Genomic DNA, 56237 nt, shown 5'->3' on the forward strand with positions numbered 1-56237 from the left:
CGGACGCGAGCGTGTCGCCGCCGACACCCAGCGCCGACAGGACGAGCCCGCACTCGGCCGCGGTCGGCTCACGCAACTCGACGGGACCGGGCTCGAAGGCGGCACGGACCCGCGCCCCCTCCCGTACGGCCCACCCGGCGAAGGAACGCCCCGCCGCACGCAGAGTGCCCCGGTACTCCGTACCTCCGGCACGCTCCGCGAGGAAGGCCAGGGCGGCGACCGTACCGTGGCCGCACGCGGGCAGTTCGCCTTCGGCGGTGAAGAAGCGCAGGGACACGGCCGACCCGCGCGCCGCGACGAAGACGGCGTGCGACGTCCCGGCGAGAACCGGTATCCGGCACCGCTCCTCGTCGCTCAACGGCGCCTCGTCCAGCACCGCCGTCGGACTTCCACCGGCGTCCGCCCGCAGACACGCGCGGACGATGCTGACGGACAGTCGGCTGATCACGGGAGAACCGTACTATGTTCTGTCGCAACATCAGACATTCGGAGCAAATATGCCAAAAACGGATGAGCTGCTTGATGTGACGGAGGCGGCGATCCCGGCCGCCACCCACCCACCCGAGCGCCGGCGCCGCGCCTTTCGCAGACCCCCGCCCGCGACTGCGGCCGTCATCGCGCTCGGCCTCGCGGTGGCCGCCCTCGTGCTGTCGGGCACGCCATGGCTGAACGACCCCGCCGTGGCGGCCTGGCGGACCGTCTGCCTGGCCATCACCGTGCAGGCGCTGCCCTTCCTCCTCCTGGGCACCGCCCTGTCCGGGGCCATCAACGCCTTTGTCCCGGCTGACCTGTTCACCAAGGTGCTGCCCAAGCGGGCCGCGCTCGCCGTGCCCGTCGCCGGCATCGCGGGCGTGGTCCTGCCGGGCTGCGAGTGCGCGTCCGTGCCGGTCGCCAACAGCCTGATCCGCCGGGGCGTCACCCCGGCCGCCGCGTTCGCGTTCCTGCTCTCGGCGCCCGCGATCAACCCGATCGTGCTGACCGCCACCGCCGTCGCCTTCCCGGGCAGCCCCGCCATGGTGCTGGCCCGGCTCCTCGCCTCGCTCGCCACGGCCGCCGTCATGGGCTGGCTGTGGCTCTGGCTGGGGCGCGAGGAGTGGCTGCGGCCCGTCGTGCGGCACACCGGACACCGGTCGGGGCACAGCCGCTTCACGGAGTTCCGGCTCGGCTTCCAGCACGACTTCCTGCACGCGGGCGGCTTCCTCGTGCTGGGCGCCATGGCCGCGGCCACCTTCAACGTGACCGTCCCGCGCTCGGTCCTCGACACCTTCTCGGGCTCGCCCTGGCTGTCCGTCCTGTTCCTGGCCGGGCTCGCCGTGGTCCTCGCGGTCTGCTCCGAGGCCGACGCGTTCGTCGCCGCCTCGCTCACCGGCTTCTCGCCCACCGCACGCCTGACCTTCATGGTTGTGGGTCCGATGGTCGACCTGAAGCTGATCGCCCTTCAGGCGGGCACCTTCGGCCGGGCGTTCGCGGTGCGTTTCTCCACCGCGACCACCGTCGTGGCCGTGGCCGCCAGCGTCCTGATCGGAGGCGCCCTGCTGTGAAGCGCACCGCCCAAGTACTGCTCCTGGTCCTGACCGGCCTCGGCCTCCTGCACACCGCCCTCTTCACCGACCTCTACCTGCGCTACGTCAAGGAGGGCCTCCACCCGCTCCTGATCATCTCCGGCGCCCTCCTGCTGCTCCTGGGCCTGGCGCACGCGGTGTTCGACCGCGGACCCGGCGACGCGGAGGCCCATGACGACGAGCACGACCACGGCCACGGCCACGACCACTCCACCGCCCCCCGCATCGCCTGGCTGCTCTTCCTCCCCGCGCTCAGCCTCCTCTTCTACGCCCCGCCCGCCCTCGGCGCCTACACCGCGTCCCACGCGGGCAGCGAGGCCGTCAAGAAGCAGAAGGGGTTCGCCGCACTGCCCGCGACCTCACCCCTGCCGATGACCCTCACGGACTTCACCACCCGGGTCCAGCAGGACAAGGAACTGGCCATCAAGGGACGCGGCGTCGAGATGACCGGCTTCGCGACGCCGGTCCGGGGCGGCGGCTGGGACCTGACCCGGATCATCTTCACCTGCTGCGCGGCGGACGCCCAGACCGTCAAGGTCCACATGTACGGCACCCCCGCCCCGCCCGCGAACACCTGGCTGGCCGTCACCGGAACCTGGCACACACAGGGCACGCTCGGCACCCGCACCGCGGCGGCTGCCCTCGACGTCCACGGCACCCGGAACATCGCCCAACCGGTCAACGCCTTCACGGACGACCTGCCCCTGACACCGTCGTCCTGAGATTGCCTGAGAACCTGAACTCCGCTCGGCAGCAGGGGTGTTGGGTGTCGCGAGTTCGTCGACCCGTTCGCGGACCTCCAGACGTACCGCGGACTCGCCACCGGTCCCGCCGCCTCGACTCTGGCTCTGGCGGCCGTCGTCGCCACCGCGACGGCCGCCACCGCAGCCCCCGCCGACGAGCCCCAGGTCCTCCCCGGCTGGACCCGGACCAGCGCGTCGAGCTACAACCTGTGGGCCGCGTCCCGCGCCGACCGAACCGCCTGGTCCGCCTACGGGTTCGACTGGTCCACGGTCGGTGCCCGGACTCGCCGCGCTCAGCGGTCTGTCCCGGGCGGCCTTCGCCCGCAACAACCGTGACGTCCTCGGTCGGACCCCGATGCGGTACGTGACCGACTGGCGGATGGCCCTGGCCCGAGACCATCTGCGCACCGATGACCTCGGCATGACAGGCATCGCCCGCAGCGTCGGCTACAACTCGCCCTACGCGTTCGCCGCCGCCTTCCGCCGCCATCACGGCGAGCCCCCCGGGACCTGGCAGCGGGAGGAACAACTCCGCACACAGACCCAGGCAGGGCGGAATCCAGGACACTGGCGGCCGGATCAACGGCGCATGATGCCGGATCGTCGCGGCAGGCGACTGGGCGCCGCCGAGCAGCCGCATCAGGCGAGCGGGACGACGCTCAGCGCGCCCCCCAGCGCACACTTCACGCCCGCCCGCGTCCGGCCCGGGATCCGGCATCTTCGACATGGGGTCCGCGACGACCGATGAGTGCGGACGGCGCGACAGGTCTACCTGACATGACTGACAAAGTGATCTCAGGAATGTCCATGTCCCTGGACGGCTTCATCACCGCCCCGGACGACACCCGCGCCCACCCTCTCGGCGTCGGCGGCGAACGCCTGCACCGATGGGTCCAGGAAATGGACGACGCCGACGCGCAGGTCCTGGCCGAGATGGCCGACGGCGTCGGCGCCGTCCTCATGGGCCGGCACTCCTACGACGTGTGCGAAGGCGAGGGCGGCTGGGGCGACGGAGGGCCGGTGGGGAAGGTTCCCTGTGTGGTGCTCACCCACCGGGCCCCCGACCCGGCGGCCGTCGTCGCCCCCGACGTGTTCACCTTCGTCACCGACGGCATCGAGTCCGCGGTGGCCCGCGCCAAGGAGATCGCCGGCGACGGGGACGTCGGCGTCCACGGTGCGACCGCTGCCCAACAGGCCCTGAACGCCGGTCTGTTGGACGAGGTGCACATCATGCTCGTCCCCGTGCTGCTGGGCGCGGGCAAGCGGCTCTTCGACCATCTCGGCGGCCCCGTCGAACTCCGCCGGCTCTGGACGCGAGAGTCGCCGGACATCACCCACCTGCGCTTCGAGGTCCTGACCAAGCACTGACCGGGTGTCCGGGGCGGCCCGGCGCGGCTCCGCCGTCACACGGCGACGACCGTGACCCCTACCTCCTCGAACCGCCGCACCGTGTCCGCCCCCACCCCCGCGTCCGTCACCAGCGTGTTCACCGCCTGGGCCGAGCAGATCCGGGCGAACGCCCGCTGCCCGAGCTTGCTGGAGTCGGCCGCGACGATCACGCGCTCGGCGCGCTCGCACAGCAGTCGGTTGATGGCGGCCTCCGCCTCGTCGTGGGCCGCCGCGCCGTGCGTCACGTCGAAGGCGACCACGCCGAGCACCGCCACATCGACGGTGATCTGCGAGAGCACCCCGTCCGCGAGCGGCCCGACGAGTTCGTACGACTGCGGTCGCGCGACCCCGCCGGTCAGCACGATCTTGAACTGGGGCCGTACGGCAAGCTCGTTGGCGATGTTGAGCGCGTTGGTCACGATGGTCAGCGCGGGCGTTCCGGCGGTGAGGTCGCCGCGGACGGCCAGGGCGCGGGCCACCTCCGTGGTCGTCGTGCCGCCGGTCAGGCCCACCGCCTCGCCGGGCGCGACGAGTTCGGCGACCGCCTTCGCGATGCGCTGCTTCTCGGAGGCGTGCCGGGCGGTCTTGTAGCGCAACGGCAGTTCGTACGACACCCCGTGCACGACGGCGCCACCCCGGGTCCGCACCAGCATCTGCTGCTCGGCGAGCTGGTCGAAGTCACGACGGATCGTGGCCGCCGACACCCCGAGATCGGCGGCGGCCTCCTCGACGTCCAGCCGGCCGCGCTCGACGAGCAGCTCCAGCAGCACCTTCCAGCGGGCGTCGCGCGACATCCGCACTCACTCTCCGTTCCTCGATTCTCCGCGACTCTAGCGCACGTCCCCTTGGTTCCTGTGCTTGATTCTGCTCGAAAACTCGCTATATCTTGCAGGAACAAGCATCAGCGGGGAGGGGTACGGCATGACCCACGTCGAGGACGAGCTGAACAGTCAGCCCGAGTGCTGGATACGCGCCGCGGCGGAGGCGCCCCGATACCGGGACGCGCTGCCCACGCCGGGGGAGCGGGTCGCGATCGTCGGCTGCGGCACCTCGTACTTCATGGCCCAGGCGATCGCCGCCCTGCGCGAGGGGGCGGGCCAGGGGGAGACCGACGCCTTCGCCGCCTCGGAGTTCCCGCACGGGCGGACGTACGACCGGGTCCTCGCCCTCACCCGCTCCGGCACCACCACCGAAGTGCTGGAACTCCTGCGGGAGTTGAGAGGGCGCACCCGCACCACCGCGATCACCGCCGACCCGCACACACCGGTCATGACGGCCGCCGACGAGCTGGTCGTGCTCGACTTCGCCGACGAACGGTCCGTCGTGCAGACCCGGTTCGCGACCACCGCCGTCACCCTGCTCCGCGCGCACCTCGGCCTGCACACCGACGCCGTGGTCGCCGACGCCCGCACCGCGCTCGCCACCGAACTGCCCCAACAGCTCGTCGCCTGCACCCAGTTCACCTTCCTCGGTCGCGGCTGGACCGTCGGGCTCGCCAACGAGGCCGGGCTGAAGATGCGCGAGGCCTCACTGTCCTGGACCGAGGCCTACCCGGCGATGGAGTACCGACACGGCCCGATCAGCATCACCACCCACGGCACCGCCACCTGGATGCTCGGCGAGGCGCCCGAGGGACTCGCCCAACAGGTGGGCGCCACCGGCGGGTTGTGGATCGAGGGCGGCCTCGACCCGCTCGCCGAACTCGTCCGCGCCCAGCGCCTCGCGGTCGCCGTCGCCGCGTACCGCGACCTGGACCCCGACCGCCCGCGCCACCTCACCCGCTCGGTGATCCTCGCCCCCTGAAGCCCCGGCAACCGGTACGTCAGGAAAGGACAGGCCGTGCCCCTCGTCACCACCGGTGAGCTCGTCACCCGCGCCGCCAAGGCCCGCTCCGCGGTCGCCGCCTTCAACATCATCACGCTGGAACACGTCGAGGCCGTCATCGCCGGCGCCGAGTCCACCGGCGCCCCCGTCGTCCTCCAAGTCAGCGAGAACGCCGTCAAGTTCCGCTACGGCCGCCTCCTCCCGCTCGCCCGCGCGGCCGTCGCCGCCGCCGAACGGGCCGCCGTACCCGTCGCGTTGCACCTCGACCACGTCCAGAGCGACGACCTGCTGCGACAGGCGCACAGCGCCGGCTTCAGCTCCGTCATGTACGACGCGGCCCGCCTGCCCTACGCCGAGAACCTCGCCGCGACCCGCGCCGCCGCCGACTGGGCACATGCCCAAGGGCTGTGGATCGAGGCCGAGTTGGGACAGGTAGGCGGCAAGAACGGCGAGTCGCCCCTCGACGCCCACGCACCCGGCGCCCGCACCGACCCCGCCCAGGCCCGCGCCTTCGTCGCCGACTCCGGCGTGGACGCGCTCGCCGTGGCCATCGGCAGCTCGCACGCGATGACCACCCGTACGGCCGCCCTCGACCACGATCTCCTCAAGCGGCTCGCCGCGACCCTGGACGTCCCCCTCGTCCTGCACGGCTCCTCGGGAGTCCCCGACGACGAACTGACCGCGGCCGTCGCCGGCGGCATCACCAAGGTCAACGTGGGCACGGCCCTCAACCAGGCGATGACCGGAGCGATCCGCGCGTTCCTCGCCGAACACCCCGAGGCGGTCGACTCCCGCAAGTACCTGAACGTGGGACGGGAGGCGATGGCGGGGGCGGTGGCCCGGATCGTCGGCGTGCTCGCGGGAGGCGGTGGGGTTACCGCTTGACGGCCTTCAGGACCACGAACTTGGCGTCGCTGGCGACCAGTTGGCTGTTGCCGAAGAGCCGCTTCAGCTTCACGTGGTAGGCGAGATGCCGGTTGCCGATCACCCACAGCTCGCCACCCGGCCGCAGGGCGCGCCGCGCCCCGGAGAACATCCGCCAGGCCGTCGCGTCGGTCGTCGCCTGGTGGGAGTGGAACGGCGGATTGTTGAGCACGAGGTCCACGCTGTCGGCCGGGACCCCGACCAGCCCGTCCCCGACCCTGAACTCGGCATGCCCGGGTGCGCCGTTGGCCTTGTACGTCGCCTCGGCCGAGGCGACGGCCTGGAACGACTCGTCCACGAAAAGGACTTCGGCCTCCGGATCGGCCAGCGACACCGCCGTACCGACGACACCGTTGCCGCACCCGAGGTCAACCACCTTGCCGAGCCCAGGACGTGAGGGCAGATGCTGGAGGAGGAAACGCGTACCGATGTCGAGGCGCTCGGCGCAGAACACGCCCGCGTGATTGACCACGGTCCGCCCCGAGACGACACCGATGTCGTCGGGCAGGGCGTAACTGTGCGGCCAGGGGTTGGTGCCACGTGCCGCCGACGACCGGGGCGTGCAGTGGATCAGCCGGGCCTTCTTCTCGGCCAGCGAGGTCCGGGTCGGGCCGAGGATCCGCTCGAACAGCTTCAGCGTCGAGGTGTGGATCTCCTTCACCATGCCCGTGCCCACGACGACCGTCTCGGCGTGCACCGCGGGCGCCAGCCGCAGCAACTGGTCCTCCAGCAGCGCCAGGCTCTTGGGCACCCGGACCAGCAGTACGTCGACGCGCTCGGGCGGCGGATCCTGGGTGGTGAGCAGTCGTACGGAATGCAGGTCGACCTCGTTGCGCGCGAGGTTCGCCTTGGTCGCCTCCTGGGTGAGGAACGAGTCCGTGATCTGCACCGGACCGTGCTCCGCGAGCGCCGTGGCGAGGGCGCCCCAGCGGTCGCCCACGATCACGACCGTGCCGGACAGCGGTGTGTCCTGTTCCGCGAGCTGTCGCAGAAGGTATTCGTCGGAGGCGTCCCAGGCGCGCAGCCGGTCGCGCGGGTCCTCGGGGAAGCGGGTCAGGGCGCGGTCGCCCCACGGAGTCGTCATTCGGTCGATATGGTCGTCCATCGTGCGCCAAGGCTAACCGAGTGCCGGCTCATGGCCGGTCGGGGCAGGATGGGGCCATGGACGCCGAGCTGTTTCCGAGAGTTCGTACGGAGATCGCGCCGGGCGCGGTGCACGTGCCCGACTGGCTCGCCCCGGACCGCCGGCGCGACCTCCTGACGGCCTGCCGCGAGTGGGCCCGCCCCCCGGCCGGCCTGCGCACGGTCCGCACCCCCGGCGGCGGCACGATGACCGCCCGGCAGGTGTGCCTCGGCTGGCACTGGTACCCGTACGCCTACTCCCGCATGACGACCGACGGCGACGGCACCCCGGTGAAACCCTTCCCGACCTGGCTCGACGACCTCGCGCAGCGGGCGGTCACCGACACACTGGGGGCGCCGACAGCGTCGTACGACATCGCCCTGATCAATTTCTACGACGGCGACGCGCGCATGGGCATGCACCGTGACGCCGACGAGCGTTCCGACGCCCCCGTGGTCTCCCTCAGCCTCGGCGACACCTGCGTCTTCCGCTTCGGCAACCCGGAGACCCGCACCAAGCCGTACACCGACGTCGAACTGAGAAGCGGCGACCTTTTCGTGTTCGGGGGGCCGTCGAGAAAGGCGTATCACGGGGTGCCGAGGGTCTACGAGGGCACGGCGCCAGGGGAGTTGGGACTGAAGGGCAGGTTGAATGTCACGCTCAGGGTGAGCGGGTTCTAGGGGCGCGGGGCTGTATCGATACGCGGCTCCGCCGGGTGGGCGCGACCGGCCCCCACCGGCCCGCACATTGATCACGACCCGCACACCTCGTCGCCACTCCTACGGATCATGGGAGACTCGCCCTCATGAGCGGCAAGGCGGACCCCCGGCCGGCGGGGGATGGGACCACCTCAAGAGCGCGACTGGACCGGGGCCGCGGAGCCCTCGGCCCCGCGCTGGAGCTCGTGCACACCGGCCGCGCCCCCACCCGCGCCGTCCTCACCGCCGAACTCGGCGTGACCAGGGCGACGGCAGGCGCGGTGGCCGCCGAACTGGAGGCGTTGGGCCTGATCAGGGTCGATGCCCGCCCCGGCGCCGCGGCCGGTTCGCAGGGCCGCCCCTCGCACCGCCTCGCGCTCGCGGAGGACGGCCCCGTCGTGCTCGCCGCCCAGGTGCACGCCGACGGCTTCCGCGCCGCGCTGGTAGGGCTCGGCGGCCAGATCGTCGCGACCGCGCCCGGCTGCGAGGCCGTGGACGCCGACCCCGCGAAGGTACTGGGGTCGGTCGTCGAGGCCGGTGCCGATCTGCTGCGCGAGACCGGCCGCCGCTGCGTGGGCGCCGGGCTCGCCGTACCGTCCGCCGTCGCCGAGCCCGAAGGACTGGCGCTCAACCCCCTCCACCTCGCCTGGCCCGCGGGCGCGCCCGTGCGGCGGATCTTCGCCGAGTGCGTGCGCGCGGCCGGCCTCACCGGACCCGCGTTCGCGGGCAACGACGTCAACCTCGCCGCGCTCGCCGAGCACCGGCACGGCGCGGGCCGCGGCGCCCGCGACCTGCTGTGCGTGGCGACCGGACACCGGGGTGTCGGCGGCGCGCTGGTGCTCGACGGGCGTCTGCACACCGGGAGTTCGGGCCTCGCGCTGGAGGTCGGGCACCTCACCGTGAACCCCGAGGGCCGCCCCTGCCACTGCGGCAGCCGCGGCTGCCTCGACGTCGAGGCCGACCCGCTCGCCTTCCTCACGGCCGCCGGCCGCGAACCCGGCCCCGAGGTGTCCCTGCTCCAGGAGTCCAACGAACTGATCCGTCGCCACTACGACGACCCATCCGTCCGGAAGGCCGCCGAGACCCTGATCGACCGGCTCGGACTGGGGCTCGCGGGCCTGGTGAACATCCTCAACCCCGACCGGATCATCCTCGGCGGACTGCACCGCACCCTCCTCGACGCCGACCCGGACCGGCTGCGCGCGGTCGTCGCCGACCGGAGCCTGTGGGGGCAGAGCGGGGGCGTGCCGATCCTCGCCTGCACCCTGGACCACAACAGCCTGGTCGGGGCGGCCGAGTTGGCGTGGCAGCCGGTCCTCGACGACCCGCTGGCCGCCCTGTCCTGACCGCGGCCGGTGCCGCCCGGCCGTCGCCCGGAAGACGTCGTGCAAAAGGTGTGTGGTGGGCCCGTTGGGTCCGTGACCCGAGTGGGTCTATCGTCGGAAACCTAAGGCCAGAGGATGGAGGCGGCCGGTGATGCCGCAGGACGAGCCCGTGATCGGATGCACGGGAGAGGTGATCATCGAGACCCGGGGAAGCGCGGGCCCCGGCGAGATCCTCGTGCGGGTCCGGGGCGGCTCCGAGACATTCCTGGCCTGGTCGGATGATCCCCTGCCCACGGGGGCCAGGGTGCTCGTGATCGAGTCCCGTGGACGACGTGCCGTGCACGTCATCGAGTGGGCGGATCCATTGGACGCGCTGGACGGCGAACCCGCCGGCGCAGAGTGAGGAGCAAGACATGTTCGGTTACCGCGTTCCCGCCCCCGATGAGGCGATGCTGATCTCGGGTGGCAGGCGGGGACTGGGGGGCGCGCCGTTCCGAGTGGTGACGGGGCACGGAAAGTTCGTGCTGCCGGTTTTCCGCAAGACCCGTTTTCTCACGCTGTCGATGTGCGAGGCCGAGGTCACCGAGACCTGTGTGACCCGCCAGGGCATCGCGCTGCACGTCCGCGCCGTGATCGCGTTCAAGGTCGGCAACGACACCGAGAGCATCATCAACGCGGGCCAGCGGTTCCTCTCCGACCAGGACCAGATGTCGGTGCTGACCGGCCGGATCTTCGCAGGTCACCTGCGGTCCATCATCGGCTCGATGACGGTCGAGGAGATCGTCACGGAGCGGCAGAAGCTCGCCGCCGAGGTACTGGACACGTCAAAGGTCGAGATGGCGAAGATCGGCCTGATCGTCGACTCGCTGCAGATCCAGTCGATCGACGACGGCGAGGTCGGCTACATCGAGGCCATGTCCGCACCGCACAAGGCGGCCATCCAGCGACAGGCCCAGATCGCCCAGGCCCAGGCCACCCAGGCCTCCGTCGAGGCGGAGCAGGTCGCGGCCCGCAACCAGGCGGAGTACGCCCGGCAGACCGCGGTCGTCAAGGCCGAGTACTCGGCCGAGGTCGACCGCGCCCAGGCGCAGGCCGCGCAGGCCGGACCGCTCGCGCAGGCGCACGCCCAGCAGGAGGTGCTCGCCGCGCAGACCGAACTGGCCCAGCGCCAGGCCGAGTTGCGGCAGCAGCAGCTGGTCGCCGAGATCGTCAAGCCGGCCGAGGCCGAGGCCCAGCGGATCAAGCTGCTCGCCATCGCCGAGGCGGAGCGGATGAAGATCCAGGCCGAGGCGGCGGCGTCGTACGACCGCGTCGCGCTCGACCGGATGCTGATCGACCAGCTTCCGCAGATCGTGAAGGAAGCGGCGGGGGGTCTTGCGGGGGCCAACGTCAACGTCCTCAACGGCGCGGACGGCCTCGGGGAGATCGCCGCGGGGCTGGTGTCGCAGGGGCTGACGATCCTGGACTCGGTCCGGGGGAACCTCAGCGGCGCGGACCCCGACGGGCGTCGTCCCGGCGACGAGGTCAAGAACCTGCTCCAGTTGCAGGCGAAGAAGGACGAGAAGAAGAACGACGGGCCGGTCGACCTGGACTAGGCACTCCGCTGGGAGTAGCGGCATGTGCGCCGCCGCTCTACTGCGGCGCCGTGAGGCTCCACAGGGCCGCCACCAGAGGGCGGCGCAGGTCCGCCCTTCGTACGCAGAGCCCGATCGGGAACGGTTCCGGTGGTGGGTCCGCTGGGATCACCGTCAGCCGTTCCCGTACGGCGCTGTTCTCCAGGACGAGGCGGGGCACCACGCCCGTTCCGCAGCCGAGGGCGACCAGAGTCAACAGGCCTTCGTGGCCGTCCGGTTCGCAGGCCACGTCGGGTGTCGTGCCCCGGGTGCGGAACCAGCGGTCGGCGGCCTCGCGGACCAGGCCCCGGTGCGGGAGGACGAACGGGCCGTCGAGATCCGGGTCGGGGCGGTCGAGCGCGGTGACCGGGACGAGTTCGGTCACCGCGACCGTGCGGCTCACCAGTGGCTCCGGCAGCCGCGCCGGGATGCCCGCTACCGCCACGTCGACCTCACCCTCGTCGAGACGGGCCAGCGCCGCCGCCGCGTCGCCGGTGCGCAGATCCAGCCGTACCTGGGGATGCGCGGCCCGGAAGGGTGCCAACAGGTCGGGCAGCAGGGCCTGGCAGGCGGTCACCGTGGCGAACAGGGCCAGTCTGCCGGTGAGTTCGGCCGGGTCGGGATGCTCCTCGCGGTAGGCACGCCACAACTCCAGTGACTGGACGGCGTATTCACGGAAGCGGTGTCCCTCCGCGGTGAGGGAGACCCCGCGCGCCCCGCGGTCGAAGAGCCGGTGTCCGAGGTCGGCCTCCAGCCGCTGCACGGTCCGGGTCAGCGTCGCCGGACTGACATGGCAGTCGAGACTCGTCCGCCCGAAGTTCAGGGTCTGCGCCAGATGCAGGAAAAGCCGTAGCTCCCGATGGTCGTCCCGCATACCGTGACCTGGTCCTTTCGCTTCGTGCAACAGCCCGCTGCGTAAGTTGCGCTTGCCGCAACGCCCGCCCGGAGCCTACAACTCCACCATGACCTCGACCACGTACACCTCCGCCGTCTTCGCCCTCGAAACGATGGACGTGCCCGGCGGCACGGAGACCATCCTGCGCGGTGGCCGGCACCTCTTCCCGCTGCTCCCGCAGGCCTTCGCCGGCGTCCGCCGCGTCGGCGTCATCGGCTGGGGCCCGCAGGGGCGCGCCCAGACCCGCAACCTGCGCGACTCCCTCGCCGGTACGGACATCCGGGTGAGCGTCGGCCTGCGCCCCGGCTCGGCCTCCGCGGCCGACGCGCGCTCCCACGGCTTCACCGAGGAGGACGGCACACTCGGCGACTGGCTCGCGGTCACCGCCGAGAGCGACCTGGTGATCCTGCTCATCGCGGACGCGGCCCTCGCCGCCCACCACGAGGAGATCTTCGCCGCCCTCAAACCCGGCGCCACCATCGGCCTCTCGCACGGCTTCCTGCTCGGTCATCTCCGGGCCACCGGTGGGGAGTTCCCGCCCGGACACGGAGTCGTCGCCGTCTGCCCCAAGGGCATGGGCGACTCCGTGCGCCGGCTCTACGAGCAGGGCGCCGAGATCAACGGCGCCGGGATCAACAGCAGTTACGCCGTCCATGCCGACCCCGACGGCAAGGCCACCGACCGCGCGCTCGGCTGGTCGGTCGCGCTCGGCTCGCCGTACACCTTCCGCACCACCCTGGAGAGCGAGTACCGCTCCGACATCGTCGGCGAACGCGCCATCCTCCTCGGCGCCGTTCACGGCATCGTCGAGAGCCTCTTCACGCGCTACCGCCTGACCGGCGACGACGCGGTGACCGCGTACGAGCGCTCCTGCGAGAACGTCACCGGCCCGATCGCCCGCACCATCTCCCAGGCCGGACTCCGCGCCGTCCGCGAGGAGTTGGACCCGGCCGGACGGGAGGTCTTCGACCGCGCGTACTCGGCGACCTACGGTCCCGCCCGTGAGATCGTCGCCGAGATCTACGACGAGGTCGCCGACGGTACGGAGCTGCGCAGCGTCGTCCTGGCCGAACGGCGGCTCGGGGCGCGGGAGATGAGCGGGATCGGCGGTTCCCCGATGTGGGCGGCGGGGGCGGAGGTGCGGGCGCGCCGGGCCGAACGCGCCCTGCCCGTCGAGCCGTTCACCGCCGGGGTGTTCGTGGCGACGATGACCGCCCAGGTCGACGAGTTCGCCGAGCGCGGCCACCCCTGGTCGGAGATCGTCAACGAGTCCGTCATCGAGGCGGTGGACTCCCTGCTGCCGTACATGCACGCACGGGACGTGGCCTACATGGTCGACAACTGCTCCCGCACGGCCCGCCTGGGCGCCCGGCGTTGGGGTCCGCGCTTCCAGGCGGCCTACGAACAGATCGCCTACCCGGCGTCAGAACTCCCGGCGGATGAGGCTCTGTTGGAGGCCTTCGACACCCACCCCTTGCACGAGGCCCTGGCCGCGGCGGCGAAACTGCGTCCCTCCGTGGACATCTCGGTCGCCTAGCTCAGCGGTCCGGCTCAGCGTGGGGACCCGAACGGCAGGGCGTCCTGGTAGGCGTTCACCGGCTTGGCGACCTTCTGGACGGTGACGCCGTCGAGCGCGGCCACGGCGGAACTCGTCCCCAGGGTTCCGCTCGCGTGCCAGGTCCCGGTGATCGTCACCCAGGTGTTGGCGGACAGGGCCGGGATGCCGTAGACCCGCACCTTGATGGACTGGGCGTCCGCCGCGCAGCACGAGATCATGATCCGGGTCAGGTCCCAGTAGGCGGACCCCTTGTCGGGCGTGACGAACCCGGTCATCTGGACGGTGCGGCCCTTGATGACCCGCTTGCGGTCCTGCTGCACGCGGGTCGTGAAGTCCGTGAGGGTCATCGGCAGCGGCGAGGTCACGGGCAGCGGATCGAAGGCGTCCTGCACCGGGACGGCCTTGGGGGCGGCGCGGGAGGCGGTGTAGGCGCCGAGGGCGGGTGGGGCGTAGAAGAGCAGGCTGAGGGCGGGGAGGAAGAGCAGCCAGGCGACGCGGGGGACCTTGGAGTGGTTGTGGCCCATGTGCTCTTCGGGGTGTTCGGTGTGGTTCTCGCCGATGTGGTGGTCGTCCACACTCGGGTTCTGCCGGGACCGTGACCAGGCCTCCGCGATGCTGAGCAGGATCAGCAGGAACCCGGACACGACGAGCATCGGGCGCATGCTCGGCTTGACGTAGCGCAGGCACAGGTCGGTGAAGAGCGAGGCGTGCAGCAGGCCCAGGCCGCTGAGGACGAGCAGGGTCACCTGGAGGGGGCGTCTCACAGCAGTACGGCTCCGATCAGGGCGCTGGACAGCACCGCGACGACCGTCGTGGCGGCGGAGAAGCGGACCGCGAAGGCCCGGCCGAACGTGCCCGCCTGGAGGGCGATCAGCTTCAGGTCGACCATGGGGCCTACGACCATGAACGCGAGCCGGGCTGTGGGGGAGAAGCCCGTGAGGGAGGACGCGACGAACGCGTCGGCCTCCGAGCAGACCGCGAGGATGATCGCGAGCGCGGCCAGGAACAGCACCGACAGCCAGGGTGATCCGGCGAAGGTGTCGAGCACGGAGCGCGGCACGGCCACGTTGAAGGTCGCCGCCGCCATCGCGCCGATGACCAGGAACCCACCCGCGTGCAGGAAGTCGTGCTGGAAGCCGGTGCGGAACTCGGTGAAGCGGCTGTGCCCCGGCCGGTGCCCGGTGTGCCGCGGGACCGGGCGCAGCCACTCCTCACGCCCCAGCCAGAGCCACAGCCAGCCCATCACCACGGCGGTCGCGAGCGAGGCGAGCAGCCGGGCCAGCACCATGACCGGGCTGGCGGGAAACGCGATCGCGGTGGCGGTCAGCACGACCGGGTTGATCGCGGGCGCCGAGAGCAGGAACGCGAACGCGGCGGCCGGGGTGACCCCGCGCCCGATCAGACTGTTCGCGACCGGCACCGACGCGCACTCGCAGCCCGGCAGCACGACCCCCGCCATCCCGGCCACCGGCACGGCGAACGCGGCCCGCTTGGGCAGGACCTTCGTGAACACTCGCGCCGGCACGAACGCGTTGATCGCCCCCGACAGAGCCGTACCGAGCAGCAGGAAGGGCAGCGCCTGTGTGGTGATGGCGAGACACACGGTCCGCCAGGCCTGCACGGCCGGCGCGTCCAGCCACCGTCCGACGACGAAGAGCAGCAGCCCCGGAACGACGGCCGCCCCGAGCAGCATGAGCGGCCAGGACCGGGGCCACCCGGCCGCCGTGACATCCGCTTCCGCCGCTTTCGGCGGCTCCACCGTCGTCGTCTGCACACGAGCTCCACATGTTCGATGTTCGCGTCGAACATAGCGGTCGCCCGTCAGCCCTCGGCGACCGGCTCCGGGGAGAGCGCGTACTGCGCGACACCGTCACCGGGCGACCGGTCGACCGACTCGTTCTCGGGCACCGTGACGAACACGTTCAGTGCGTCGACACGGACGAAGGGAAGGTCGGCTGTACTTCCCGTTCCCTCAGGGGCAGTCCATGGCAAACGCACGCGCGGGGTTCTCCCTGAAAACGCGCTCCACCAACTCCTCGCCCAGCTCCACCGCGAGCCGTGGCCCCACCCGTCGCAGCAGATACGGCATCCCCGGACCGCCGTCCACCGAGCGGGCCCCGGCGACCACCGTGTCGCCGCCGAGCAGCAGCCGGTCTCCGAAGCCGGCCTCGGCCAGCGCCCGGACCGCGTCCGGCATCCGCCAGTCCGTGGCGTGGTTGGCGCGGGACGGGCCGTCGAACGCCAGGTAGGCGCCCGCGTCGGCGGCCTGTCGCTGGACCACCGGGTCGGGGGAGCGGTTGAGGTGGCCGAGGATCACCCGGTGCGGTTCGACCCCCAACTCGCCGCACAGCAGGTCGAGTACGTCGAGGGCGCCCGTGCCCAGCTCCAGGTGGACGGCGATCGGCGCGCCGGTCGCGCGGTGGGCCTCGGCCGCGGCGGTCATCGTCCAGCGGGCGTGCGCGTCGAGGCCGTGAAAGCCGCCCGCGACCTTGATGAGCCCGGCGCGGACACCGGACGGACCGACGCCTTCCGTCAGCTCGGAGACGAAGACCTCGGCCAGCCCGCCGCGCAGGCTCTCCAACAACTCCGGGCTGTAGTGCGCCGCTTGGTGCAACCCGGTCGCGCAGACCACGTGCACCCCCGTCGACCGCGACAGCGGCGGCAGATCGGCGACCCGCCGCCCCATCCCGTACGGCGTCCACTGCACGACACTGCCCCCGCCGACGGAACGGAACGCGTTCAACTCGGCCCGCGCGGCCGAGGCGTCGCCCAGCTCCTGGCCGGGAAGTCGCGGGCTGCGGATGAAGAGATGGTCGTGCGCGTCGCACAGACCCAACAGCCGCGGGTCCACATCCCCAAGTACCGTACGGACGAGGGCACTTACCACTGTCGCCCCCGAGGCAACCCGTCCCGCCCCGGTGCCGAGAGGTGCAGCACCTGGAACACGTCCCCCTCCGCCTTCGGCGACTCGTGGTCCCAGAGCGAGAAGTGGACGAGCTCCCAGCTGTGCGGGTCGACGGCCGCCGCCGCGAGCACCGCGCCGTCCTCACCGGCCAGCCGCCGGGTCTCGCCCACCGCGTCCTCCATGACCGCGGCCAACTCCCCGCCCTCAGCTATCCGTTGGCGCCGCCGCACTGCGACGGCCACCGGTGAGCCCGCGGCGCCCCCCTCCTCGTGGGCGAGGCCGGTCCACTGAGACACCTCCGGTCGCCCGAAGTCGTTGACGAGCCCTTGGAAGGCGCCGCCCCAGAGGAAGCGGTTCATGCCCTCGACCGTGTTCCACAGATAGAACGGCGCGTACTGGTTGACCGGCGAACCGTGCACCCCGCGCTCACGGAGGAGATACGCCTTGAAACCGAGCCCGTCCCAGTCGTCGAGGAGATGCCCGACCCGGGCGACCCGGCTCCGGACGATGTCCATGTCGTAGTCGCCGGGAAGGGTGAGTCCGTACTGCATCGCGTGCATCAAGTGCCCCCTCAGGCCGGGTAGTCGGCCGCGTCGACGTGCTCGTACCAGCAGGCGGTGGTGCCGTCCTCCGCGGCCTCGACGACCGCGAGATGCGTCATGAACGTGCGCGGTGCGGCGCCGTGCCAGTGCCACTCGTCCGGTTCGATCCACACGGTGTCGCCCGCGCGGATCGGCTCGACGGCACCGCCCTTGCGCTGCACGAGACCCTCGCCTTCCGTCACGTGCAGCACCTGGCCGTGCGGGTGGGTGTGCCACGCCGTGTGCGCGCCCGGCGTGAAGTGCACGCTGAACATCCTTATCCGGGAAGGCGGTTGGGGTGCGGCGATCTCGTCGAGCCACACCGTGCCGGTGAAGTTCTCCGCCGGGCCCTGCCGTGTGTCGGGGTGCTTCCTGCTGATCCGCACGTACCTGGGCTCCTATCGGTAAGACACGGGTGAGAGAAGGGAGAGCAGCCCCCGGACACCGGCGTCGAAGGCGGCCGGCGACCCGGACGCGCGGGCGAGGACGTACCCGCCCTGCACGGTCGCGAGGATGGTGGCGGCGATCTCCTCGCCGTCCAGCTCCGGCCCGAACTGCCCCTGCTCCTTGCCCTCTTCGACGATCCCGGCGAGCCGCTCACGGATCGCGTCGAGCGTCGCGTCGACCGGCTCGCGCAGCTCGGCGCTGGCGATCACGTCCGGATCCATCGTCAGCCGCCCGACCGGACACCCACGCAACACATCGCGCTCGCGCCGCAGATACGCCTCGATCCGCTCGTACGGCGTGCCGGGCCCCTCCAGTACTCCCGCGGCGGTGGCCAGCAACTCCTCGGCCGTCCGCCGGATCGCGGCCAGCGCCAGCTCCGGCTTGCCCTTGAAGTGGTGGTACATGCTGCCCTGCCCAGCACTCGCGCGCTCCAGGATCGCCTTGGGGCTGGTGCCGACGTAGCCGCGCTCCCACAACAGCTCGCGGGTGGACTCGATCAGACGCTCCGGGGTGCTCATGGCAGGACTGTACATACTAGTAGGTACAGAAGTCGAGAGACTATCGACGGACGGCGGGAGCAGCCGGAACGACGCCGCGTACTCCCCGGGAGGTACGCACACTGCCGCTGGCCGTACGACGACCCGGACCCCTCCCAGGAGCGAGTCTCGGTACATCACCGGACTCACAGGAAGCCGCCTGAGCGGCTCCGGACCTCTTGGAGATGAATCGACATGCAGACTCTGGCGAACTGGCACGGCGGCGGGCCCGGCCCGTGGATCCTGTTCCTCCCGTTGATCTGGGCGGCCATGGTGGTCGGCGTGATGACCGTCCTGCGCCGCACCGTCTGGCGCGGTCGGGGGGTCGGGCGCGGCGGACCGTGGCGCGCGATGGCCGACACCCGCCCCACCGGCGACTCCCCGCTCGCCGTCCTCGGCCGTCGCTTCGCCTCCGGCGAGATCGAGGAGGACGAGTACTGGCGCCGGCTGTCCGTCCTGGACGAGCAGTTCGGCCGCACCGGAAAGGGAGGCGGCGCGGCATGAGCACCGCGACCACCACCCGCACGGCCGCGCGGGTCGTCGACGCCGTCAAGGTGTACGGCGTCGGCGACACCGCCGTACGCGCCCTGGACGGGGTGAGCGTCGACTTCCCGGCCGGCCGCTTCACCGCGATCATGGGCCCCTCGGGCTCCGGGAAATCCACCCTGATGCACTGCGCGGCCGGACTCGACACACTCAGTTCGGGCGCCGCGTACATCGGCGACACGGAACTCGGCCCGCTCGACGACCGACGCCTCACCCTGCTCCGCCGCGACCGCGTCGGCTTCGTCTTCCAGGCGTTCAACCTGGTGCCGACGCTGACCGTCGCGGAGAACATCACCCTGCCCCTGGACCTCTCCGGGGCCAGGGGTGACCAGGAGTGGATCGACGCGCTCGTCGATGTCGTCGGCCTGCGCGACCGGCTCCACCACCGCCCCTCGGAACTCTCCGGCGGCCAGCAGCAACGCGTCGCCGTGGCAAGGGCGTTCGCGGGCCGGCCGGAGGTCGTCTTCGCCGACGAGCCGACCGGCAACCTCGACTCCCGCTCCGGCGGCGAGGTCCTCGGACTGCTCCGCCGCGCGGTACGGCAGACGGACCGCACGGTCGTGATGGTGACCCACGACCCGGTCGCCGCCGCCCACGCCGACGAGGTCGTCTTCCTCGCGGACGGCCGCCTCGTGGACCGGATGCGGGACCCCACGGCGGAGAAGGTCCTGGACCGCCTGAAGGCCTTCGAGGACGTGAGGTCGTGAACGCGTCCGTACGCCTCAGCATGTCCTCCCTGCGGGCCCACAAAAGGCGCTTCGCCGGCACGTTCCTCGCCGTGTTCCTCGGAGTCGCCTTCCTCGCCGGGACCCTCGTCATGGGCGACACCCTGCGCGCCAACTTCGACACCATGTTCGGCGACGCGACCAGCGGCACGGACGCGGTGGTCCGCAGCGCCGACGCCATCACAACACCGGGCGAGAGCCAGGGCGTTCGGCAACCGGTGAGCACGGCCCTGGTGAAGGCCGTCGAGCAGGTCCCCGGCGTCGCGGCCGCCGCCCCCAGCATCCAGGGCGCGGGCCAACTCGTCGGCGCCAACGGCGAGGCCATCGGCGGCAAGGGCCCGCCCACCCTCGCCGGCAACTGGATCACCGATCCCGAACTCAACCCGTACCGCCTCGCGGAAGGCCGAACTCCGGCCAGGTCGGGCGAGGTTGTCGTCAACCGGGGTGCCGCCGACAAGGGCCACCTCAAGATCGGCGACACGACGACCCTGCGCACACCCGACCCCGTCAAGGTGACGATCGTAGGCCTCGCGACCTTCGGCGGCGAGGACGGCATGGCGCAGGTGACGTTCACCGGCATGACCCAGGCCGACGCCGAGAAGTACCTCACCGCGAAGCCGGGCGAGGCGGCGACCATCCAGGTACGGGCAGGCCCGGGTGTCAGCCAGCAGGCGCTGGTCGACCGCCTGACCTCCTTACTGCCCAAGGGGGTTGAGGCGATCACGGGTCAGAAGTCGGCGCAGGAGAACACGGACATGGTCTCGTCCCGGTTCCTCACCGTCTTCACCACGTTCCTCCTGGTGTTCTCCGGCATCGCCCTCCTGGTCGCGACCTTCTCCATCCACAACACCTTCGCGATCGTCATCGCGCAACGCACCCGCGAGAACGCCCTGTTGAGGGCACTCGGCGCCTCCCGCCGTCAGGTCACCGCGGCCACCGTCACCGAGGCGAGCGTCGTCGCGGTGACCGCGTCGGCCGCCGGACTCGCGGGCGGCATCGGCATCGCGGCCGGACTGAAGGCACTGTTCCCGGCCATCGGATTCCCGTTTCCCGAGGGCGACTTGGTGATCCGGATGCTCTCCATGGTGCTGCCACTCGCGGTCGGCATCATCGTCTGCCTAGGCTCGGCACTCATGCCGGCGGTACGAGCGGGCCGCACCGCACCCCTCGCGGCGCTGCGCGAGACGGCCGTGGACCAGTCGGGCGCGTCCCGCGTCCGGGCGGTGACCGGAATGGCCCTCGCCGCCTTCGCGACGGGAGCCACCCTTACCGGCGTACTGATCTCACCGTCCTTGCTGCTGGCGGGACTTGGGGCGGTACTCGCCCTGGTCGCCTTCGTGGTCCTCGGCCCGGTCGCCTCCTCCACGGCGGTGCGCGTGCTGGGCAGCCCCCTCGGCCGCCTGCGCGGTGTCACCGGCGGCCTGGCCCGGCGCAACGCCCTGCGCAGCCCCCGCCGTACGGCCGCGACCGCGAGCGCGCTGATGATCGGGGTGGCCGTGGTGTCCCTGTTCACCGTGTTCGGCGCCTCGTTGAAGGCGACGATGGACCAGACGGTGTCCCGGTCCTTCGCCGGTGACGTGGCCGTCAGTACCCCCTCCTTCGGCGCGGGCGGCAGCGGCCTGAGCCCCCGACTCGCCGGAGCCGTCGGCAGGCTGCCCGAGGTGGACACCGCAGTGGGACTGGGCCGAGGAGTGGCCGAAGTGGACGGCAAGGGAAGGGCGTTGACCGTCACGGACCCCATCGCCCTGGCCCGCACCTTCGACCTGGGCACGGTCCACGGCTCCCTGAACACCCTCGGCACCGATGGCATCGCCATCACCAAGGCAGAGGCCGACCGCCAACACCTCACCACCGGCAGCAAGGCCCAACTCGCCTTCACCGACGGCAAGAAGCAGACCTTCACCGTCCGCGCGGTCTACGGCGAGTCCGAACTCGCCGGCGACTACGTCATCACCCGCGCGGCCTGGGCCCCGCACCGCACCCAGGACGCCGACACGCTGGTCGCCGTCTCCTTCAAGAAGGGCGTGAGCACGGCCGAGGGCAAGGCGGCGGTCGAGCAGGTCGCGACCCACTACGGCAACCCACAGGTCCAGACCCGCCACGAATACGCGCAGTCCTCGGCCGGCGGCATCGACATGATGCTGACCCTCGTCTACGCGCTGCTCGCCCTGGCGGTCCTGATCGCGCTGCTGGGCATCGCCAACACCCTCACCCTGGCGATCCACGAACGCACCCGCGAACTGGGCCTGTTGAGGGCAGTCGGCCAGACCCGTTCCCAACTCCGGGCGATGGTCCGCTGGGAGTCGGTCCTGGTCGCCGCCTTCGGCACGCTCGGCGGCCTCGCCCTGGGCGCCTTCCTCGGCTGGGTCCTGGTCAAGGCCTCGGACGGCGCGAGCGACAGCGCGTTCGCCTTCGCGCTCCCACCGGTTCAGCTCGTGGTGGTGGCCCTGGTGGGGGTCGCCGCGGGTGCTCTCGCGGGCCTGCGCCCGGCACGCCGGGCAGCCCGGTTGGACGTACTGAGGGCGATCGCCACCGAGTGATCCGACATCGGTGGAGCAACTCACGGCGTCCACCCGCACAAACGGTGAGAGCCCCGGCGCGCGGAGGCACGAAGTGCCGAGCGCGGTGGGGCTCTCGACACGGGCTCCCGGCTACCGACAGCCGCCCCCCCCCGCAACCCGTAACGAATCACCGCCCGATCAGCCGGCAACGGCGGACCGGGCGGGAGCGTGTTGGGGCCGGTGGGCGTCGACCGGGAGCTCGACCTCGGTGACGAACCGGTGCGCGGGCTTCTCCGCGGTCGTACGGCGCGGCGGACGAGCCGGCGTGGCCGCGGCGGGTGAGGGTGCGGTCAGCGTGAACCACACGACCTTCCCGGACTCGCCGTCCGGGCGCACACCCCAGTTCTCGCTCACCGCGGCGACCATCGCGAGCCCACGCCCACAAGTGGCCGTAGGAGAGACCTCGTCGATGTTCCCGACCACCGGAAGCCGGGGATCGTGGTCGCGCACCGAGACCATGAGCTGGTCCAGCAGCAGCTCGATCTCGACGGTGCACGTCTTGTCGGGCTGGGCGTGCCGGTGGACGTTGGTGAGGAGCTCTGTGACACCGAGCGCGGCCCGGTCTATCAGAGGATCCAGATGCCAGTAGCGCAATTGCGCAGATACGATTCTGCGGACCTGGCCGATCCGCGACGGCAGGGCTTGGAGCTCCACCGCGCAGTGCCTGCTTGGGTGACGGATCACGGCTGCGACTCCCCGACTGAGGTCCGGAAGAACACGGAGTTCGGATCCAGCGAGGTGGTCGGAGAACGGCCGCCTGCTGTTGTGTCCGGCGGGCTGGTTCGCAGCGTTATCGCCGGTAAACCCAGAGTGACGTGAGACCAGAGTGACTCAGGGGCCGCGGTCCCGCAACTCGCGGCCGGCAACTGCCCTTCAATGGCGTGGAACAGCCGCTGCACGGCAATGGCGTGGAACAGTCGTCGCGCGGCATGGATGAACCACTCCACGGCACGGACCGGCCACTCCACCGCATGACGGCTCGACCGTACGGCCACTCCACCGCACGGAGAATCCGCCGTGCGGCTCAGCCGCCCCGCCCCGCCGCCCTGCGCACGGCCTCGATGAACCGGCGTGCGGCGGGAGGGCCCGGCTGTCCGGGCGCGGGGTCGTGTTCGCCGAGGGTCAACAGGTACCTCTTGCCGTTCAGGTCGGCCAGCGCCCGATCCTCGGGGGCGAACCAGGGTTTCGACGCACGCACCGCCTGTACCGGCGCGCTGTCGATCTCGCTGCCGTAACTGGTGAGCAACTCAAGCCTGCCGTCGTTGATCCGGACCTGTCCGGCCCGGGTCAGCGAACGCAGCCGCTTCCCGATCCGCACGCCCGTGGCCGTGAACTCCGGCTCCGCCATGCTTCCCCGCCCCCTTGGTCCAGGACATCTGGTGATCCAGTGTGCGCCCCCGTTCAGGACGTTCGTCCCGCTCCGGTGCAGTCTGCCCGCCTGGGCCGTCGAGCACCAGTGCGTACCGCCCGGTCACGGTAAGTATCCGGAGCACTCGCGTGAGTGCGCCCCCGAGCCCCGTCGCCGACGCATCGCAAAGCCGTAGCAAACCCGTCGCCGGCGCACAGCAAGTCCGCGCAAGCTCTGCCCCCAGGGCCGCCTTTGAGCCGCTCAAAGGCATGTTTATGCAGGTGAGAAGCGTGCGGAAGGTGCTTATGATCGAGGTGTCGGCCGCGCGATGCGCCGTCGGCGCAATGCGTAAGGAGCCCCGCCGTGAGCACCACCCCACAGGCCCTGACCGGTGCCACCCTCGACGTCGACCGCAGCGACGCCGCCTACCGGAGCTGGCTGAAAGAAGCCGTCCGCAAGGTCCAGGCCGACGCGAACCGCTCGGCGGACACCCACCTCCTCCGCTTCCCGCTCCCGGAGAGCTGGGGCATCGACCTGTACCTGAAGGACGAGTCGACCCACCCCACAGGCAGCCTCAAACACCGCCTCGCCCGCTCCCTCTTCCTCTACGGCCTCTGCAATGGCTGGATCCGGCCCGCCCGCCCGGTGATCGAGGCGTCCAGCGGTTCGACGGCGGTCTCCGAGGCGTACTTCGCCAAGCTGATCGGGGTGCCCTTCATCGCGGTCATGCCGCGCACGACCAGCGCGGAGAAGATCCGCCTGATCGAATTCCACGGCGGGCAGTGCCACTTCGTGGACGACCCGCGCAGGATGTACGAGGAGTCGGCCACCCTCGCGGTGGAGACCGGCGGCCACTACATGGACCAGTTCACCTACGCGGAGCGGGCCACGGACTGGCGCGGCAACAACAACATCGCCGAATCCATCTTCCGCCAGCTGGAGTTGGAGCGATTCCCGGAGCCCGCGTGGATCGTCGCGACGGCCGGGACCGGAGGCACCTCGGCGACCCTCGCGCGCTACGTCCACTACATGCAGCACGACACCCGTGTCTGTGTCGCCGACCCGGAGAACTCCTGTTTCTTCGAGGGCTGGACCACCGGCGATCCGGACGTCACCCGCGACTGCGGCTCCCGCATCGAGGGCATCGGCCGCCCCCGTATGGAACCGAGCTTCGTCCCCGGCGCCATCGACCGCATGATGAAGGTCCCCGACGCGGCCAGCGTCGCCGCCGTGAGAGCCCTGGAACAAGCCATCGGCCGCAAGGCGGGCGGCTCCACCGGCACCGGCCTCTGGAGCGCGCTCAAAATCATCGCCGAGATGGTCGCGACCGGCCAACAGGGCAGTGTGGTAACGCTGTTGTGCGACCCGGGCGACCGCTACCTGGACAAGTACTACTCGGACACCTGGCTGACGGAACAGGGCTTGGACATCACCCCGTACAGCCAGGCGATCACCTCGCTTCTGGCAACGGGAGTATGGCCAAGCTGAGTTGACGGGAGTACGGCCAACCTGCGCTGGATGAGCGCCGGTTGGTCAGCGCACTTTTCTAGGGGCGCGGGGAACTGCGCGACCAGCCCCCCACGCCGCCGCAGACGACATACTCCCGAGCAACCCCTAGCGGGCCAACCGCCGGTCCAACTCCGTCACCGCACCTCTGAACGCCCGCCCCAACCCAGGCTTGGCCACCCGCACGGCTCCCTTGAACACCGCCGTCCCGTCCACGGCGAACGTCCACTGCACCCGAGTCCCACTCCCCGCGGGACTCAGCCGCCACTCCTCGGCCATGGCGCGGGCACCCGGCGCGTTCGTGACGTCTACCCGATACGCGTACACCTCCGCGGCCTTCGCCGCGATCACCGTCTCGCGAAAGTACCCGCCACCCCTGAGCCGAACATCCCGTCCCGCACCGTCGTCGACGGACCGCGCACTCGTGACGGCCGAGAACCATTCCGCCCACCCCGGCACATCGTCGTTGAGGGCGTGAAAGACCGCTTCCGGGGCTGCCGCCATCTCCCGCGCGAAGACCAGGCGAACGGGAGCGGTGTCGATGAAGTCGAGCCCGACGGGCCGCAGTTGGTTGGCCATGGATGTGAACCCCCTTGACAGGTAAGGGAAGTTGACCGGAGTGGGGCGACGTCACGATAGCTGACACCCTGTCAGATGTCTGCCCCGTCAACGTCTTCGCCCGCGACCATGAGCCGCAGATGCTCAGAGATGTCGGCGCGCGCCTCGGCCGGCAACCCCGCGTCCGTCACCAACGTGTCGACCTGCTCCAGCGCGGCGAACGAACTCAGCCCCACCGTCCCCCACTTGGTGTGGTCGGCGACGACCACGACCCGCCGCGCGGACTGCACGAGCCGCCGGTTGGTCTCGGCCTCCGCGAGGTTCGGCGTCGACAGGCCGGCCTCTATCGATATGCCGTGCACACCGAGGAACAGCATGTCGAAGTGGAGCGCCGCGATCGCCTGGTCGGCCACCGGGCCCACCAACGAGTCGGAGGGGGTGCGCACTCCACCGGTCAGGACGACCGTCGCCGCGCCCTGCCGCTGCCCCGAGGTCCGCTGCGCCGCGTGGAAGACGTCAGCCACCCGTACCGAGTTGGTGACCACGGTGAGGTCGGGGACCTCAAGGAGGTGATGGGCGAGCGCGTACGTCGTCGTACCGCCCGAGAGCGCGATCGCCGTACCCGGCGCCACCAACTCCGCCGCCGCCCGCGCGATGTCCTCCTTGGCGGTCAGCTCCAGCCCCGACTTCGCCTCGAAGCCCGGCTCGTGCGTGCTCGCCTCGACGACCGGGACCGCTCCGCCGTGCACCTTCTCCAGGACGCCCTGACGGGCCAGCGCGTCGAGATCGCGGCGGACGGTCATGTCCGACACGCCGAGCTTGCGGGTCAGTTCGTTGACGCGGACGCCACCGCGGCGCCGGACCTCGTCGAGGATCAGGGCGCGCCGCTGCTCCGCGAGGAGGTTCTGATTCTCACTCACGTACGCCCCGGTCCTTTCGCCGCAACCCGTCAGACTGCCCGCGCGCCCGTCCCGACCAGGACATTCTTCCCGGCGGCGGTGCGCGGACGCCCCAATCCTCGCACGCCCCCGCAAGCACCGCGCCACCGCCTGTCCCGACGCGCACATGTCATTCGGTCATCCTCCGTCCCTCGCGTGTCACATCGATCGGGGGAGATTCGGTGACGGGGCGTGTGCGACGCGCCGGAAAGGACGATCCTGGAGTGCACACGGACACAGACGGACAGTGCGTCACGGGGGATGTGCGAACAGTGGAGCGTGTACAGGAACACGCCGTCACGAGCGAGCCGAAGAGCCTCGCCGGACGGTCCGATCAGACCGAGCCCGCCCTGGAACTCCTGGTCCACGGAGTCGGCGGCACCACACCGGAGGGGATGCTCGGCGATCCGCGCACGGTGCGGATCACCGGCGACGACACGGCGGCCGTCTTCCGGCGCGCCGCCGACGTGGACGCCGAGTCCCGGCCCGCCGACCAGCGCACCGGACCGATCCGCGAGGCCTACGTCTGGTGCAACCTCACCTCGGGCAACGGCACCCGCGCCCTGTGGCTGTTGCTACTGCCGTTCATGGTCGTCAACCTCGCGCACTGGATGCGCCCCACCGCCCGCGACCGGAAACGGACGGTCCGCTTCTACGGCCTCCTCGTGCGGCTCGCGGGACTGACCCTGACCGTGCTGCTCGTCGCCGCCGCCTGCGAGGTCGCCCTCGACCTCGCCGCCTGGCAGTGCGCCGGCACGCGCGCGTGCGCCGAACAACACACCTGGCTGGGCTTCCTGTCGCCCGCGATGTCCCACGACAGCTGGTGGAGCCGCCCCGGCCGCCGCCTCGCGCTCGCCGCCCTGGTGCCGACCGTGCTCACCGTCCTCCTCTGGTACCTCTCGCGCCGCACCTGGAGCGAGTACGAGTCCCAGCAGCCGATGAACCGCTGCCCCGAGCCGGACGACGAGACCGACCGCAGCTCCCTGAGCCGCCCCGGCTTCTGGTACGGCCGTCGCCTGGTCGCCCGACTGCGCGCCGCCCACACGGCGGCCGGCCTCCTCACGGTCGCCGCGGCCGTGACCGTCTCGGCAGCCCGCTTCGACCGGGGGCCCGACGGTTCCGACCCACTGGCCCGCCTCGGCGCACTCCTGGAGACCGCACTCGCCGGCCTCGCGTTCGTCGTGGTCTACGTAGTGTGCCGCCGGGGCCGCAGCGAGAACCGCCTCGACCAGGCCCTCGACCGCCGTCTCGTACGCCGCCTGCCCCTCGGCGCCCTCCTCCTGCTCGCACTCTGCCTCCTCTACGCCGGCTGGTCGCGCCCGGGGTGGCAGTCGTCCGGGAGGCTGCCCGGAGACACCGCCTTCGGCGGAATCGCCCTGGTCCAGGGGCTGTTGGTGATCGCCCTCGCCGGCGTCGCCCATCTCCTGCACCGCACCCACCCCGACCCGCGCTCCGCGATGCGGGGCCTGGGCGGACCGGCCGTCGCGATGCTGGCCTGCGCCCTGGGCGGCGTGATGTCCGGTGGGGTCTCCCAGCGGGTCTCCGACTGGCTGGACGGCACCGCGACGTCCATCGCGGGCCCGCCCGTCCTGCTCACCTGGCAGGCGTCCGTGATCCCGACGCTGCTCGTCGTCGTCCTCGTCCTCTGTGCCGGAATCGGCCACCGGACCTGGCGGCTGCGCCGTAGCGAACTGGCCGCGGTGGCGCTCGACTATCCGGACGTGCGGAAGGACCGGGCGCGCACCGCCCGGATCGCGAGCACGCGCGCGATGGCCGCGCTCACCGACCGCGGCCCGCTCCTTGTCGCCGTCATCTCCACCGCGACCCTGCTCCTGGGCGCCGGAGCGCTGGTGGGCGCCTTCACCACCGACAGGACACCGGTACGGGCCGGGGAGGAGGGCCACGCCTTCGTGCACGGTGCCGCCCAGACCTCGCAGGGCCTCGGCTCCTGGCTGATCGGGCTCGGCTTCATACTGTTCGTCACCTGGGGCAGGCGCGCCTACAAGGACGCCTCCGCGCGGCGCACGATCGGCATCCTGTGGGACGTCGGCACCTTCTGGCCGCGCGCCGCCCACCCCTTCGCCCCGCCCTGCTACGCCGAGCGCGCGGTCCCCGACCTGACCTGGCGGATGGCCACCTGGACCCGCGCCACCGGCGGCCGCCTCGTCATCTCCGGCCACTCCCAGGGCAGCGTCCTCGCCGCGGCGGCGGCCTGGCAACTCAAGCCCGCCCAACGCAAACGCGTAGCCCTGCTCACCTACGGCTCACCCCTGGAGCGCCTCTACGGCCGCTGGTTCCCGGCCCACTTCGGACCGGCCGCGCTGACCCGGCTGCACCGCGAGGTCGACTGCTGGCGCAATCTGTACCGGCTCACCGACCCCATCGGCGGCCCGGTGCGCGTGTCCGGTGACTGTGGCCCCGAGGTCGACCACGAACCACCCCTCAAGGACCCACTGGAGTACGGCCGCACGGCGCGGCATCCGCTGCCCGCGCCGATCCTCGGACACTCCGACTACCAGGCCGACCCGGCGTTCGCGGAGGAACGCGAGCGGCTGCTGGCCCGGCTGCGGCCCGAGGTGCCGCCTCAGGGCAGCTCGGGCAGGTCCTCCGCGTAGAGCAGGGTCAGGTCGTCCGTGCTCGGCTCCTCGAACTGGGCGACCCGGCTCGCGTGCCGCTCCACCATCGCCTCGAAGGTCTGGCGCGCGGTACGGCCGTTGCCGAACGCGGCGCCCTTCGGGATCGCCGTGAAGTACTTCGTCAGCCCCTCGGACGCGCCCTCCGCCAGCCGGTACTCGTGCTCCTCGGCCTGCTGCTCGACGATCCTGAGCAGTTCCTCGGCGTTGTAGTCGCTGAAGGTGATGGTCCGTGAGAAACGGGACGCCACACCGGGGTTGACGGACAGGAACCGCTCCATCTCCGCCGTGTAACCCGCGACGATCACCACGACCGCGTCCCGGTGGTCCTCCATCAGCTTCACGAGCGTGTCGATGGCTTCTTTACCGAAGTCGCGTCCCGAGTCCTCCGGAGAGAGGGCGTACGCCTCGTCGATGAACAGGACTCCGCCGCGCGCCTTGTCGAAGGCCTCCTGGGTGCGGATCGCGGTCGAGCCGATGTGCTCGCCGACCAGGTCGACGCGTGACACCTCGACGAGATGCCCCTTCTCCAGAACTCCGAGGGAGGCGAGGATCTCGCCGTAGAGCCGGGCGACCGTCGTCTTGCCGGTGCCGGGGGAGCCGGTGAAGACCAAGTGCCGTTTGACGGAGGCCGCCTTGAGGCCGGCCTGCTGGCGGCGGCGGCCCACCTCGATCATGTCGGTGAGGGCGCGCACCTCGCGCTTGACGCTGTCCAGGCCGACCAGCGCGTCGAGTTCGCCGAGGACGTCCTTGGAGGAGCGGGACTCCTTCTCCGGGTCCGTCGCGGTGATCACCGGGTCCTGCTCGGCCGCGCGCTGGGTGGGGATCGCGCCCAGCACGCTGGTCGACTGGCTCGCCGTCTCCACGGCCGTCTCGTGCGTGGTGGGCGGCTTGAGGCCGCTCTCGTCGCTGGTGCAGTCCTCGACGACGGGTCCCGTGCCCGGTCCCGCGTCCGGACCGGCGTCCGCGAACTCGTAACCACCGCGCGCGCACCGCTCCGTACGGCACTTCTTCAGCGTCGTACGACAACCGTCGATCACATGGAAGCCGTAGCCGCCGCTGCCCGTCACGCGGCAGCCCAGGAAGGTGCCCCGGCCGCCCGCCGAGACGTAGAAGCCCGCCTCGGCCGGGGAGTCGACCGTGCAGCGCTCGATGGTGGGGTCGGCGCCCTTGGTGACGATCACGCCGGTCTGGGTGGCGTCCACGGTGCAGTTGTTGAGGGTGCCACCGCTGCCGTGGTCGCGGAACCACGCGCCCGTGGCCGCGTCCCGGATCCGGCAGTCGTCGAGCTGCGCGGTGGCGCCGTCGCTCACCGACACGGCCGTGTTGCGCACTTGGGAGATGTCGCTGTCGACGACATCCGCGCGCGAGCCGCGGTCGAGCACGAACAGCGCGTCCGGTACGTCGTGCACGCGGCAGGAGTCGAGGACCGCGGTCGCGCCGTCGCTGACCCACACCGCCGGGTAGTCGCCGGTGCTGTCGAAGATCTCGCACTGGTTGGCGTCCACGCGCGTGCCCGGGTCCCACACCGACAGTCCGTTGCGCCCGAACTGACGCACCGTCGTCCGGGTCAGCGTGAGCACCGAACGGGAACGGAGGTCGACCGCGTTCTCCGGGATGTCGTGGATGCGGCAGTCGGCCAGCGTCAGCACCGCGTCGGTGTCGAGCGTGACGCCGTCCGCGGTCGTACGGTGCACATCGCAGTCGGTGAGGTGCGCGGTGGCGCGGCCGGTGATCTGGACGCCGCTGCCCCGCGTCTCGTAGACCTCACAACCCACCGCCTCCAGCGAGGAGTTCTCACCCGTCGCCGACAGACCCACCCCCGACGCGTGGTGGATACGGCAGCGCTCCAGACGCGGATGGCCGCCGCCGCGGACCGCGACGCCCGCCTGCCCGGCCGAGACGACCTCGCACTCCTCGAACACCCCGCCACCGCCGTCGAGTACGGCGATCCCGATGCCGGCGGGGTTGTCGACCGTGCAGCGCCGCACCGTGGGGCGGGCACCGCCGCGCACCTCGATGCCGGACGCGGAGCGGGTGACGATCCGAAGGTCCGTCAACTCCGGTGCGCCGTCCTCGACAAGGAGCGCGGGCGCGGCCGAGTCCTGGCCCTCGACATGCAGGTCCTGGACGATCGCCGAGGCACGGACCGTCAACGGCACACCGTCCAGAGGCGCGATGCGCACCGAGCCGGGCGAACCCTCGGGGCCGCGCAGGGTCACCGACCGCTGCACGACGAGGTTCTCCCGGTAGGTGCCGGGAGCGACGGTCAGTACGTCGCCCTCGGCCGCGGCCTCCAGGGCGGCGGCGAGCGACGCGTACTCACCTGTGCGGCGCCGCCACCGCGATGTACCGGTGTGCGTCACCTGGACCGTGCCCTGTGCCATGGCGCTGCTGTGCCCCCACCTCGTGGTACGCGGGTTGATGCCGAAGCCTTCGCCGGTCCACCGTAGCGTGCGGGCGGGCGGTGGGTTGACCAGAGCCGGAAGGCTGTCAGCTGCCGGTGCCGGTCCGGCCCCAGTCCGGGCCCGCCCGCTCCCACGCCCGGTCCCAACGGGCGTACCTGCGGCGGATCATGCGCCACAGCACGAACCGTCTGCCGCTGTCGACGAGCCCGGCCGTCAGCAGTGCCGCGCCGAGCCCGGCGAGCACGGCGTGCGTCGTCGCCGTGGCCGAGTCCAGCGGGCGGGCCACTATGTGTCCCTGCTGGTCCGTCCAGAGCCTGAAGTGGTCGCCCGCGTGCGGGGTGTTGAGGCTCGCCATGACCGCGCCGTGGTGGGTGGTGCCGTCCGGGGCGGTCCAGTCGGCGAGGACCTTGCTGCGGATGTCCCGCGCGGTGGACGAGTCGGGGTCGGGGTCGAGCTCGGCCCCCTTCAGCTTCTTGACCACCGTCGCCGTCACGACGTGCCGGCCCGCGCGCTGCTCCCGCACCGACCGCTGCAGGCTGTCCTGCGCGACCGCGCCGACGAGCGAACCGATCACGGGTGCGGCGACCAGCACCAGCAGCAGGACCACGAGGGCCAGCCAGGCCTCGACCAGATCGGTCGCGCGACGCAGGGGATTGTGGCGCCAACGCCACACGCCCTTGATTGCTCCCACCGTCCCGCACCCCCTTCCCGCTCCGTGATAACTCCAGGCGTGGCCGTTCACCCAAGAGCCCGGGCAAAGAGAGAGCGAAATCACCTCTCCGCGGGACTCTCATGAACTTCTCACGGGATCTCAACGACCGGGCCCACGGGGAGGGTTCCCGCCTCGCGCGCTCTTCGGCGGAACCTCGTGCGCTCCGGGCGGAACTCCGCCTACGTGAGAATCCGGACCGGATCGCCGACGCGGATCGTGCCGGTCGAGCGGGGCACCAGGTTCTGCCCGAAGACGAGCTTGCCGCCGATACGGCGGTGCCGGGCCAGGGTGCGCAGCGGCTCTTTGCCGCGCTCGGCGGTGCCCTGGTCGGTGGTGGTCACGACGCAGCGCCCGCACTTCTTCGCGACCCGGAAGGCGACCTCGCCGATCGTGACGCCCGACCAGTCGTCCTCGGCCCAGGCGGCGGTGCCCGCCACGACCACATTGGGCCGGAACCGGTTCATGGGCAGCGGCCCCTCGGCCGGGTGATCCCCTCGCGCGACAAGGGAGTTGAGGGCGTCCAGGGAGGACTCGGAGGTCAGCAGCAGCGGATAGCCGTCGGCGAAACCGACGGTCTCGCCGGGAAGGGCGTAGCCCGGGTCGACGGGTCTGCGCGTCGCGGGATCGTCCATGTGCACCAGACGTACGCGGAAGCCCAGGTAGTCGCCGCACCAGACGTGCGCGGCGTCCGGCCCCGGCACCGCGTCGACCTTGGTACCGAAGATCTCCATCGCCACGGTGGTGACCGGCTCCGGAACGGGCACGGTCAGCGGGTCACGGCCGGGCGCGGACAGACGAACACCGCCGCCGGGCAGAAGCTCGGCGGCGGCCAGTGCGAGACGCGGGTGCTCGCGTTGCGTGACGACCTTTCCCCCGTCGTCGATCAGCACCCAGCGTCGGTCCCCGGCCAGTCCCCAAGGCTCCACGAGAGCCTCCCGGGGCGAGAAGCCCCGGAGCGCCTTGACCGGATGAACGTGGATCGACCGCAGCTCCGCATTCCCCATCGCTCCATCGTGCCAGGTGGCACCGACAACGCAGGGTGCGGATCAGTAACCGCGGTACTGCTGCTGGTTGTTGTACGGGTCCTGCTGGTACGGAGCCGGGGCCGGGCGGGGAGCCGCCGGACGCATCGCCTCGTAGCCGGCCGGAGCCGCCATCGGGCGCGGCTGCTGTTGCTGCTGCCCGGGGTAACCGCGCGGCGGGGCCTGCTGCGGGATGTAGGCGGCGGGCGCCTGCTGCAGCGGGGCGGGCTGCTGAGCCTGCGGATAGCCGTAGTTCTGCGAGGGACCCGCCGGCAGCGCGGGCAGTGCAGACGGCAGCGCCGGCAGGTTGCTCCCCGGCATGTCGTAGGCGGCGGGGACCCGGATCGGGGCGATCTGCGGGGTACCACGCTCGGCCACGAGGGAGTCGTAGATCGGGGTGTCCGGGAAGGAGGCGGAGTAGTAGCCGCCGCCATAAGTGGAGCGGGGGGAGGTCATGGCACATAAGTTAAGCCCACGATGTGCTGGTTGGGGAGACCGATTAGAGGGTTGTTTTCCGTGTCGGGGGTGCCTCGGGATCCCCAATGCGAGCGAACTTGCCAAAAAAGGGCACCGACTCGTGTTCGGATCGGGTAAAAGCCTAGTTCCCGGCGGGTTACCAGCGGTTGGCCGACGATGTTGACGCGCCCCTCATGGGCGTTCGCCGCCCCGGGGAATAGGTTGTGCGGGTAGACACCCGATGGGCTGCCGGGGCGTGTCCTGGCACGGTGACACGTGATATGGGGGCAGACATGTCGATGCCGAAGGGATCGAATGTTTCGGTGCCGACGACGGCACTGCGCGTCGAATTGGGCTGGCGGTCCGGACCCGGCGTGCCGGACGCGGACGCCTCGGCGCTGCTGCTGGTCGACGGGAAGGTCCGTTCCGACGGCGACTTCGTGTTCTACAACCAGCCGGCGCACTCCTCCGGCGCGGTGCGCCACGAGGGCAAGGGCAACGCCGGCGGGAAGGTGACCGACAGCCTGCTCGTCGACCTCGCGCGCGTGGAGCCCGCCGTCGACCGCATCGTCCTCGCCGCCTCCACCGACGGCGGAACGTTCGGCCGGGTCCCCGACCTGTACATCGAGGTCCGGGACGCCGTACAGAACACCGCGGTCGCCCGCTTCGACAGCACGGGCGCGACGGTCGAGACCGCCTTCGTGCTCGGCGAGTTCTACCGCCGCCAGGGCGCCTGGAAGTTCCGGGCCGTGGGCCAGGGCTACGACAGCGGACTCGGAGGCCTGGCGACCGACTTCGGCATCACCGTGGACGAGCCGCAGCAGACGGCACCGGCCGCGACCATGCCGCCGCCGGCCGGGCCACCGGTGAACATGGCGCCGCCCTCCGGGCCGCCCGTGAATCTGCCGCCGCCGGTCCAGCCGCCCGTGACCATGCCTCCTCCGCCGGTCGCGCCTCCGGTGAGCCCTGCCCCTTCGGCGGCCCCGGTGCGGCTCACCAAGGTGACACTCACCAAATCGGCCCCCTCGGTCTCCCTGACCAAGCAGGGCGGCACCTCGGGCGCCATGCGCGTGAACCTCAACTGGGAGGTGCGCAAGCAGTTCTCGGGCTGGGGCAGCAAGCGCGGCCGGGCGGTCGCGATGCACGCGGACCTCGATCTCGACCTGTGCGCCCTGTACGAACTCGCCGACGGCCGCAAGGGCGTCGTCCAGGCCCTCGGCAACGCGTACGGCTCCCTGCAGCGGCCCCCGTACATCCACCTCGACGGCGACGACCGCACCGGCGCGTCGGCGAGCGGCGAGAACCTCACCGTGAACCTCGACCACATCAAGGACTTCCGGCGCATCCTGGTCTTCGTGACCATCTACGAAGGCGCCCGTTCCTTCGCCGACCTGCACGCCACGGTCACCCTGCAGCCGCAGCACGGCGCCGCGATCGACTTCTCGCTCGACGAGTGCACGGTGCCCTCCACGGTGTGCGCGCTCGCCCTGATCACCAACACCGGGGGCGATCTCGTCGTCCAGCGAGAGGTGCGCTACCTCGTCCCCGACCGCGGGGTGAGCCCGCAACGAACCGTGGACCGCGTCTATGGGTGGGGCATGAACTGGACCCCGGGTCGCAAGTGAGCCGTCAGCTCTCGTCGCCGACGACGGCGTCAGGACGCGCGTAGGTGCGGCCCTTCCAGGCCGCACCGCGTCCCCTGTAGTGCTGCACCGCGGAATCGACGGTCATCAGGAGGTACAGAAACGCGGTGAACGGCAACAGGGGGGCGAGCCACAGCGGCTGCCCGTAGTAGCGGAGCATCGGGACGTACGTCCCCGTCATCACCAGCCACGCGAGACCGCCGAGGACCGCGGTCGCCGTACTCCCGGCGGCCAGACCGGAGAACAGGGCCACCGGGGGCACGAGATACACCAGCGCCAGCCCGAGGACGGTCCCCAGGAGGAGCAGCGGGTTGTGTCGCAGTTGCGCGTACGCGCTGCGCGAGACCATCCGCCACAGGTCGTGCAGCCGCGGATACGGGCGCACGCTGTCCACCCGCTCGGCGAGCCCCAGCCAGATGTGGCCCCCGGCGCCCTTGACGGCCCGCGCGAGCGCCACGTCGTCGATCACCGCCTGCCGGATCGCGTCCGGGATCCGCGCCCGCTCGGCGGCGTCGGTGCGCAGCAGGACGCACCCCCCTGCGGCGGCCGACGTCCGCGCCGACCGCCTGCCGATCCGACGGAACGGATACAGCTGCGCGAAGAAGTAGACGAACGCCGGCACCACGAGCCGCTCCCACAGGCTCTCCACGCGCAGCCGGGCCATCAGCGACACGGCGTCGAAACCGCCGCTGCGGGCAGCCGCCACCAACTCCCGCAGACTGTCCGGGGCGTGCGCGATGTCCGCGTCCGTCAGCAGCAGGTACTCGGGGCCACGCGCGCGTGCCAGGCCGATGCCGTGCCGTACGGCCCACAGCTTGCCCGTCCAACCGGCCGGCGGTTCGCCGGGGGAGTCCACGGTCAGCGGCAGCCCGCCGTGCCGGGAGGACAGCTCGCGGGCCAGCTCCCCGGTGCCGTCCGAACTGCCGTCGTCGACAAGGAAGATCTCCGCCCGCCCGGGATAGTCCTGGGCGAGGAGCGACGGCAGGCTCTCGGGCAGTACGGCGGCCTCGTCGCGGGCCGGGACCACCACGCACACCGATGGCCAGTGGTCCGGGTCGGTGCGGGCCGGGAGTCTGATGTCGGTGCGCCAGAAGAAGCCCTGACAGAACAGCAGCCACAGCCAGGCGGCGAAGGATCCGGCGGCGATCCACACGATGGCGCTCACGGGCGCAGTCTGCCCCACGGCAGCGGATCCACAGAGGCCATCGTCTATCGTGGCCGGGTGAAGATCGCGCTGATGGACTCCGGAATCGGCCTTCTGGCGGCCACCGCGGCGGTACGCCGGGTGCGCCCCGACGCGGATCTCGTACTCTCCCTGGACCCCGAAGGCATGCCCTACGGGCCGCGGACACCGGAAGACGTCGCCCAGCGCGCACTGGCCGTCGCCGAGGCAGCCGCAGCGCACCGGCCCGACGCCCTGATCATCGGCTGCAACACCGCGACCGTGCACGCCCTGACGGTCCTGCGCGACCACCTGGAGCCCGGCATCCCGGTCATCGGCACCGTCCCGGCGATCAAGCCGGCCGCCGCCGGCGGCACGCCCTTCGCGATCTGGGCGACGCCCGCCACCACCGGCAGCCCCTACCAGCGTGGCCTCATCAAGGACTTCGCCGACGGCGTACCGGTGACCGAGATCCCGTGCTGGGGACTGGCCGAGGCCGTGGAGCACGGGGACGAGGCGGCCATCGACGCCGCCGTCACCGCGGCCGCCGAGCTGACCCCCGACGATGTAACGACCGTCGTCCTGGGCTGCACCCATTACGAGCTGGTCGCCGAACGCATCCGTGCCGCCGTGCAGCGCCCCGACCGCCCGCCGCTCGTCCTGCACGGTTCCGCCGACGCGGTGGCCGCCCAGGCACTGCGCCGGATCGGTGAAAAGCCCGCCCCCGAGGCGTTGCCCGACGGCACCGTGACGGTGCTCCTGAACGGCCGCGAGGGCGCGCTGCCCGCCGCCGCGTCGGTCTACGCCGAGGGTCGACTCCTGCGGGCCGTCACGCCCGCCCACTGAGCACCGGTGGGGGACCGGATCCTGTGCGTCCACCGTGTCGCCGCACAAAACGGTCACCCTCCGCAACGACGTACCCGCGCAGCGAAACCTGAGTAGTCTCGTAGGCATGAGGGACCACCCCCGCGACGAAACCTTCCCGCAGACCGAGATCTGGACCGGACGCGCGACGAACCGGTTCCAGTGGCTGCTGGCGCTCGCCGGTGCCGCCTGCATGGCGCTCGGTATAGAGCTGGCCGTGGACTCCACCTGGACGTCCGGCATCGCCCCGCTCGTCATGTCCGTCGTCGGGTGCATCGCGGCCGGACTGCTCATGCTGTTCGGCACGCTCGCCTTCGTGCACGTCGGCCTGAAGGTGGACACGGAGTCCCTCGAAGTGCGCTGCGGCCACATCGGTCTGCCGCGCCGCCGCATCCCCCTCGCGAGCGTCGCGGGCGCCGAGTTCGCCCCGCACGTCACCCCGCGCCAGTGGGGCGGCTGGGGCTACCGCTGGCGGCCCGAGAAGGGCACCGCCGTCGTCGTACGGCGTGGTGAGGGCATCGTCCTGCGACTGTGGGACGGGCACACGTTCACGATCACCGTGGACAACGCGGAGGCGGCCGTACGGATCATCACGGACCGGCTGGCACCGCCCAAGCCCGGCGCGGTGCTCTGACGCGTTCCTCGCCCGTCACGGGGCCAACTGGTCCCCACGCGCGTGTGCGTCCGGCGTGGTGCGTGAGGCGTCCTCGGCGATCGGGTGGGCCGTGGCCAGCCCGGCCAGGAAACCGGCGCCGACCGACACCGAGGTGAAGCTCAGCGCGTTGCCGACCGAGGCGACGATCGCGAGCCCCGTCAGCGCGGCACCCGCGGTGAGCGCGATCGGAGTGGAGCGCGTGGTGCGCCACAGCGCGTGCAGCACCCACCCGTAGGCCGCCGCCAGCAGGAGCACGCCGACGATTCCCTGCTCGGCCGCCAGCTGAAGCGGCGCGGAGTGCGGTTTGCCGTCCGGGAGCAGAGCCTCGGCCGCCGCGCTGCTCAGCTCTCCGAAGCGCCCTGGGCCCACCCCCAGGGCGGAATGCTGGTGCGCCATGTGCAGGGCGTCCTGCCACAGCTGGACCCGGTGCGGGGTCAACTGGCCCTCCAGGGACGCGGTCAGTCCGTCCGGGAGCACGTTTCCGGCGACGGCCCAGGTCGCGCCGGTCACCAGCGCCGTGGCCAGACCCAGACCCGCGATACCGAGACCGCGGTGCCGCATCCGGCCGGCGGCGAGCGAGCACAGCAGTACCGCCGTGCACAGGACGAATCCCGAGAGCGAGCCCAGGACGGCCGCGCTGACGGTGATCCCGGCCGCCAGGAGCCGCAGCGTGAGGCGCAGGGCCGGTGCCGAGGCGGCCCAGGCGGAGCAGCACGCGGAACCCACGGCCAAGGTCAGCAGGGTCGCGGTCGCACCGGCATGACCGAGCGGGACGGCGAACTGGGGGCCCGGGGCGAGATGCGGTTCGGCCAGCGCCATGCCGAGCCCGGCCAGCGCTCCCGCACAGGGCGCGGCGACCGGTACGAGTGCTCCGGAGATCCGCCCCGACGCGTAACCGGCGGCGACCGCCAGGACCGCGAGCAGCACGCCCTCCGGACGGCCGTCGTGCATGGCGGCGGTGATCAGCGACCACGCGGCACACGATCCGAGCACCGCGATGCCCGCCGCATCCGAAACGTTTCGTCTTTCACTGTCGGCGTCCGGACCGGTCGCCGACGCCGCCCCCGTGGAACCCACCCCGCGCCCCCTGAACCGGGCCGCCCCCGACCCGTGACCGGCCCCCGACGTCCTGGCCTGGACCGACCGCGCGACAGGGGCTCCGGCACACCGTAACGGCTGATGACCGATTTGTGGACGAGTTGCGCAGGAACGATGCTGCCGCGGCTCTGCTCAGTGCCCCGGGCTGCCATCCGGACCGTGCTGTGAACGCCGGGGCCGACCGCCGTACACTCCCGGAGTGACCGTCACCGCAACTTCCGTGGACGAGTCGGACCAGCTGAAGCCGCAGGCCGCGCCCGCATCGCGCCTCGTCCGTCTGGTTCCGGCCGCCGTAGCCGCGCTCTCCGGAGTGCTGCTCTACGTCAGTTTCCCGCCGCGCACCCTGTGGTGGCTGGCGCTGCCCGCGTTCGCCTGTTTCGGGTGGGTGCTGCGCGGCCGCGGCTGGAAGGCGGGCCTCGGACTGGGCTACCTCTTCGGCCTCGGATTCCTGCTGCCGCTGCTGGTGTGGACCGGCGTGGAAGTCGGCCCCGGGCCCTGGATCGCCCTGGTCGTGGTCGAGGCGATCTTCGTCGCGCTGGTCGGCGCGGCCATCACCGCGGTCTCGAAGCTGCCCGCCTGGCCGCTGTGGGCGGCGGCACTGTGGATCGCCGGTGAGGCGGTACGCGCGCGTGTCCCCTTCCACGGCTTCCCCTGGGGCAAGATCGCGTTCGGCCAGGCGGACGGCGTCTTCCTGCCGCTCGCCGCGGTGGGCGGCACACCGGTCCTCGGCTTCGCGGTCGCCCTGTGCGGCTTCGGCCTGTACGAGATCGTCCGCCTGGCCCTGGAGAGCCGGAACACCCGTGTCGTGCGGCGGTCCGCCGCGGCCGTGGCCCTGCTGAGCGTGGCCGTACCGGTGGTCGGCGCGGTGGCCGCGCGGTCACTGGTGAGCGACAAGGCCGAGGACGGCACCACGACGGTCGCGGTCATCCAGGGCAACGTCCCGCGCGCGGGGCTGGAGTTCAACGCCCAACGACGGGCCGTGCTCGACTACCACGTCAAGGAGACCCTGCGGCTGGCCGCGAAGGTCAAGGCGGGCAAGGTCGCCAAGCCCGATGTCGTCCTGTGGCCGGAGAACTCCTCCGACGTCGACCCCTTCGCCGACGCCCAGGCATACACCGACATCGACGCGGCGGCCAAGGCGATCGGCGCGCCCATCTCGGTCGGCGGTGTCGTCGAACGGGGTGGCAAGCTCTACAACGAGCAGATCCTCTGGGACCCCGTGAAGGGCCCGACCGACACCTACGACAAGCGGCAGATCCAGCCGTTCGGCGAGTACCTCCCGATGCGCTCGCTGCTCGGGGCGATCAACAAGAACTGGACCAGCATGGTCCGCCAGGACTTCAGCCGGGGCACCAAGCCGGGCGTCTTCACCATGAACGGCGCCAAGATCGGCCTCGTCACCTGCTACGAGGCCGCCTTCGACTGGGCCGTGCGCTCCGAGGTCACCGACGGCGCCCAGCTGATCTCCGTGCCCAGCAACAACGCGACCTTCGACCGCAGCGAGATGACCTACCAGCAGCTCGCCATGTCCCGGGTCCGCGCGGTCGAACACAGCCGGACCGTCACCGTCCCGGTGACCAGTGGCGTCAGCGCGATCATCATGCCGGACGGGAAGATCACCCAGAAGACCGGCATGTTCGTCGCCGACTCCCTGGTCCAGAAGGTGCCGTTGCGCTCCTCGGAGACCCCGGCCACGAAGCTCGGCATCCTGCCCGAGATGGCCTTGGTGCTCATTGCCGCGGCCGGCCTCGGCTGGGCGGTCGCCGCCGCTGTGCGCGGGCGGCGCGCGGGCGACGTGTAGCCGTACGCCTGCTGTACGCCCGTCGCGCGCACGGCAGTTCGTGGAGTGGCCATGGATCGTCCCGTTAGGGTCGGAGCATGGCCACTCCTGATTTCATCCGTACGATCCGTGCCTCCGCGGGGCATCAACTGCTGTGGCTTCCCGGGGTCAGCGCCGTTGTCTTCGACGACGCGGGTCGCATCCTGCTGGGCAAGCGGGCGGACAACCACGAGTGGGCGCTGCCCTCCGGTATTCCCGAGCCCGGTGAGCAGCCCGCGGTCTGCGCGGTACGCGAGGTGTTCGAGGAGACGGCCGTCGAGTGCGTCGCGGAACGGGTCGTCATGGTGAAGGCCGGGGGACCGATCAGCTATCCCAACGGTGACGCGTGTCAGTTCATGGACATCACGCTGCGGTGCCGGGCCGTCGGTGGTGAGGCGGCCGTGAACGACGACGAGTCGCTGGAGGTCGGCTGGTTCGAGCTGGACGCGCTGCCCGAGCTCAGCGATCACCAGCTGTTCCGGATCAAGCAGACCCTGGCCGACGCACCCACATGGTTTGACACTACGAATTCTGACTGAAGTATGTGCTCGGCCCATATGCAGTGGGGCGGGGACGCTGTCTAGGCTCCACACATGACCGTGCCCAGCACCCTCCCGGGGACCCACGCGACCCTCCTCGACCTCAGCGGCCGCACCGCCCTCGTCACCGGAGCGGCCGGCGGTATCGGCCGTGCCTGCACGCTGCGGCTGGCGGCCGCCGGGGCCAAGGTCAGAGCGGTCGACATGGACGCCCCGGGACTCGCGGAGCTCGCCGAGCAGGCGCAGGACCTCGCGGGCGCCGTCGAACCACATGTCCTCGACCTCACCGACCTGGACGCCGCCGAGCACGCCGCCGCCGGCACGGACGTCCTGGTGAACAACGCGGGGCTGCAACTGGTGCGCCCCATCGAGGAGTTCCCGCCCGACGTCTTCCACACGGTGCTCACCGTGATGCTGGAAGCACCCTTCCGGCTCATCCGCGGCGCCCTGCCCCACATGTACGGGCAGGGCTGGGGGCGGATCGTCAATATGTCCTCCGTCCATGGGCTGCGCGCCTCCGCCTTCAAGTCCGCGTATGTGGCCGCCAAGCACGGTCTGGAGGGACTCTCCAAGACCGCCGCGCTCGAAGGGGCACCCCATGGCGTCACCTCGAACTGTGTGAACCCCGCCTATGTGCGCACCCCTCTGGTCGAGCGCCAGCTCGCCGACCAGGCACAGGCGCACGGCATTCCGGAGGAGCGCGTGCTGACCGACGTGCTTCTGCGGGACAGCGCGGTGAAACGGCTCATCGAACCGGAGGAGGTCGCCGAGGCCGTTGCCTATCTGTGCGGCCCGCACGCGTCCTTCGTGACCGGAACCTCGCTGGTGCTGGACGGCGGGTGGACCGCGCACTGAAGCACCGGGTGCGCAGCCGATTCTCGAGTTATCCACAGGCCTGACCGGCCGGCCGGGCGATGGGGAATCCTGTGAGCATGTCCAGCGATCACGTGCAGTCCGCCGAGCGTTCCGCCACCGTCACCGGTGCCGCAGCGCGACCGAGCAGTGCCGAGACGCCGTTCCTGGAGCTGCTCGCCCGGGGCGCCTCCGCCGAGGCCTATGAGCGGCCCGTGCTGCTCGCCCGCGCCGAGGGAAGAGCGGCCGAGCTGATCGCCGGGCTCGAACACGCCAAGACCCTCGCGCTGCGCGTGCGTTCGGAGCTGGAGGGACGCCGACGGCGCGAGGCCGAGCTGTCCGCGCTCTTCGAGACGGCCCACGACCTCGCCGGACTGCGCGACCTGGACGCCGTACTGCAGGCGATCGTCCAACGGGCCCGGTCGCTGCTCGGCACCGACATCGCCTACCTCAGCCTCAACGACCCGGCCAGGGGCGACACTTACATGCGGGTGACCGAGGGATCGGTCGCGGCCCGCTTCCAGCAGCTGCGGCTGGGCATGGGGGAGGGACTCGGCGGACTCGTGGCCCAGACGGCACGGCCGTACGTCACCGACGACTACTTCAAGGACGACCGTTTCCAGCACACCCTCACCATCGACTCCGGGGTGCAGGACGAGGGGCTGGTGGCGATCCTCGGGGTGCCGCTGATGCTCGGGCACCGGGTCATCGGGGTGCTGTTCGCGGCGGACCGGCGGGCGCGGGTCTTCGAGCGGGAGCAGATCGCACTGCTCGGCTCCTTCGCCGCGCTCGCCGCCGCCGCCATCGACACCGCGAATCTGCTCACCGAGACCCGCTCGGCTCTCGCCGGTCTGGGGCGCGCCAACGAGATCATCCAGGACCGCAGCGGAGTCATCGAGCGCGCCTCGGACGTCCACGACCGCCTCGCCGAAGTCGTCCTGCGCGGCGGCGGGATCCACGACGTCGCCGCCGCGGTGTCCCAAGTCCTCGACGGAGTGGTCGAGTTCACCGAGACCGACACCGCGCCCACGAAGGCATTGGAAGCGTCCCGCGTCGAAGGCCACGCGGTACGGCACCGGGACGACTGGATCGCTGCCGTGGCCGCCGGCGGCGAACTGCTCGGCGCGCTCGTCCTGCGCGGCCACCCCGGCCTCGACCCCGTCGACCAGCGCACCCTGGAGCGCGCCGCCATGGTCACCTCCCTGCTCCTGCTCGCCCGACGGTCGGCCGCCGAAGCCGAACAGCGCGTGCGCGGCGAGCTGTTGGACGACCTGCTCGACGCCCGCGACCGCGACCCACGCCTGCTGCGGGAGCGCGCGTCCAGACTGGACGCCGACCTGGACACCACCCATGTCGTCCTCGCCGCCCGGCTCGACGGCACGGCCGCCGACGCCGACCACGAGGCCGCCGCCCGCAGACGCCTGTGGTCCGCCGCCTCGCACCTCGCCGGCACCCGGCACGGACTGGCAGCCGCCCGCGACGGCGGAACCGTCCTGCTGCTGCCCATCGATCCCGGCGACACCGCCACGGACCTGGCCCGGCGCACCGCCGCCCACCTGGGAGCGGCGGTCCACGAAGCGGTCACCGTCGGCGCCTCCGCCGCCGTCGAGAAACCCGGCGCCCGACCCGACGCCGTGGTCGCCGCCTACGAGGAAGGACGCCGCTGCCTCGACGCCCTGCGGCTGCTGGGCCGTACCGGAGACGGTGCAGCCGCCGAGGACTTCGGCTTCCTCGGGCTGCTCCTCGCCGGGGACCGGGACATCGGAGGCTTCGTCGAGCGGACCATCGGGCAGCTCGTGCGGTACGACGAGCGGCGCGGTACGGATCTGCTGCGCACCCTGGACGCCTACTTCGCCTGCGGGATGAGCCCGGCCCGGACGAAGGACGACCTGCACGTCCACGTCAACACCGTCGCCCAGCGGCTGGAACGGGTGGGCCGGCTCCTCGGCGAGGACTGGCAGGAACCGGGACGCGTCCTGGAGATCCAACTCGCGCTGAGACTAAGGAGGTTGGCGGTTCCGGTGCGCCGGTGACCTTCGTAGGCGCGAGGCGTACGAGGGCCGGTACCGCGCGTGGAGTTCAGGCGGTGCGGGCGTCCGCGGCGTCCGTCGCACGCGCCGTGTCCGTCGCGGTCGCGGTCGCGGGCCGGTCGTCCGTGGTGGTCTCGATCTCGGTCAGGTCGCGGTGCCGGGTCTCCTTGGCCAGGCCCACCGCGATCAGGGTCAGGACGACCGCCGCGATCACGTACAGGGCGATCGGGGTCGAGCTGTCGTAGTCGGCCAGCAGGGCGGTGGCGATCAGCCGGGCCGGGGCGCCCGCCGCGACCGAGGCGAACCGGGCGCCGATGGAAGCGCCGGAGTAGCGCATCCGGGTCGCGAACGTCTTGGAGAAGAGAGCGGCGGCTTGGGGTGCGTACATCGCGCCGTGCAGGATCAGACCGACCGAGCGGGCGGGCCGCGAAGCCCACGGCGTAGGTCAGGAAGGAGAGCGGGGTGCCGACGAACGGGTCGGAGTCGGGGAAGAGTCTGTTGAAGACGAGCGCCGCCGCGGAGCCGTAGAGGAAGAAGTCGTACCACTCGATGGTGGTGCCGATGAGGCTGGCGGCGGCGATGCGTCTGAGGTTGGCGGGGGGTGGGGGAGCGGGGGTTGCCGAGGCCATGTGCGCCACACGGTAGGAAGGGGCACGTCAGCGGTACATGTGGTGGGACACCATAGTTCTGGGGGACAAAGTGCGTGCGGCGACTATGAGTTGAGGGCGCTAGGGCAGGATCGAGTCGATGTATCCGCCGTCGACGCGCAGGGCTCCGCCCGTGGTGGCCGACGCCTGGTCGGAGCTGAGGTAGACCACCATGTGGGCGATCTCCTCGGGCTCGATCAGCCGTTGCAGGAGGGACTGCGGCCGGTGCTTCCGCATGAACTCCCGCTGGGCCTCCTCCCAGGGCAGGTCGCGGTCGACGAGTTCGTAGACGAAGTCCTCGACGCCGCCGGTGTGGGTGGGTCCGGCGATGACCGAGTTGACCGTCACGCCGGTGCCGGCCGCCTGCTTCGCGAAGCCGCGGCCGATGGCGAGGAGCGCGGTCTTGGACATGCCGTAGTGGATCATCTCGGCCGGGATGACGACCGCCGAGTCGCTGGAGATGTTCTGGATCCGGCCCCAGCCGCGTGCCGTCATGCCCGGCAGGTACATCCGGGTCAGCCGTACCGCGGCCAGCACGTTCACCTCGAAGTAGCGGCGCCATTCCTCGTCGCTGATCTCCAGTGGGTCGGCGGAGCCGAAGATGCCCAGGTTGTTGACGAGGATGTCCACCTCCGGCAGTGCCTCCAGGACACGCTGGGCGCCCTCCTCGTTCGCGACGTCGGCGGCCACGGGGACGAAGTCCGCACCGGGGACCTCCGCCGCGAGCCGCGCCACGCCCTCCGCGACCCGCTGCTCGTCCCGGCCGTTCACCCCGACCCGGGCGCCGGAGCGCGCGAGTCCGGCGGCGATCGCCGCGCCGATGCCCTGTGTCGAGCCCGTCACCAGGGCGGTGCGTCCGGTCAGATCGATCTGCATGTGGAACCAGTCCCCTTGTGTGTCTGCGTGTCCGCGTGTCCGTGCGGTCTTGTTCGTCCTGTGTGATGGCGCGTCTGCTGTCAGCCTGGCGGCAGGGTGATCGGGCCGCCACTTCGGCCGCTGGGGGCGGGCCCGGTGACGCTGGGGGTCGTGTGCCGCCCGCCCTTTGAAGTCCGGACCTGAATCCGACCCCTTCGGTGAACCTCCCCGTACCCCCGCGCGTAGCCAATGCGGCGCCCGCGGCGATCCCGTGGGCGCGTACCCATCGTCGACGGACAGGAACGGATGGACTCAATGATGAGATCCAGGACCGCGACGCGACTCCCGCTCGACCGCCCCGCCCGCTGGCTCACCAGCCGCGGGCGCGCTCGGCGTGGCGCCGGCACTCGGCGCGTTGCTGGCGTCGGGGGCGACAACGACCCTCGCCGCGCCGGCAGTTGCCGCGACGGGTGACGTCAAGTGCCCGTTCACGGACTGCGTACGGATCGCGCCGACGGCCGGTTCACCGGTCGCCCTCGCCTCCGACAACGCGGGCGCGCTGTACCTGGCGTACTCGGGAGGCGATCTGCTCAAGCTGGACCTGGCCAGCGGAGCGCTTGACACGGTCACCACCGGTCTGGGCAACCTCCGCGGAGTGGCCGTCGCCGACGGCAGCGCGTACATCACCACCTTCGACGGCACGCTCCAACAGGTCACCCTCGCCACGGGCGCTCGCCGCACCCTGGCCGCCGGCCTGCCCTCGCTCTGCGGTGTGGCCCGCTTCGGCACCACGACCTATGTCACCGACGGCAACGGAGAGATCGTCGCCGTCCCGGACGGGACATCGCGCGTGGTGGCCACGGGGCTCAGCTTCTCCTACGGCCTGGCGTTCGACGCGGAGACGCTGGGCATACCGCCGGGCACGGTCAAGTCCCGGCCGCACCTTGCCCTCAGGGCTCTCCGGGCCGCGTTGGCCGAGCGGGGGTACACCCCGTGAGCGGTCGGCGGCGCCGAAAGAGGGCGACGCCCGCCGGAACGCGGAGAGGGAGCGCCGACAGCCTCGGCACTCCCTTTCTCCTGCGGTGAACGACGTACGAGTACCCCTGGCTACTGAGCCACCCGATCCGCGGCGGTCTCGCGTCGAGTCGCCCGCCGGCGTGCCGCCTCCACCGCACTCCTCTCCTCCGGAGCAAGGCGATTCATGAGTCGTTCGTTGTTGACCCAGTCGTTCAGAAGGGCGTGAGAACCCCCAGGCTCAGGGAGTACGCCCACATACTTCGCCCTCGCCTGGTTCCGGTCCATTCATGTGCCCAGCTGAGCAGATGGCCTATTCTCTGCTCCTGCGTGAACCTCACCAATTGCATGCCCGTCACCTTTCGATGGTTACGAGAAGGCCTGTTCTCCCTCCGCCCTGCAAGCGGGGATCCGCTCTGTGAACGGGGCGGGGAAGAAGGAGGTTCACAGCGGACTCAGAATCCGGTGAGCGTCACCTTGCCGATGGCGCTGCCGGACTCCAGGATGCGATGCGCCTCGCGGAGGTTCGCGGCGTTGATCGTGCCGAGGTCCTGCGTGGCCGTGGTCTGCAGGGCGCCCTCGTCCACGAGTTGGGCGATCCGGTCGAGGATATGGTGCTGCGTCACCTGGTCCGGGGTCCTGAACAGGGAGCGCGTGAACATGAGTTCCCAGTGGAAGGAGATGCTCTTCGCCTTCAGCAGGCCGATCTCCACGGAACCGAAGTCGTCGATCGCCACCAGCCCGCCGAACGGCTTGAGCATGTCGGCGTACGCGGCGAGGTTCCGGTCCGTACCCGCGGTGCCGAAGATGTGGTCGACCCCGCCGGGCGCCACCTCGGCCACCTGCGCCGGCAGTGGACGATGGTGGTCGACCACATGTGTCACGCCCATACGACGCGCGAACTCGACGGTCTCCGGCCGGGAGGCGGTGCCGATCACGGTCAACCCGGTGAGGGCCCGGGCCAGTTGAGCGACCATGGCTCCCACACCGCCCGCCGCCGCGGTCACCAGCAGCGTGCCGATCTCCTCCGTGGCGCCCTCGCGCAGACCGAGGCGTTCGAACAACCCCTCCCAGGCGGTGAGGGAGGTCAGCGGCAGCGCCGCCGCCTCGGCGAAGGAGAGCGTGCCGGGCTTCCGGCCGACGATGCGCTCGTCGACCGTGTGGAAACGGGAGTTGGTGCCCGGTCGGTCGATCGCGCCGGCGTAGAAGACCTCGTCGCCGACCTCGAACAACTCCACCTGCTCGCCGACCGCGACGACCGTACCGGCGGCGTCCCAGCCGAGCACCTTGAGTTCTCCGCCCGGGTCGTTGCTCTGCCGGACCTTGTAGTCCACGGGGTTGACCGCGACGGCCTCCACCTGGACCAGCAGATCGTGCGGACCCGGCTCGGGCACGGGCAGTTCGACGTCCACCAGGCTCTCGGCGTCGTCGATCGGCAGGCTCTTGCGATACGCGACGGCGGGCATCGTCGCCGACTTCCGGGTCTCGCCCATCATGGATCTCCTCGACTCGTGCGGTGGGCCGACGAGGATCGGCGGCCACGACCCGCAAGGTACCTATCGGGAGGTAGTAACCATCAAGGGATCCTACTTCCCAAGAGAAACCATCCAGGTAGAGAGGCTGTGAGGAACTCCGCGTGTCGTCAGGGCAGGCCTCGTCAGGTCAGGCGGACTCCGGGAACCGGTCGATGTTCTGCTCCACCCAGCTGCGCAGATGGGAGAGCGGCGCGCAGGCGTCCCTGCCGAGCAGGGTCAGGCTGTACTCGACGCGGGGCGGGACCTCCGCGAAGATCGCGCGGTCGAGCAGGCCGTAGTCCTCCAGGCGGCGCAGCGTCTGGGTGAGGACCTTGGGGCTCACGCCCTGCAGCCGGGCGCGCAGTGCGCCGAAGCGCTGGGGCCCGTCCTCCAGGGCGCCCAGCGCGAGGGCGCTCCACTTGTTGGCGAGCAGGTCCAGCATGTCGCGGCAGGGGCAGGCCGCGGAGTAGACGCTCTTGGGGTCCTCGCAGAGGTCTGATGTCTGGTTCATACGCCAACAGTACCCAATGGGTACTAGTGTGCCTTGCGGGTAACCACCGACTGCCTCGTACGGTCAGGGCATGCCGGAATCCAGGGTGGGAATCCAGGTTTCGGGCCTCGGAACCGCCGATTGGGGCTGACATTTGAACGACGACGCCCTGCGCCTCCGACTGCTCGGCCGCGTGGAGTCGGCCGACGGGAACGGTGCCGTCACACTTCCGGGCGCCCTCTCCCGCGCGATCGTCGCCCGGCTGCCGCTCGCTGGGGAGCGTTCGTCCACCGCGACACCCTCATCGACGAACTGTGGGAGGACCACGAAGCGAAGGGCCCGGTCAACGCCCTCGTGACAGCCTCCGGCGACGACTTCGCCAGAGCGTGCACCCTCACGTGGGCGACTCCTACGCCTCCGGCCCCGGCATCCTGACCCAGGTCGACACCACGTGCGCCCGGTCCGACCAGAACCACCCGTCCTCCTCTCGGTAGCGAGGAACTGGCAGGGGACCGACGTCAGTTGCTTCAGCGCGACCACAACTGCCCTGTCCGGACCCCAGGGTTGGCGACCGCCACAACTGGACGCGCTCGGCGCGGACACGGACGTGGTCAGCGTGACCATCGGCGGCAACGCCCTCGGCTTCTCCAGCAACCTGGCCACCTGCGTCGGACTGGCCGTCAAGGACCCGACGGGCAACCCGTGCCAGACCTTCTTGACGAGCGACGGCACCGACCGGCTGGCGCAGCGCGTCGACGACATAGTTCCCACGATCGCCGACGCGCTGGACGCCCTACGGCAGCGGACTCCGTACGCCGAGGTCCTGGTGGCCGGCCGGCTATCCCGACCTGTTCCCGGACGACGGGGCCGGCTGCACCAGCTCCGCCGTACCGCTCGCCGCCGGTGACTTCGCCTACCTGCGGGACACCGAGAAGAAGCTCAACGCGATGATCGCGGACCAAGCGGCGGCGGACGGCGCGCGCTTCGTCGACACCTACACCCCGACGGTCGTACATGACATGTGCAAGCCGACCGGCGAGCGCTGGATCGAACCCCTCATCGCGCCGGCCCCGGCCGCGCCGGCCCACCCCAACGCCCAGGGCCAGCAGACCATGGCCGCCACGGTGGAGCATGCCGTCCGCTGCGCCGCGCACCGCCGATGACCTGAGCCGACGACCTGAGGGGAACGGGGGGCACCGGCTTGTTTTCCGACGCTTTCCCAATCATGGTGCCGCAGCGGGCTGAAAGGCCTTGTAGGGGGTACTCGGCTTTCTGCGGCACCCAGGGGTGCCGCTCTCCGAGAGAAAGAGAAAGCCGTGTACATAGGTATCGGTACCGTCGTCCTCATCATTGTCATCGTCGCTGTCGTCATGATGCTGCGCCGCGGCTGACCCGTGCCCCTCGTACGGCACGAGCAGCACGACCTGCCATAACCACAGCCCGCCCTGGATTCCCCTTTTCGGAACCCCCGGGCGGGCATGGTCACGATCGGCGCTGGTACGACTTCCGTCTTGTTCGGCCACTGGATCTCGGCAGCCCCTTGCAGCGCGCGGTACTGGTCCGGCTGCGGCTGCTGCTGCTGCTCGGCGAAGGACGCCGGTGCGGCCTCGACCACCTCGTCGACGCCCTGTGGGAAGAGCCACCGGGCAACGCCGTGCGCTCGGTGCAGACGTACGTCTACCGCATCCGCCTCCCGCTGGGCGAGGAACGTTCCCGACGGGAGACCACCCAGGGCGGATACCAACTCCGCATTCCGGAACGGGCCAGACCGCCTCCGCACTGCAGGCGTTCGACGCCGCGCTCGCCCTCTGGTCGGGGAGCCGCTGTCCGGCGTACCCGGCCCCTACGTCCGCCGACAGCGCGGAGGCTTCGTCGATCTACGACTCAACGCCCAGGCGGCGCAGCTGAGTTGCGCGGACGAACCGATCTCCCTGATCGCCGACCATCCGCTCCGCGAGGACCTGTACGCGCTACGCATGCGTGCGCTCTACCGCGCCGGGCGGACGACGGAGGCCCTGGCCGTCTACGCCTCGGCCCGCGAAACCCTGGTGGCGGAACTGGGCATGGATCGGGGGCCGGAACTGCGTGAGTTGTGGACCCGCATCCTCAGCGGCACCGAGCCCGAGGTCACTGAGCCGCGCCCCGAGGTACGACTCGCCTACGCCGCACCGTCGTTCGGTGTCCCTGCCCTGACCAGTCCTACGGCTCCTACGGCGTCGACCGATGCCATAGCCGCCGCCCCCGAAGCCGACCCGTCGGCGACCACACGGATCGAGGAGGCCCCGGCCCGCGTCCACCCACGGCAACTCCCCCCGGCACCCGGTGATTTCGTCGGTCGGGAGCGGTTGCTGGAGCGGCTCCGGCGTACGTTGCGGCCCAGCGGGGAAGCCCTGACGACGGCGGTGCTCAGCGGGATCGGCGGTGTGGGGAAGACCGCACTCGCGTTGCGCGTCGCCCACGGCATCCGCGGCGACTTTCCGGACGGGCAGCTCTCCATGGACCTGCGGGTCGACGGTGGCCAACCCGCCAACCCCGTAGACGTGTTGGTCGACTTCCTCCTCGCGCTCGGCAGGCCCGCCGCCGAGATCCCCGCGACGCCCACCGCCCAGGTGACCCCGCTGCTGACCGCGCACATGGACGAGGAGGAGAACACCATCCTCCCGTTGGCCGCCGAACATCTGAGCTTCGCGGGTGATCCCCCGCGGGGCGTGAGCCTACGGCGTGGCGGGGCTCGTGTTGCTGGGCGGATCCGTCGGTGATGTGTCCGCCGAGCTGTGGTCGGGGGAGAACCAGGCCAACCCGATCAGCAGCGCCCCGAGGAAGACCAGCACGGCGGCGACCGTGCCCACCGTCTTCGACCGGCGTACGGCGACACCACGACCGCCCGTGCGCTGCCGACGCCGGGTCCGGTGGGCCGGAGCGGTGCTGCCGCCGGCGCCGGTCGGGAAGGCGTACGTGGTCACGGAGCCAGGGCCGGAGCTGGAGGCAGGGCTGAGAGCCGCGTTCGGCCGGGGCTTCGCGGGTGCGTCCCAGGCGGTCACGTTCGGCTTCGGCTCGGGGCGCGGTGCGGCTGCCGGAAGAGGCTCGGGACGCCCCCTCCACGCGCCGGACGCGAACCACTCGGCCACCTGGCGCGCCGTAGGACGGTCCTCGGGGCGCTTGGCCAGGAGTCCGAGTAGATAGTTCTCGAAGGCGGGCGGGAGACCGACGCCGAGTTCCCGTGGAGGTACGGGCGGTGTGTCGAGGTGGTGGTGGAGGACGGCGATGGCGCTGCCGGCGCGGAACGGCGGTTGTCCGGTGAGGAGTTGGTAGAGCACGCAGCCGAGCGAGTAGACGTCGGACGGCGGCCCGGCAGACTGGCCCAGGGCGCGCTCGGGTGCGATGTAGAGGCTGGTCCCGACGATCTGGCCGGTCGCGGTGAGCGCGCCGCTCGGGTCGTTCATGAAGTGCGCGATGCCGAAGTCGGCGATCTTCACGGACCCGTCGGAGCCGAGGAGAAGGTTGCCGGGCTTGATGTCCCGGTGCACGATGCCCTGGTCGTGCGCCGCGCTGAGCCCCGCGGCCGACTGGGCGGCGATGTGCGCCACGTGCTCGGCCGGCAGGGAGCCCGCCTGGGCGAGCACGTGGGAGAGGCTGTCTCCCTCGACCAGCTCCATCACCAGGTACAGACGGCCCTCCTGCTCGCCGAAGTCCAGCACGCCGACCACATGGGGATGGCTGAGCAGGCCCGCGGTCTGGGCCTCCAGACGGAAGCGGGCGGTGGCGGTGGGCTCGGAGTTCTGGGAGTGCAGGAGCTTGACGGCCACCGGACGGCCGCCCATCTCGTCGTACGCCTGCCAGACCTCGCCCATCGCGCCGCGTCCGATGGTGGTGTTCAGCCGGTACCGGCCCGCTATCAGCACCTGTTGCTTCATCCTCACGCAGTGGAACGACTCGACTGCTGCAGGCCATGTCCCTTTGAGGGAAGGGGTGTTGGTGGGGTGGCGCAGCTGTCACAGCCTACTGGCGGAGAGACCGTCACCGACCGCGATCCCGCACATGCTCCGCTACGGCGGGCGGGCCGGAGGCGCGCTGGTAAAATGGGGGCACGCTTCGACGCCGCCGGGGCCCGTACCGAGGGGTACGGGCCCCGGCGCCGTTGCGGGCACTGGACTGAGGAAGGTTCCCCATGAACGCGAAGCCGCCGGTCGCCTCCTTCGGCGCGCTCGGACTGCCGCCCGAGCTGGTCGGGACGATGACCGGCCTCGGGGTGACGGAGCCGTTCCCGATCCAGACGGCGACGCTCCCCGACGCGCTGGCCGGGCGCGATGTGCTCGGCCGGGCACGGACCGGTTCCGGCAAGACGCTGGCCTTCGGGCTCGCGCTGCTCGTACGGCTCGCGGGCCGGCGAGCCGAGTCGAAGCGGCCGCTGGCCCTGGTCCTGGTGCCGACCCGGGAGCTCGCGCAGCAGGTCGGCGACGCGCTGGAGCCGTACGCGCGGACGATGGGCGTGCGGCTGGGGACAGTGGTCGGCGGCCTGTCGATCAACCGGCAGCAGGCAGTGCTGCGGACCGGCGTCGAGGTGCTCGTCGCGACGCCGGGGCGGCTGACCGACCTGGTGTCCCGCCGGGACTGCCTCCTGAACCACGTCCGGATCACCGTGCTGGACGAGGCGGACCAGATGTGCGACCTGGGGTTCCTGCCGCAGGTCTCGGAGCTCCTGGGGCAGATCCCTGCCGACGGCCAGCGGCTGCTGTTCTCGGCCACGCTCGACCGGGATGTCGACCAGCTGGTCAAGGACCACCTTCACGACCCGGTGCACGCGTCGGTCGACCGGGCGTCGGGCTCGGTCACGACGATGGAACACCATGTGCTGAACATCCACGCCGCCGACAAGTACGCGACGGCGACCGAGATCGCCGCGCGCGACGGCCGGGTGCTGATGTTCCTCGACACCAAGGCCGGCGTCGACCAGTTCACCCGCCACCTGCGGGCCAGCGGCGTCCGCGCGTCCGCCCTGCACAGCGGGAAGTCGCAGCCCCAACGCACGCACACGCTCGGCCAGTTCAAGGACGGCGAGATCACCGTGCTGGTCGCCACCAACGTCGCCGCGCGGGGCATCCACATCGAGGCCCTCGACCTCGTCGTCAACGTGGACCCGCCCGCCGACGCCAAGGACTACCTGCACCGCAGCGGGCGTACGGCGCGGGCAGGCGAGTCCGGGAGCGTGGTCACCCTCGTCACCCCCAACCAGCGGCGTGACGTGAACCGGATGATGTCCGACGCCGGTATCCGCCCGACCGTCACCCAGGTCCGCTCCGGCGAGGAGAAGCTGACGGCCATCACCGGCGCCAGACGCCCGCCGACCGAGACGAAGACCAGCACCGGCAACGCCCCCTTCCGTGGCATGGGCACCCGCCCGGGCCGGGCGGGCAAGGAGACCCGGAAGACCGCCGAGGCGCGCAAGGCGGCGGAGGCCCGCGCGGCGGCGAGGGTCCGCAAGAGCCGCTGATCTGCGGGGAGTTCGCCTCTACCGGCCTACGACTCCGGCGCGGAGGCGTCACGTGCGGCGGCATCGCCCTGTGTGGCCGTGTCGCCATCGGAAGTGGCACGGCCCCGGAGCGTGACCAGAGCCAGCAGCGCCGAGCACAGCGCGGCCGTACCGCAGACCACGAAGCCGATCGAGTAGCCGTGGCCGAGCGCGTCCAACGCGAGTGGATGCAGGTCGGCCAGCTTCGGCGAGGCCGCCGAGGCACCGTTCACCGCGAGCGGGCCGCCTTCTTCGAGTACGGCCGTGCCCGCGCCCTTCAGGGCCGGCGGCAGCGCGGAGCCGTGCAGGGAGTCGGAGAAACTGCTGGCCGCGCGGCTGAGGGCGACGGCGCCGATGACGGCCGGGCCGAGGGTGAAACCGAAGTCCCGGAGCAGGTTGGTGGTGGCGCTCGCCATGCCGGCCAGGTGGGTCGGCACGGTGTTGACGGCCGTCGCGGTGATCGAGGTGACGGTGACCGAGAAGCCCAGGCCGACCAGACCGAGCGGCACGATCAGCGAGGTGAAGGCGGTGTCGGTGATCGGCAGCGTGGCCGCCAGGTAGTCGCCCGCCGCGATCAACAGCAGCCCCGAGCCAAGGAGCAGACCCGGTGCGACCGTGCGCAGCAGTCGTTCCGTCAGGGGCAGCATCACCAGCGTGATGCCGTTGAGCAGGACGAACGCCAGGCCCGTCCGCATCGGGGCCTGGTCCTGCACCGGGCCGAGCCGGATGCTGACGGAGTAGGCGGTGCCCAGGAAGGCGAACATGCCCACCACGGCCACGATCGAGGCCACCGCGAAGGCACGGTTGCTGAACAGGTCGAGGCGCAGGAGTGGGGACTTGGCGCGCTTCTCGGCCAGGACGAAGGCGGCGAGGAACACGGCCGCGAGGACGAAGGCGATGACGATCGAGGGCGAGGCCCAGCCGTCCGTCGGGCCCTGGATAATGGCGTAGAGCAGAGCGAACAGGCCCAGACCGATGGTGACCTGTCCCGCTATGTCGAGTGAACGGCCCTCGGGCGCGCTGGAGTTGACGACGAACAGGGCACTGACGGCGGCGCTCGCCGCGGCGATGGCGGTGACCACGACGAACGACCAGCGCCAGGAGCCGTAGGTGGCGGTGACGCCGCCGAGCAGCGGGGCGAGGAATCCGCCGGTGGAGAGCAGGGCCGCCCACATCGCGATCACCCGGGCGCGCTGCGCGGGCGAGGTGGTGCCGGCGGCCAGGATGGCCAGCGAGGTGGGGAACAGGGCGGCGGCGCCGAGGCCCGCCAGGGCCTGCCCGGCCCAGAGTTGGTGGACACCGGAGGCGGTGGCACTGGTCAACTCGCCCACGGCCAGCAGCGCGGCGCCGCCGACCAGCAGCCGCTTACGGCCGAAGAGGTCGCCGAGCAGGCCGAAGGTCAGCTCCAGTACGGCGACCGGGAGCAGGAACGCGTCGGAGATCCAGGTGAGTTGGGAGCCGACCGGGTGCAGGTCGGACTGGAACAGCCCGTTGAGCGTGGCCGGTATGGCCAGGCCGATCTGGGCGAGGCAGACGGCGAGGAGACCGGCGACCAGGGTGCCGGTGGTCAGACCGGGGCCGGTGGCGGAGGTCCTGGTGGAGGGTTCGGTCGTCATTGACACGGAGGGCTCCTGGGGCGCGCGGGCTGGGGACGGGGAGAGGGCCGGGGAGGGTCGGGAAGAGCTGGGGTGAGAACGCCGCGGGATCAGCGGGTACCGGTCAGTCGGCTCGGCCGGTAGTCGGTGAAGGCGGCGCCGTCGAGCCCCAACTCGTCTGCACTGCGCTGGAGTTGGGCGGCCGTGGTGGCGTCGCCCCAGTGCCGGGTGTCCAGCCGGTGTTCCACGGCGTGCAGACCGGCGACCACTTCTGCGGTGGTGAAGTTGCAGTGGCTCTGGCGGGACACGTAGGCCTGGCGCAGGAGTTGGGAGTCGCCGGCCGCGCGCACCCGCCCGGCGAAGGCCGACTCCTGTTCCACGGGCACCAGTTGGTCGGCGGTGGTGTGGAGGTCCA

At 71.3% G+C, this 56237-nt stretch carries 54 protein-coding genes and 2 pseudogenes (2 of these 56 cut by a window edge); 29 read left to right on the top strand and 27 right to left on the bottom strand.

What is annotated here, in order from left to right; translation table 11 throughout:
- Positions 1–448 carry the 5' portion of a PhzF family phenazine biosynthesis protein gene (locus OG226_RS43350; RefSeq protein WP_329352145.1) on the bottom strand. The gene continues 395 nt to the left of window position 1, outside the view, so only the first 448 of its 843 coding nucleotides appear in the window; its start codon is at positions 446–448; its stop codon lies beyond the left edge, outside the window.
- Between the two features lie 76 nt (positions 449–524).
- On the opposite strand from OG226_RS43350, the gene OG226_RS43355 reads away from it, so the two are divergent.
- The 5 genes and pseudogenes from OG226_RS43355 to OG226_RS43370 all read left to right on the top strand — a co-directional run bounded on the left by OG226_RS43355 (position 525) and on the right by OG226_RS43370 (position 3673).
- Positions 525–1541, top strand: coding sequence for a permease (locus OG226_RS43355; protein ID WP_443067025.1), 1017 nt, complete (start codon positions 525–527; stop codon positions 1539–1541).
- The gene (locus tag OG226_RS43360; RefSeq protein ID WP_329352147.1) at positions 1538–2284 is read left to right on the top strand and encodes a TIGR03943 family putative permease subunit; all 747 of its coding nucleotides are present in this window, start codon (positions 1538–1540) and stop codon (positions 2282–2284) included. The genes OG226_RS43355 and OG226_RS43360 overlap by 4 nt, the downstream gene beginning before the upstream one ends.
- Positions 2285–2404: 120 nt before the next feature.
- Positions 2405–2575 (top strand): annotated as a pseudogene (locus OG226_RS51720) (phospholipase); the annotation flags it as partial.
- Positions 2576–2579: 4 nt separating this feature from the next.
- On the top strand, positions 2580–3053 hold the full coding sequence (locus tag OG226_RS43365) for a helix-turn-helix transcriptional regulator (RefSeq protein ID WP_329352148.1): 474 nt from the start codon (positions 2580–2582) through the stop codon (positions 3051–3053).
- 29 nt (positions 3054–3082) lie between these two features.
- Entirely contained in the window at positions 3083–3673 is a 591-nt protein-coding gene (locus OG226_RS43370; protein ID WP_328686602.1) for a dihydrofolate reductase family protein, read from the top strand.
- 35 nt (positions 3674–3708) lie between these two features.
- Here the strand turns inward: OG226_RS43370 and OG226_RS43375 are convergent, their stop codons facing one another.
- A complete protein-coding gene (locus OG226_RS43375; RefSeq protein ID WP_329352149.1) occupies positions 3709–4488 on the bottom strand; it encodes a DeoR/GlpR family DNA-binding transcription regulator in 780 nt (259 codons plus the stop codon).
- A 127-nt stretch (positions 4489–4615) separates the two neighbouring features.
- Here OG226_RS43375 and OG226_RS43380 point away from each other — a divergent pair, with 127 nt between their 5' ends.
- Complete coding sequence (locus tag OG226_RS43380; RefSeq protein ID WP_329352150.1) at positions 4616–5497, top strand: SIS domain-containing protein; 882 nt, start codon at positions 4616–4618, stop codon at positions 5495–5497.
- 36 nt (positions 5498–5533) lie between these two features.
- Entirely contained in the window at positions 5534–6403 is an 870-nt protein-coding gene (locus OG226_RS43385; RefSeq protein ID WP_329352151.1) for a class II fructose-bisphosphate aldolase, read from the top strand.
- Here OG226_RS43385 and OG226_RS43390 read toward each other — a convergent pair.
- On the bottom strand, positions 6393–7526 hold the full coding sequence (locus OG226_RS43390; protein WP_328686603.1) for a methyltransferase: 1134 nt from the start codon (positions 7524–7526) through the stop codon (positions 6393–6395). The two genes, OG226_RS43385 and OG226_RS43390, sit on opposite strands and share 11 nt — an antisense overlap.
- A gap of 77 nt (positions 7527–7603) precedes the next feature.
- On the opposite strand from OG226_RS43390, the gene OG226_RS43395 reads away from it, so the two are divergent.
- The 4 genes from OG226_RS43395 (at position 7604) to OG226_RS43410 (ending at position 11183) form a co-directional block, all read left to right on the top strand.
- The gene (locus OG226_RS43395; protein WP_329352152.1) at positions 7604–8245 is read left to right on the top strand and encodes an alpha-ketoglutarate-dependent dioxygenase AlkB family protein; all 642 of its coding nucleotides are present in this window, start codon (positions 7604–7606) and stop codon (positions 8243–8245) included.
- A gap of 125 nt (positions 8246–8370) precedes the next feature.
- Positions 8371–9609 carry an ROK family protein gene (locus OG226_RS43400; RefSeq protein ID WP_328685047.1) on the top strand — a complete coding sequence of 413 codons (1239 nt, stop codon included), beginning with the start codon at positions 8371–8373 and terminating at the stop codon, positions 9607–9609.
- Positions 9610–9739: 130 nt separating this feature from the next.
- The gene (locus tag OG226_RS43405) at positions 9740–9991 is read left to right on the top strand and encodes a hypothetical protein (protein ID WP_033278775.1); all 252 of its coding nucleotides are present in this window, start codon (positions 9740–9742) and stop codon (positions 9989–9991) included.
- Between the two features lie 10 nt (positions 9992–10001).
- Positions 10002–11183 carry an SPFH domain-containing protein gene (locus OG226_RS43410; protein WP_317774902.1) on the top strand — a complete coding sequence of 394 codons (1182 nt, stop codon included), beginning with the start codon at positions 10002–10004 and terminating at the stop codon, positions 11181–11183.
- A gap of 37 nt (positions 11184–11220) precedes the next feature.
- Here the strand turns inward: OG226_RS43410 and ilvY are convergent, their stop codons facing one another.
- Positions 11221–12075: an HTH-type transcriptional activator IlvY gene (ilvY, locus tag OG226_RS43415; protein ID WP_329352153.1), complete on the bottom strand. Its 855-nt coding sequence runs from the start codon at positions 12073–12075 to the stop codon at positions 11221–11223.
- A gap of 88 nt (positions 12076–12163) precedes the next feature.
- Here ilvY and OG226_RS43420 point away from each other — a divergent pair, with 88 nt between their 5' ends.
- Positions 12164–13633, top strand: coding sequence for a ketol-acid reductoisomerase (locus OG226_RS43420; RefSeq protein WP_329352154.1), 1470 nt, complete (start codon positions 12164–12166; stop codon positions 13631–13633).
- 14 nt (positions 13634–13647) lie between these two features.
- Here OG226_RS43420 and OG226_RS43425 read toward each other — a convergent pair whose 3' ends face one another.
- The 6 genes from OG226_RS43425 to OG226_RS43450 all read right to left on the bottom strand — a co-directional run bounded on the left by OG226_RS43425 (position 13648) and on the right by OG226_RS43450 (position 18105).
- Positions 13648–14418 carry a TIGR03943 family putative permease subunit gene (locus OG226_RS43425; RefSeq protein WP_329352155.1) on the bottom strand — a complete coding sequence of 257 codons (771 nt, stop codon included), beginning with the start codon at positions 14416–14418 and terminating at the stop codon, positions 13648–13650.
- Positions 14415–15428 carry a permease gene (locus OG226_RS43430; RefSeq protein WP_329352156.1) on the bottom strand — a complete coding sequence of 338 codons (1014 nt, stop codon included), beginning with the start codon at positions 15426–15428 and terminating at the stop codon, positions 14415–14417. The genes OG226_RS43425 and OG226_RS43430 overlap by 4 nt, the downstream gene beginning before the upstream one ends.
- 198 nt (positions 15429–15626) lie before the next feature.
- A complete protein-coding gene (locus OG226_RS43435; protein WP_329352157.1) occupies positions 15627–16541 on the bottom strand; it encodes a phosphotriesterase family protein in 915 nt (304 codons plus the stop codon).
- A complete protein-coding gene (locus OG226_RS43440; protein WP_329352158.1) occupies positions 16535–17119 on the bottom strand; it encodes a DUF4865 family protein in 585 nt (194 codons plus the stop codon). The genes OG226_RS43435 and OG226_RS43440 overlap by 7 nt, the downstream gene beginning before the upstream one ends.
- An 11-nt stretch (positions 17120–17130) precedes the next feature.
- Entirely contained in the window at positions 17131–17526 is a 396-nt protein-coding gene (locus OG226_RS43445; protein WP_328685054.1) for a (R)-mandelonitrile lyase, read from the bottom strand.
- A gap of 12 nt (positions 17527–17538) precedes the next feature.
- The gene (locus tag OG226_RS43450; protein WP_329352159.1) at positions 17539–18105 is read right to left on the bottom strand and encodes a TetR/AcrR family transcriptional regulator; all 567 of its coding nucleotides are present in this window, start codon (positions 18103–18105) and stop codon (positions 17539–17541) included.
- Positions 18106–18318: 213 nt separating this feature from the next.
- On the opposite strand from OG226_RS43450, the gene OG226_RS43455 reads away from it, so the two are divergent.
- From OG226_RS43455 to OG226_RS43465, 3 genes are read left to right on the top strand one after another with little or no spacing between them, the layout of a single operon-like run.
- The gene (locus OG226_RS43455) at positions 18319–18627 is read left to right on the top strand and encodes an SHOCT domain-containing protein (protein WP_329352160.1); all 309 of its coding nucleotides are present in this window, start codon (positions 18319–18321) and stop codon (positions 18625–18627) included.
- Entirely contained in the window at positions 18624–19376 is a 753-nt protein-coding gene (locus OG226_RS43460; protein ID WP_329352161.1) for an ABC transporter ATP-binding protein, read from the top strand. Before OG226_RS43455 ends, OG226_RS43460 begins: the two co-directional genes overlap by 4 nt.
- Positions 19373–21934: an ABC transporter permease gene (locus OG226_RS43465; RefSeq protein WP_329352162.1), complete on the top strand. Its 2562-nt coding sequence runs from the start codon at positions 19373–19375 to the stop codon at positions 21932–21934. Before OG226_RS43460 ends, OG226_RS43465 begins: the two co-directional genes overlap by 4 nt.
- A gap of 159 nt (positions 21935–22093) precedes the next feature.
- Here the strand turns inward: OG226_RS43465 and OG226_RS43470 are convergent, their stop codons facing one another.
- Together OG226_RS43470 and OG226_RS43475 are read right to left on the bottom strand one after the other, a co-directional pair.
- A complete protein-coding gene (locus OG226_RS43470; protein ID WP_329352163.1) occupies positions 22094–22639 on the bottom strand; it encodes an ATP-binding protein in 546 nt (181 codons plus the stop codon).
- 340 nt (positions 22640–22979) lie between these two features.
- Positions 22980–23303: a hypothetical protein gene (locus OG226_RS43475; protein WP_328685060.1), complete on the bottom strand. Its 324-nt coding sequence runs from the start codon at positions 23301–23303 to the stop codon at positions 22980–22982.
- A gap of 363 nt (positions 23304–23666) precedes the next feature.
- Between OG226_RS43475 and OG226_RS43480 the strand changes: the two genes are divergently transcribed.
- Positions 23667–24791 carry a PLP-dependent cysteine synthase family protein gene (locus tag OG226_RS43480; protein WP_329352164.1) on the top strand — a complete coding sequence of 375 codons (1125 nt, stop codon included), beginning with the start codon at positions 23667–23669 and terminating at the stop codon, positions 24789–24791.
- 126 nt (positions 24792–24917) lie between these two features.
- On the opposite strand, the gene OG226_RS43485 is transcribed toward OG226_RS43480, so the two are convergent.
- Both OG226_RS43485 and OG226_RS43490 read right to left on the bottom strand, forming a co-directional pair.
- Positions 24918–25388: an SRPBCC family protein gene (locus OG226_RS43485; protein ID WP_328685062.1), complete on the bottom strand. Its 471-nt coding sequence runs from the start codon at positions 25386–25388 to the stop codon at positions 24918–24920.
- 71 nt (positions 25389–25459) lie between these two features.
- The gene (locus OG226_RS43490; protein ID WP_328685063.1) at positions 25460–26287 is read right to left on the bottom strand and encodes a DeoR/GlpR family DNA-binding transcription regulator; all 828 of its coding nucleotides are present in this window, start codon (positions 26285–26287) and stop codon (positions 25460–25462) included.
- 290 nt (positions 26288–26577) lie between these two features.
- Between OG226_RS43490 and OG226_RS43495 the strand changes: the two genes are divergently transcribed.
- The gene (locus OG226_RS43495; protein ID WP_329352165.1) at positions 26578–28920 is read left to right on the top strand and encodes a hypothetical protein; all 2343 of its coding nucleotides are present in this window, start codon (positions 26578–26580) and stop codon (positions 28918–28920) included.
- Here OG226_RS43495 and OG226_RS43500 read toward each other — a convergent pair.
- The 4 genes from OG226_RS43500 to OG226_RS43515 all read right to left on the bottom strand — a co-directional run bounded on the left by OG226_RS43500 (position 28890) and on the right by OG226_RS43515 (position 33536).
- The gene (locus tag OG226_RS43500) at positions 28890–31325 is read right to left on the bottom strand and encodes a right-handed parallel beta-helix repeat-containing protein (protein ID WP_329352166.1); all 2436 of its coding nucleotides are present in this window, start codon (positions 31323–31325) and stop codon (positions 28890–28892) included. The genes OG226_RS43495 and OG226_RS43500 overlap by 31 nt on opposite strands.
- A 106-nt stretch (positions 31326–31431) precedes the next feature.
- The gene (locus tag OG226_RS43505) at positions 31432–32037 is read right to left on the bottom strand and encodes an Rv1733c family protein (RefSeq protein WP_328685066.1); all 606 of its coding nucleotides are present in this window, start codon (positions 32035–32037) and stop codon (positions 31432–31434) included.
- 200 nt (positions 32038–32237) lie between these two features.
- On the bottom strand, positions 32238–33062 hold the full coding sequence (locus tag OG226_RS43510; RefSeq protein WP_329352167.1) for an MOSC domain-containing protein: 825 nt from the start codon (positions 33060–33062) through the stop codon (positions 32238–32240).
- A 42-nt stretch (positions 33063–33104) separates the two neighbouring features.
- Positions 33105–33536, bottom strand: a complete 432-nt coding sequence (locus OG226_RS43515) for a DUF6643 family protein (RefSeq protein WP_328685068.1) — start codon at positions 33534–33536, stop codon at positions 33105–33107.
- Positions 33537–33835: 299 nt separating this feature from the next.
- Between OG226_RS43515 and OG226_RS43520 the strand changes: the two genes are divergently transcribed.
- Entirely contained in the window at positions 33836–35161 is a 1326-nt protein-coding gene (locus tag OG226_RS43520) for a TerD family protein (protein ID WP_329353698.1), read from the top strand.
- Positions 35162–35165: 4 nt separating this feature from the next.
- On the opposite strand, the gene OG226_RS43525 is transcribed toward OG226_RS43520, so the two are convergent.
- Positions 35166–36344 carry a glycosyltransferase gene (locus OG226_RS43525; RefSeq protein WP_328685069.1) on the bottom strand — a complete coding sequence of 393 codons (1179 nt, stop codon included), beginning with the start codon at positions 36342–36344 and terminating at the stop codon, positions 35166–35168.
- A 57-nt stretch (positions 36345–36401) separates the two neighbouring features.
- Here OG226_RS43525 and OG226_RS43530 point away from each other — a divergent pair, with 57 nt between their 5' ends.
- Both OG226_RS43530 and OG226_RS43535 read left to right on the top strand, forming a co-directional pair.
- Positions 36402–37187 carry a glutamate racemase gene (locus OG226_RS43530; RefSeq protein ID WP_328685070.1) on the top strand — a complete coding sequence of 262 codons (786 nt, stop codon included), beginning with the start codon at positions 36402–36404 and terminating at the stop codon, positions 37185–37187.
- A 106-nt stretch (positions 37188–37293) separates the two neighbouring features.
- Positions 37294–37839, top strand: coding sequence for a hypothetical protein (locus OG226_RS43535; RefSeq protein WP_329352168.1), 546 nt, complete (start codon positions 37294–37296; stop codon positions 37837–37839).
- Between the two features lie 15 nt (positions 37840–37854).
- Here OG226_RS43535 and OG226_RS43540 read toward each other — a convergent pair whose 3' ends face one another.
- Entirely contained in the window at positions 37855–38811 is a 957-nt protein-coding gene (locus tag OG226_RS43540; protein ID WP_329352169.1) for an O-antigen ligase family protein, read from the bottom strand.
- Between the two features lie 346 nt (positions 38812–39157).
- On the opposite strand from OG226_RS43540, the gene lnt reads away from it, so the two are divergent.
- The 4 genes from lnt (at position 39158) to OG226_RS43560 (ending at position 44201) form a co-directional block, all read left to right on the top strand.
- The gene (gene lnt / locus OG226_RS43545) at positions 39158–40759 is read left to right on the top strand and encodes an apolipoprotein N-acyltransferase (protein WP_329352170.1); all 1602 of its coding nucleotides are present in this window, start codon (positions 39158–39160) and stop codon (positions 40757–40759) included.
- Positions 40760–40836: 77 nt separating this feature from the next.
- Positions 40837–41316, top strand: a complete 480-nt coding sequence (locus OG226_RS43550) for an NUDIX hydrolase (protein ID WP_329352171.1) — start codon at positions 40837–40839, stop codon at positions 41314–41316.
- A gap of 54 nt (positions 41317–41370) precedes the next feature.
- Entirely contained in the window at positions 41371–42171 is an 801-nt protein-coding gene (locus OG226_RS43555; RefSeq protein WP_329352172.1) for a 3-hydroxybutyrate dehydrogenase, read from the top strand.
- A gap of 77 nt (positions 42172–42248) precedes the next feature.
- Positions 42249–44201, top strand: a complete 1953-nt coding sequence (locus OG226_RS43560) for a helix-turn-helix domain-containing protein (RefSeq protein WP_329352173.1) — start codon at positions 42249–42251, stop codon at positions 44199–44201.
- A gap of 46 nt (positions 44202–44247) precedes the next feature.
- On the opposite strand, the pseudogene OG226_RS51725 reads toward OG226_RS43560, so the two are convergent.
- Both OG226_RS51725 and OG226_RS43570 read right to left on the bottom strand, forming a co-directional pair.
- Positions 44248–44619, bottom strand: a pseudogene (locus OG226_RS51725) (MFS transporter); the annotation flags it as partial.
- Positions 44620–44926: 307 nt separating this feature from the next.
- Positions 44927–45721, bottom strand: a complete 795-nt coding sequence (locus tag OG226_RS43570) for an SDR family NAD(P)-dependent oxidoreductase (RefSeq protein ID WP_329352174.1) — start codon at positions 45719–45721, stop codon at positions 44927–44929.
- 373 nt (positions 45722–46094) lie between these two features.
- Here OG226_RS43570 and OG226_RS43575 point away from each other — a divergent pair, with 373 nt between their 5' ends.
- Positions 46095–46697 carry a hypothetical protein gene (locus OG226_RS43575; protein ID WP_329352175.1) on the top strand — a complete coding sequence of 201 codons (603 nt, stop codon included), beginning with the start codon at positions 46095–46097 and terminating at the stop codon, positions 46695–46697.
- Between the two features lie 472 nt (positions 46698–47169).
- On the opposite strand, the gene OG226_RS43580 is transcribed toward OG226_RS43575, so the two are convergent.
- Both OG226_RS43580 and OG226_RS43585 read right to left on the bottom strand, forming a co-directional pair.
- Positions 47170–48210 (bottom strand): zinc-binding alcohol dehydrogenase family protein, encoded by a 1041-nt coding sequence (locus OG226_RS43580; RefSeq protein WP_329352176.1) that lies wholly within the window; start codon positions 48208–48210, stop codon positions 47170–47172.
- A gap of 166 nt (positions 48211–48376) precedes the next feature.
- Entirely contained in the window at positions 48377–48739 is a 363-nt protein-coding gene (locus tag OG226_RS43585) for a winged helix-turn-helix transcriptional regulator (protein WP_329352178.1), read from the bottom strand.
- 586 nt (positions 48740–49325) lie between these two features.
- Here OG226_RS43585 and OG226_RS43590 point away from each other — a divergent pair.
- The 3 genes from OG226_RS43590 (at position 49326) to OG226_RS43600 (ending at position 51477) form a co-directional block, all read left to right on the top strand.
- Entirely contained in the window at positions 49326–49625 is a 300-nt protein-coding gene (locus OG226_RS43590; RefSeq protein WP_329352180.1) for a hypothetical protein, read from the top strand.
- 40 nt (positions 49626–49665) lie between these two features.
- Entirely contained in the window at positions 49666–49881 is a 216-nt protein-coding gene (locus OG226_RS43595) for a hypothetical protein (RefSeq protein ID WP_329352181.1), read from the top strand.
- Positions 49882–50196: 315 nt separating this feature from the next.
- Positions 50197–51477 (top strand): AfsR/SARP family transcriptional regulator, encoded by a 1281-nt coding sequence (locus OG226_RS43600; protein ID WP_329352182.1) that lies wholly within the window; start codon positions 50197–50199, stop codon positions 51475–51477.
- On the opposite strand, the gene OG226_RS43605 is transcribed toward OG226_RS43600, so the two are convergent.
- Positions 51433–52632, bottom strand: a complete 1200-nt coding sequence (locus OG226_RS43605) for a serine/threonine-protein kinase (protein ID WP_329352183.1) — start codon at positions 52630–52632, stop codon at positions 51433–51435. The genes OG226_RS43600 and OG226_RS43605 overlap by 45 nt on opposite strands.
- A gap of 254 nt (positions 52633–52886) precedes the next feature.
- On the opposite strand from OG226_RS43605, the gene OG226_RS43610 reads away from it, so the two are divergent.
- A complete protein-coding gene (locus OG226_RS43610; RefSeq protein ID WP_329352184.1) occupies positions 52887–54209 on the top strand; it encodes a DEAD/DEAH box helicase in 1323 nt (440 codons plus the stop codon).
- Between the two features lie 26 nt (positions 54210–54235).
- On the opposite strand, the gene OG226_RS43615 is transcribed toward OG226_RS43610, so the two are convergent.
- Together OG226_RS43615 and OG226_RS43620 are read right to left on the bottom strand one after the other, a co-directional pair.
- The gene (locus tag OG226_RS43615; protein WP_329352185.1) at positions 54236–55843 is read right to left on the bottom strand and encodes an MFS transporter; all 1608 of its coding nucleotides are present in this window, start codon (positions 55841–55843) and stop codon (positions 54236–54238) included.
- Positions 55844–55932: 89 nt separating this feature from the next.
- A protein-coding gene (locus OG226_RS43620) for an alpha/beta hydrolase (protein WP_329352186.1) crosses the window boundary here: on the bottom strand, positions 55933–56237 show its end. It continues 1048 nt past the right edge of the window; the window shows 305 of its 1353 coding nt (coding positions 1049–1353); the start codon falls outside the window, past its right edge; the stop codon is at positions 55933–55935.

The organism is Streptomyces sp. NBC_01261 (assembly GCF_036226385.1).
In the GTDB taxonomy this organism is placed as follows: Bacteria; Actinomycetota; Actinomycetes; order Streptomycetales; family Streptomycetaceae; genus Streptomyces.

Bases quoted from the DNA above. Each gene is read 5' to 3' on its own strand.
- OG226_RS43370 (WP_328686602.1), top strand. From the start codon at position 3,083: ATGACTGACAAAGTGATCTCAGGAATGTCCATGTCCCTGGACGGCTTC.
- OG226_RS43375 (WP_329352149.1), bottom strand. From the start codon at position 4,488: ATGTCGCGCGACGCCCGCTGGAAGGTGCTGCTGGAGCTGCTCGTCGAG.
- OG226_RS43380 (WP_329352150.1), top strand. From the start codon at position 4,616: ATGACCCACGTCGAGGACGAGCTGAACAGTCAGCCCGAGTGCTGGATA.
- OG226_RS43390 (WP_328686603.1), bottom strand. From the start codon at position 7,526: ATGACGACTCCGTGGGGCGACCGCGCCCTGACCCGCTTCCCCGAGGAC.
- OG226_RS43395 (WP_329352152.1), top strand. From the start codon at position 7,604: ATGGACGCCGAGCTGTTTCCGAGAGTTCGTACGGAGATCGCGCCGGGC.
- OG226_RS43400 (WP_328685047.1), top strand. From the start codon at position 8,371: ATGAGCGGCAAGGCGGACCCCCGGCCGGCGGGGGATGGGACCACCTCA.
- OG226_RS43405 (WP_033278775.1), top strand. From the start codon at position 9,740: ATGCCGCAGGACGAGCCCGTGATCGGATGCACGGGAGAGGTGATCATC.
- OG226_RS43410 (WP_317774902.1), top strand. From the start codon at position 10,002: ATGTTCGGTTACCGCGTTCCCGCCCCCGATGAGGCGATGCTGATCTCG.
- ilvY (WP_329352153.1), bottom strand. From the start codon at position 12,075: ATGCGGGACGACCATCGGGAGCTACGGCTTTTCCTGCATCTGGCGCAG.
- OG226_RS43420 (WP_329352154.1), top strand. From the start codon at position 12,164: ATGACCTCGACCACGTACACCTCCGCCGTCTTCGCCCTCGAAACGATG.
- OG226_RS43440 (WP_329352158.1), bottom strand. From the start codon at position 17,119: ATGCACGCGATGCAGTACGGACTCACCCTTCCCGGCGACTACGACATG.
- OG226_RS43450 (WP_329352159.1), bottom strand. From the start codon at position 18,105: ATGAGCACCCCGGAGCGTCTGATCGAGTCCACCCGCGAGCTGTTGTGG.
- OG226_RS43455 (WP_329352160.1), top strand. From the start codon at position 18,319: ATGCAGACTCTGGCGAACTGGCACGGCGGCGGGCCCGGCCCGTGGATC.
- OG226_RS43460 (WP_329352161.1), top strand. From the start codon at position 18,624: ATGAGCACCGCGACCACCACCCGCACGGCCGCGCGGGTCGTCGACGCC.
- OG226_RS43475 (WP_328685060.1), bottom strand. From the start codon at position 23,303: ATGGCGGAGCCGGAGTTCACGGCCACGGGCGTGCGGATCGGGAAGCGG.
- OG226_RS43485 (WP_328685062.1), bottom strand. From the start codon at position 25,388: ATGGCCAACCAACTGCGGCCCGTCGGGCTCGACTTCATCGACACCGCT.
- OG226_RS43500 (WP_329352166.1), bottom strand. From the start codon at position 31,325: ATGGCACAGGGCACGGTCCAGGTGACGCACACCGGTACATCGCGGTGG.
- OG226_RS43510 (WP_329352167.1), bottom strand. From the start codon at position 33,062: ATGGGGAATGCGGAGCTGCGGTCGATCCACGTTCATCCGGTCAAGGCG.
- OG226_RS43515 (WP_328685068.1), bottom strand. From the start codon at position 33,536: ATGACCTCCCCCCGCTCCACTTATGGCGGCGGCTACTACTCCGCCTCC.
- OG226_RS43520 (WP_329353698.1), top strand. From the start codon at position 33,836: ATGCCGAAGGGATCGAATGTTTCGGTGCCGACGACGGCACTGCGCGTC.
- OG226_RS43535 (WP_329352168.1), top strand. From the start codon at position 37,294: ATGAGGGACCACCCCCGCGACGAAACCTTCCCGCAGACCGAGATCTGG.
- OG226_RS43540 (WP_329352169.1), bottom strand. From the start codon at position 38,811: ATGCACGACGGCCGTCCGGAGGGCGTGCTGCTCGCGGTCCTGGCGGTC.
- OG226_RS43550 (WP_329352171.1), top strand. From the start codon at position 40,837: ATGGCCACTCCTGATTTCATCCGTACGATCCGTGCCTCCGCGGGGCAT.
- OG226_RS43555 (WP_329352172.1), top strand. From the start codon at position 41,371: ATGACCGTGCCCAGCACCCTCCCGGGGACCCACGCGACCCTCCTCGAC.
- OG226_RS43560 (WP_329352173.1), top strand. From the start codon at position 42,249: ATGTCCAGCGATCACGTGCAGTCCGCCGAGCGTTCCGCCACCGTCACC.
- OG226_RS43570 (WP_329352174.1), bottom strand. From the start codon at position 45,721: ATGCAGATCGATCTGACCGGACGCACCGCCCTGGTGACGGGCTCGACA.
- OG226_RS43580 (WP_329352176.1), bottom strand. From the start codon at position 48,210: ATGATGGGCGAGACCCGGAAGTCGGCGACGATGCCCGCCGTCGCGTAT.
- OG226_RS43585 (WP_329352178.1), bottom strand. From the start codon at position 48,739: ATGAACCAGACATCAGACCTCTGCGAGGACCCCAAGAGCGTCTACTCC.
- OG226_RS43595 (WP_329352181.1), top strand. From the start codon at position 49,666: ATGATCGCGGACCAAGCGGCGGCGGACGGCGCGCGCTTCGTCGACACC.
- OG226_RS43600 (WP_329352182.1), top strand. From the start codon at position 50,197: ATGGTCACGATCGGCGCTGGTACGACTTCCGTCTTGTTCGGCCACTGG.
- OG226_RS43605 (WP_329352183.1), bottom strand. From the start codon at position 52,632: ATGAAGCAACAGGTGCTGATAGCGGGCCGGTACCGGCTGAACACCACC.
- OG226_RS43610 (WP_329352184.1), top strand. From the start codon at position 52,887: ATGAACGCGAAGCCGCCGGTCGCCTCCTTCGGCGCGCTCGGACTGCCG.
- OG226_RS43615 (WP_329352185.1), bottom strand. From the start codon at position 55,843: ATGACGACCGAACCCTCCACCAGGACCTCCGCCACCGGCCCCGGTCTG.